This window comes from Actinomycetota bacterium (genome assembly GCA_035540895.1).
In the GTDB taxonomy this organism is placed as follows: Bacteria; Actinomycetota; JAICYB01; order JAICYB01; family JAICYB01; genus DATLFR01.
On the sequence record DATLFR010000026.1, the window covers coordinates 1 to 50,997 of the forward strand.

General features: G+C 70.3%; 47 protein-coding genes and 2 tRNA genes. 44 read left to right on the forward strand and 5 right to left on the reverse strand.

What is annotated here, in order from left to right; genetic code table 11:
• Nucleotides 1–91: 91 nt before the first annotated feature.
• A tRNA-Ala gene (locus VM840_01505) sits at nucleotides 92–164 on the reverse strand.
• A 203-nt stretch (nucleotides 165–367) separates the two neighbouring features.
• Here VM840_01505 and VM840_01510 point away from each other — a divergent pair.
• From VM840_01510 to VM840_01550, 9 genes are all read left to right on the forward strand, one after another.
• Nucleotides 368–2,284, forward strand: a complete 1,917-nt coding sequence (locus VM840_01510) for a hypothetical protein (GenBank protein ID HVL80252.1) — start codon at nucleotides 368–370, stop codon at nucleotides 2,282–2,284.
• 67 nt (nucleotides 2,285–2,351) lie between these two features.
• Nucleotides 2,352–3,866 carry a PQQ-binding-like beta-propeller repeat protein gene (locus VM840_01515; GenBank protein ID HVL80253.1) on the forward strand — a complete coding sequence of 505 codons (1,515 nt, stop codon included), beginning with the start codon at nucleotides 2,352–2,354 and terminating at the stop codon, nucleotides 3,864–3,866.
• 12 nt (nucleotides 3,867–3,878) lie between these two features.
• Nucleotides 3,879–4,268: a plastocyanin/azurin family copper-binding protein gene (locus tag VM840_01520; GenBank protein ID HVL80254.1), complete on the forward strand. Its 390-nt coding sequence runs from the start codon at nucleotides 3,879–3,881 to the stop codon at nucleotides 4,266–4,268.
• A 35-nt stretch (nucleotides 4,269–4,303) separates the two neighbouring features.
• On the forward strand, nucleotides 4,304–6,274 hold the full coding sequence (locus VM840_01525) for a hypothetical protein (protein ID HVL80255.1): 1,971 nt from the start codon (nucleotides 4,304–4,306) through the stop codon (nucleotides 6,272–6,274).
• A 65-nt stretch (nucleotides 6,275–6,339) separates the two neighbouring features.
• Nucleotides 6,340–8,208 carry a hypothetical protein gene (locus VM840_01530; GenBank protein ID HVL80256.1) on the forward strand — a complete coding sequence of 623 codons (1,869 nt, stop codon included), beginning with the start codon at nucleotides 6,340–6,342 and terminating at the stop codon, nucleotides 8,206–8,208.
• Between the two features lie 4 nt (nucleotides 8,209–8,212).
• Nucleotides 8,213–10,003 (forward strand): alpha/beta fold hydrolase, encoded by a 1,791-nt coding sequence (locus VM840_01535; protein HVL80257.1) that lies wholly within the window; start codon nucleotides 8,213–8,215, stop codon nucleotides 10,001–10,003.
• Entirely contained in the window at nucleotides 9,973–11,445 is a 1,473-nt protein-coding gene (locus VM840_01540; GenBank protein ID HVL80258.1) for a hypothetical protein, read from the forward strand. Before VM840_01535 ends, VM840_01540 begins: the two co-directional genes overlap by 31 nt.
• 41 nt (nucleotides 11,446–11,486) lie before the next feature.
• Complete coding sequence (locus tag VM840_01545) at nucleotides 11,487–12,539, forward strand: peptidoglycan DD-metalloendopeptidase family protein (GenBank protein HVL80259.1); 1,053 nt, start codon at nucleotides 11,487–11,489, stop codon at nucleotides 12,537–12,539.
• A complete protein-coding gene (locus VM840_01550; protein HVL80260.1) occupies nucleotides 12,536–13,249 on the forward strand; it encodes a PIG-L deacetylase family protein in 714 nt (237 codons plus the stop codon). Before VM840_01545 ends, VM840_01550 begins: the two co-directional genes overlap by 4 nt.
• Here the strand turns inward: VM840_01550 and panB are convergent.
• Nucleotides 13,240–14,031 (reverse strand): 3-methyl-2-oxobutanoate hydroxymethyltransferase, encoded by a 792-nt coding sequence (panB, locus tag VM840_01555; protein HVL80261.1) that lies wholly within the window; start codon nucleotides 14,029–14,031, stop codon nucleotides 13,240–13,242. The genes VM840_01550 and panB overlap by 10 nt on opposite strands.
• A 104-nt stretch (nucleotides 14,032–14,135) precedes the next feature.
• Between panB and VM840_01560 the strand changes: the two genes are divergently transcribed.
• The 5 genes from VM840_01560 to VM840_01580 are packed head-to-tail and all read left to right on the forward strand — an operon-like array spanning nucleotide 14,136 to nucleotide 17,625.
• Nucleotides 14,136–14,504, forward strand: coding sequence for a carboxymuconolactone decarboxylase family protein (locus tag VM840_01560; protein ID HVL80262.1), 369 nt, complete (start codon nucleotides 14,136–14,138; stop codon nucleotides 14,502–14,504).
• Nucleotides 14,501–15,037: an ATP-binding protein gene (locus VM840_01565; protein HVL80263.1), complete on the forward strand. Its 537-nt coding sequence runs from the start codon at nucleotides 14,501–14,503 to the stop codon at nucleotides 15,035–15,037. The genes VM840_01560 and VM840_01565 overlap by 4 nt, the downstream gene beginning before the upstream one ends.
• An 8-nt stretch (nucleotides 15,038–15,045) precedes the next feature.
• Entirely contained in the window at nucleotides 15,046–15,711 is a 666-nt protein-coding gene (locus VM840_01570) for a metal-dependent transcriptional regulator (GenBank protein HVL80264.1), read from the forward strand.
• A complete protein-coding gene (locus VM840_01575; GenBank protein ID HVL80265.1) occupies nucleotides 15,708–16,796 on the forward strand; it encodes an alanine--glyoxylate aminotransferase family protein in 1,089 nt (362 codons plus the stop codon). The genes VM840_01570 and VM840_01575 overlap by 4 nt, the downstream gene beginning before the upstream one ends.
• A 25-nt stretch (nucleotides 16,797–16,821) precedes the next feature.
• Complete coding sequence (locus VM840_01580) at nucleotides 16,822–17,625, forward strand: (Fe-S)-binding protein (GenBank protein ID HVL80266.1); 804 nt, start codon at nucleotides 16,822–16,824, stop codon at nucleotides 17,623–17,625.
• Nucleotide 17,626: 1 nt separating this feature from the next.
• Here the strand turns inward: VM840_01580 and VM840_01585 are convergent, their stop codons facing one another.
• The gene (locus tag VM840_01585) at nucleotides 17,627–18,100 is read right to left on the reverse strand and encodes a methylated-DNA--[protein]-cysteine S-methyltransferase (protein ID HVL80267.1); all 474 of its coding nucleotides are present in this window, start codon (nucleotides 18,098–18,100) and stop codon (nucleotides 17,627–17,629) included.
• Between the two features lie 245 nt (nucleotides 18,101–18,345).
• Between VM840_01585 and leuS the strand changes: the two genes are divergently transcribed.
• The 5 genes from leuS (at nucleotide 18,346) to holA (ending at nucleotide 24,943) form a co-directional block, all read left to right on the forward strand.
• Entirely contained in the window at nucleotides 18,346–20,802 is a 2,457-nt protein-coding gene (gene leuS, locus VM840_01590; protein HVL80268.1) for a leucine--tRNA ligase, read from the forward strand.
• Nucleotides 20,803–20,874: 72 nt separating this feature from the next.
• On the forward strand, nucleotides 20,875–20,997 hold the full coding sequence (locus VM840_01595; protein HVL80269.1) for a hypothetical protein: 123 nt from the start codon (nucleotides 20,875–20,877) through the stop codon (nucleotides 20,995–20,997).
• Between the two features lie 106 nt (nucleotides 20,998–21,103).
• Nucleotides 21,104–21,694, forward strand: coding sequence for a helix-hairpin-helix domain-containing protein (locus tag VM840_01600; GenBank protein HVL80270.1), 591 nt, complete (start codon nucleotides 21,104–21,106; stop codon nucleotides 21,692–21,694).
• 1 nt (nucleotide 21,695) lies between these two features.
• A complete protein-coding gene (locus tag VM840_01605) occupies nucleotides 21,696–23,957 on the forward strand; it encodes a ComEC/Rec2 family competence protein (GenBank protein HVL80271.1) in 2,262 nt (753 codons plus the stop codon).
• Nucleotides 23,954–24,943, forward strand: coding sequence for a DNA polymerase III subunit delta (gene holA, locus VM840_01610; GenBank protein HVL80272.1), 990 nt, complete (start codon nucleotides 23,954–23,956; stop codon nucleotides 24,941–24,943). The genes VM840_01605 and holA overlap by 4 nt, the downstream gene beginning before the upstream one ends.
• On the opposite strand, the gene VM840_01615 is transcribed toward holA, so the two are convergent.
• On the reverse strand, nucleotides 24,944–25,231 hold the full coding sequence (locus VM840_01615; protein ID HVL80273.1) for a GYD domain-containing protein: 288 nt from the start codon (nucleotides 25,229–25,231) through the stop codon (nucleotides 24,944–24,946).
• Nucleotides 25,232–25,313: 82 nt separating this feature from the next.
• Here VM840_01615 and VM840_01620 point away from each other — a divergent pair, with 82 nt between their 5' ends.
• Together VM840_01620 and VM840_01625 are read left to right on the forward strand one after the other, a co-directional pair.
• Nucleotides 25,314–26,438: an ATP-binding protein gene (locus VM840_01620; protein ID HVL80274.1), complete on the forward strand. Its 1,125-nt coding sequence runs from the start codon at nucleotides 25,314–25,316 to the stop codon at nucleotides 26,436–26,438.
• A complete protein-coding gene (locus tag VM840_01625) occupies nucleotides 26,435–26,824 on the forward strand; it encodes a response regulator (GenBank protein HVL80275.1) in 390 nt (129 codons plus the stop codon). The genes VM840_01620 and VM840_01625 overlap by 4 nt, the downstream gene beginning before the upstream one ends.
• Here the strand turns inward: VM840_01625 and rpsT are convergent.
• Nucleotides 26,821–27,075: a 30S ribosomal protein S20 gene (gene rpsT, locus VM840_01630; GenBank protein ID HVL80276.1), complete on the reverse strand. Its 255-nt coding sequence runs from the start codon at nucleotides 27,073–27,075 to the stop codon at nucleotides 26,821–26,823. The genes VM840_01625 and rpsT overlap by 4 nt on opposite strands.
• Nucleotides 27,076–27,152: 77 nt before the next feature.
• Between rpsT and lepA the strand changes: the two genes are divergently transcribed.
• The 23 genes from lepA (at nucleotide 27,153) to VM840_01745 (ending at nucleotide 50,862) form a co-directional block, all read left to right on the forward strand.
• Complete coding sequence (lepA, locus tag VM840_01635) at nucleotides 27,153–28,958, forward strand: translation elongation factor 4 (GenBank protein HVL80277.1); 1,806 nt, start codon at nucleotides 27,153–27,155, stop codon at nucleotides 28,956–28,958.
• A complete protein-coding gene (hemW, locus tag VM840_01640; protein HVL80278.1) occupies nucleotides 28,955–30,142 on the forward strand; it encodes a radical SAM family heme chaperone HemW in 1,188 nt (395 codons plus the stop codon). The genes lepA and hemW overlap by 4 nt, the downstream gene beginning before the upstream one ends.
• A 29-nt stretch (nucleotides 30,143–30,171) precedes the next feature.
• Nucleotides 30,172–31,191 carry a heat-inducible transcriptional repressor HrcA gene (gene hrcA, locus VM840_01645; GenBank protein HVL80279.1) on the forward strand — a complete coding sequence of 340 codons (1,020 nt, stop codon included), beginning with the start codon at nucleotides 30,172–30,174 and terminating at the stop codon, nucleotides 31,189–31,191.
• Between the two features lie 10 nt (nucleotides 31,192–31,201).
• Nucleotides 31,202–32,293, forward strand: a complete 1,092-nt coding sequence (locus tag VM840_01650; GenBank protein ID HVL80280.1) for a J domain-containing protein — start codon at nucleotides 31,202–31,204, stop codon at nucleotides 32,291–32,293.
• Nucleotides 32,290–33,024 carry an RsmE family RNA methyltransferase gene (locus VM840_01655; GenBank protein ID HVL80281.1) on the forward strand — a complete coding sequence of 245 codons (735 nt, stop codon included), beginning with the start codon at nucleotides 32,290–32,292 and terminating at the stop codon, nucleotides 33,022–33,024. Before VM840_01650 ends, VM840_01655 begins: the two co-directional genes overlap by 4 nt.
• Nucleotides 33,025–33,028: 4 nt before the next feature.
• Nucleotides 33,029–33,511, forward strand: a complete 483-nt coding sequence (locus VM840_01660; protein HVL80282.1) for a helix-turn-helix transcriptional regulator — start codon at nucleotides 33,029–33,031, stop codon at nucleotides 33,509–33,511.
• Entirely contained in the window at nucleotides 33,508–33,852 is a 345-nt protein-coding gene (locus VM840_01665; GenBank protein ID HVL80283.1) for a histidine triad nucleotide-binding protein, read from the forward strand. The genes VM840_01660 and VM840_01665 overlap by 4 nt, the downstream gene beginning before the upstream one ends.
• Before the next feature lie 48 nt (nucleotides 33,853–33,900).
• Entirely contained in the window at nucleotides 33,901–34,875 is a 975-nt protein-coding gene (locus tag VM840_01670; GenBank protein HVL80284.1) for a PhoH family protein, read from the forward strand.
• 37 nt (nucleotides 34,876–34,912) lie between these two features.
• Entirely contained in the window at nucleotides 34,913–35,368 is a 456-nt protein-coding gene (gene ybeY, locus VM840_01675; protein HVL80285.1) for an rRNA maturation RNase YbeY, read from the forward strand.
• Nucleotides 35,365–36,618: a hemolysin family protein gene (locus tag VM840_01680; GenBank protein ID HVL80286.1), complete on the forward strand. Its 1,254-nt coding sequence runs from the start codon at nucleotides 35,365–35,367 to the stop codon at nucleotides 36,616–36,618. Before ybeY ends, VM840_01680 begins: the two co-directional genes overlap by 4 nt.
• Nucleotides 36,605–37,537 carry a GTPase Era gene (era, locus tag VM840_01685; GenBank protein HVL80287.1) on the forward strand — a complete coding sequence of 311 codons (933 nt, stop codon included), beginning with the start codon at nucleotides 36,605–36,607 and terminating at the stop codon, nucleotides 37,535–37,537. The genes VM840_01680 and era overlap by 14 nt, the downstream gene beginning before the upstream one ends.
• Nucleotides 37,534–37,887, forward strand: coding sequence for a hypothetical protein (locus tag VM840_01690; GenBank protein ID HVL80288.1), 354 nt, complete (start codon nucleotides 37,534–37,536; stop codon nucleotides 37,885–37,887). The genes era and VM840_01690 overlap by 4 nt, the downstream gene beginning before the upstream one ends.
• On the forward strand, nucleotides 37,856–38,425 hold the full coding sequence (locus tag VM840_01695; GenBank protein ID HVL80289.1) for a cob(I)yrinic acid a,c-diamide adenosyltransferase: 570 nt from the start codon (nucleotides 37,856–37,858) through the stop codon (nucleotides 38,423–38,425). The genes VM840_01690 and VM840_01695 overlap by 32 nt, the downstream gene beginning before the upstream one ends.
• 47 nt (nucleotides 38,426–38,472) lie before the next feature.
• The gene (recO, locus tag VM840_01700) at nucleotides 38,473–39,213 is read left to right on the forward strand and encodes a DNA repair protein RecO (GenBank protein ID HVL80290.1); all 741 of its coding nucleotides are present in this window, start codon (nucleotides 38,473–38,475) and stop codon (nucleotides 39,211–39,213) included.
• A 16-nt stretch (nucleotides 39,214–39,229) separates the two neighbouring features.
• Entirely contained in the window at nucleotides 39,230–39,967 is a 738-nt protein-coding gene (uppS, locus tag VM840_01705) for a polyprenyl diphosphate synthase (GenBank protein HVL80291.1), read from the forward strand.
• Nucleotides 39,967–40,836 (forward strand): glycine--tRNA ligase subunit alpha, encoded by an 870-nt coding sequence (locus tag VM840_01710; protein ID HVL80292.1) that lies wholly within the window; start codon nucleotides 39,967–39,969, stop codon nucleotides 40,834–40,836. The genes uppS and VM840_01710 overlap by 1 nt, the downstream gene beginning before the upstream one ends.
• Before the next feature lie 34 nt (nucleotides 40,837–40,870).
• Complete coding sequence (glyS, locus tag VM840_01715; GenBank protein ID HVL80293.1) at nucleotides 40,871–43,018, forward strand: glycine--tRNA ligase subunit beta; 2,148 nt, start codon at nucleotides 40,871–40,873, stop codon at nucleotides 43,016–43,018.
• Nucleotides 43,011–45,812, forward strand: coding sequence for a pyruvate, phosphate dikinase (gene ppdK, locus VM840_01720; protein HVL80294.1), 2,802 nt, complete (start codon nucleotides 43,011–43,013; stop codon nucleotides 45,810–45,812). The genes glyS and ppdK overlap by 8 nt, the downstream gene beginning before the upstream one ends.
• Complete coding sequence (locus VM840_01725) at nucleotides 45,809–46,642, forward strand: alpha/beta fold hydrolase (protein HVL80295.1); 834 nt, start codon at nucleotides 45,809–45,811, stop codon at nucleotides 46,640–46,642. The genes ppdK and VM840_01725 overlap by 4 nt, the downstream gene beginning before the upstream one ends.
• A gap of 47 nt (nucleotides 46,643–46,689) precedes the next feature.
• Entirely contained in the window at nucleotides 46,690–47,682 is a 993-nt protein-coding gene (locus VM840_01730; GenBank protein ID HVL80296.1) for a deoxyguanosinetriphosphate triphosphohydrolase, read from the forward strand.
• Nucleotides 47,679–49,547, forward strand: a complete 1,869-nt coding sequence (dnaG, locus tag VM840_01735; protein ID HVL80297.1) for a DNA primase — start codon at nucleotides 47,679–47,681, stop codon at nucleotides 49,545–49,547. The genes VM840_01730 and dnaG overlap by 4 nt, the downstream gene beginning before the upstream one ends.
• Nucleotides 49,547–50,761 carry an RNA polymerase sigma factor gene (locus VM840_01740; GenBank protein HVL80298.1) on the forward strand — a complete coding sequence of 405 codons (1,215 nt, stop codon included), beginning with the start codon at nucleotides 49,547–49,549 and terminating at the stop codon, nucleotides 50,759–50,761. The genes dnaG and VM840_01740 overlap by 1 nt, the downstream gene beginning before the upstream one ends.
• A 28-nt stretch (nucleotides 50,762–50,789) precedes the next feature.
• Nucleotides 50,790–50,862 (forward strand) — tRNA-Asn (locus tag VM840_01745).
• Nucleotides 50,863–50,997: the final 135 nt, after the last annotated feature.

Consider the following 50,997-nt stretch of genomic DNA (forward strand, 5'->3'; position numbering starts at 1 on the left):
CCACTATCGCGGCCACTTCCGCGAGAGGCAACATGGCGGGCGGAGTCGACACCCCAAACAGAGAACCCGCTGTGACCAGCGGGCTTCTGGGTGGAGCCGAGGGGATTCGAACCCCTGGCCTCTTGGATGCCATCCAAGCGCTCTACCAACTGAGCTACGGCCCCTAGCTGAGCCGCGAGTATACCGGACGGCCCTCGCCAAGCCGGACGCCTCCGGCTCCCGAACGAACGTTTCAGAGATGGTGTCGTGAAACGGGCAGGGATCGGCCGCAGATGGGGCGAAAGACGCACCAGGGGAGGCAGGCGATCCAACGGGTCACGCGCTCCGTCGGGCTTGCGCGTGCCGGTGGGAGAGGGGAGTCGAGGGGATGCGGAGATGGCGTATCTGGCTCAGCGGCGCGGTCGTGATGCTGCTCGGGCTCAACACGGGAGCGTTCGCCCAGGTCGCGGGGGTAGAGCCCCCGGTCTACGAGCCGCGCTTCCTGGGGGTCGTGAACTACGGAGAGGGGACATGCACCGCTGAGAGCGAGTACGACATCGACAACACGGCGCGCTACGGCAACGACTGCACGCGCCTGAAGTTCGTGTTCGGACCGATCCTCGCGAAGCCGGGCCAGAACGACGTCCTGATCCAGCCGGTCACGTTCGAGAAGCCCTGGAACGACGGCTTCATGGTGCGCAACAAGCCGAACCTGGTCGACCAGCTCGGTCGCACGCCACCGGTGGAGGATCTCCACCTCCACCACGGGACCTGGCTCAACGCGAACCGCAACTACGGGAGCGGTCCGTTCTGGGCGTCCGGTGAGGAGAAGACGGTCCTGATCTTCCCGGAGAAGACCGGCATCCGCATCATGCCCTCGGACCAGTGGCTGCTGCTGCACATGGTGCACAACGCGAGCCCTCAGCCGATGCTCACCTACATCACCTACGAGATGGACTACGTCCCGCTCGCAGCTGCCGAGCGGATAGGGATAAAGAACCTGAGGCAGATCTGGCTGGACGTCGGCGGTGGGAGGTTCCACCCGCAGGCGGAGCCGTACCTGCTGAACCCGGTCTTCAACACCCAGCGTGGGTTCGGTCAGCCCGACCGCCTCGGCTACGAGTCGCAGGTGGGCTTCGACGGGACTACGGGCGACGCCTCGGCGGCCGGGTCGAAGGTCTGCTACTACCCGCGTGAGAACTGCGCGAGGTTCAACTCAGCCGGCCGAGTTTCCGCCCAGCAGGGTCTCGACGTCAGCGATGAGGTCGACGGCAAGGACCAGACCGTGGACGCCGGCCTGGGCGGAGCGGAGGAGGGAACCCTCGTCGTCATGGGCGGCCACCTCCATCCCGGCGGCGTCCGGACCGAGGTGGAGCTCGTCCGGAAGATCGACGGGGTGGAGCACAAGCGGCTGATCAACATCTCCGACGCCGTCTATTGGGACCACGCCGAGCGCGCGAACGCTGGTGGACCTCCCATCTCGTGGGACCTGTCCATGACCGGAACCATCCGAGACCTGGGGTGGAGCGTCCGGGTGAAGAAGGGCGACATACTGCGGCTCAACGGCGTGTACGAGACGGATATCGCCTCCTGGTACGAGCAGATGGGGATCGTGATGACGTGGGTGCTCCCCGGCGACACGTCCGGGATCGACGTCTTCGACCCGAACACGGTGCTCGACCACCGGTTCCCGGGCGGCAACGACGCCGGTGTGCTTCCCGCGCGCCTGCCACCCAACATGGCCGCCGCCGAGGCAGGGAACCTGTGCACACCTGGCTTCAACCCGGAGACGGGAAAGACGACGCTCTGCACTCGGGGCCAGGTGACGCGCCCTGCGGAGGACGCCCGCGGGAACCACAACCCCGGGAACGAGCCCGCGCTGCCGACCCGGAAGGGTCCCGTGCTCGACGAGATCACCGTGCAGGGGTTCTCGTACGGACCCGCGGACCTGGGGGTCATCGCGGCGGCCGGTGTCCCGCAGGTGAAGGCGGGCAAGCCGCTGCGCTTCACCAACGTCGACACGGCCGGCTACATCTGGCACACGATCACGCGCTGCAAGCAGCCGTGCACGGGGGCTACGACCGCCAGCTACCCGTTGGCGGACGGCGGGAAGCCCCGAGAGGCTTTCTCCAGCGACGCCGAGTTCCTGGCCGACCCGATGGACTTCGACTCCTCGGAGCTCGGGTTCGGCCTCGCACCGGCGCAGCGGGCCGAGTGGACATTCACTCCGACGGAGACCGGCGTCTACGCCTTCTGGTGCCGCATCCATCCCTGGATGAGGGGTGCTTTCGAGGTGGTCCCGTAGGACCTGGACGATCTGGCGGCGGGGGCCGGGCGCGCGCCCGGCCCCACGAGGAGGAGAGAGCATGGGGATGAGGGGGAGGGGGCGCATCGTTGCGCTCTGTGTCGCCGCGACGGTCGGGTCGGCCGCATCGGCGGTCCCGGCTCGGGCCGACGGGGTGTCCGTGCCCGGGTGCGCACCGTCGGCCCATCAGGGCGGCGAGTGGCGTGCGTACGGGAACGATCTCCTGAACACCCGCAGCCAGCCGGCTGAGAAGACGATCACGCCTCAGAACGTCGGATCCCTCGTCATGGGCCGGCGGTTCACGGCTCCCCAGGCGCAGCCGGGAGCGGGCGGGTTCCACAACACCCCGGTGATCGCCGACGGGTGCATGTACCTGGCGACGAACACCGGCTGGGTCTTCGCCCTCAACGCCGACACGGGAGACCTGCTCTGGCGCACGCACCTGGCCGGGAACGCGGCCAGCCTCATCGGCGGAGTCATCACCGGTTCCGTCTCGGTCGGCAACGGCCTCGTCTACGTGGGGGTCAGCAAGACGAACGAGCCCTACCTCGCCGCCCTGGACCAGCAGTCCGGACGGCTGCGATGGAAGGTGGTCGTCGACGAGACCCCGAACTCCCTACTGGTCTCGAGCCCGGTCCTCTACGACGACTCGGACGGCCCGCTCGTCTTCCAGGGCTTCATGGGCAGCGAGGGGACGGCGACCCCGCGCGGTGGTTACACGATCCACGACGCCGTGACCGGGGAGATCGTGGCGAAGGACTACACGATCGCGGACGAGGACTACGCGGCCGGTTACCGCGGCGCGTCCATCTGGTCGACGGCGGCCGTTGACCCGGACACGAACTACATCTACGTGGGGACGGGGAACCCGGCGAGCAAGAAGATCGAGCATCGACACGCGAACGCGCTGCTGATGATCGACGGGGACCGCGACCGCGGGACGTTCGGACGGATCGTCAACGCCTTCAAGGGCAACCCGGACCAGTACTTCCCGGGCCTCCACCGCCAGCCCGTCTGCGATGAGTTCGGTGACCGCATCGCGGTCGTCTGGAGCCAGGCGTGCCTGCAGCTCGACCTCGACTTCGGGGCCAGCCCGAACATCTTCACCGACCACCTCGGACGCAAGCTCGTCGGAGCGCTGCAGAAGTCTGGCGTGTACTACGCCCTCTTCGCGGACAACATGCAGCTCGCCTGGAGCACAGTGGTCGGGGGCCCCGGGGTGCCGCTCAACTCCTCTTCCACCGCGGTGGCGGGGGGCCGGGTCTTCGTCCCCGCTCAGCCGCCGAGCCAGCTCTGGGCTCTGCAGGTGGGAGACGGGCGCTACGACTGGGTGCAGCCCATAGCCGATGTCGTCCACTACCAGTCGGTCTCGGAGGCCAACGGGGTCGTGTACACGGTCGACCTCTTCGGCAACCTGCTCGGGTTCGACGCGGTGACCGGGCTCCCGGTGCTCCGCCGGCCCGTCTCGTTGGACGTCGGATCGTTCAAGACGGACGGCGGCAACAGCTCCGGCATCGCCATCGCGCGGAACGCGCTCTACGTCGTCGTCTCGGATTCGGTGCTCGTCTACAAGCTCCCTTAGGAGGAACCCGTGATGAGGTTGAAGGTCGCCCTGATCGCCGCGCTTGCCTCTATCCTCCTCGGTCCGTCACCGGTCCAGGCCGAGGACGTCTCTGTGATCTCTACGGTGCCCGGGGCGATCTTCCACGGATACGCCTCCCCTGTGACGGTCGTGACGCCGGGAGCCGCGTTCCATTACCTGAACTTCGACATCTTCCAGCATGACGTCGTATCGAGGGAGTCAGGTCCGGATACGCAGCCTTGGTGTAAGCCCCCAGCGCCGTGCCCTCTGCTGCACAGCGAGTTGATCGGGCCGGGGGAGCAGACGGAGGTTCAAGGCACCGAGAACCTCGAGCCTGGGAAACGGTATTCGATCTTCTGCACGCTCCACCCGTCCATGAAGGGGACGATCGTCGTCCCCTGACCGTCTAACGTCCGCCGCCGGGAGGAAGGGTCGTCATGAGGAAGGTGCTAGCTATCGCGTTCCTGTTCGGGCTGCTGGGGCTCCCGGCCGTCCGGGTCTCCGCGCAGGTTCCGCCCCTGCCCGAGAAGGCGTTCGCCGGGGTCGGTGGGGAGCGCGGCACCTGCGTGCGCAAGGACGCCCGGACGGGCGCCGTATCCAACCCCTATGGGGACCGGTGCGTCCGCCTGCGCTTCGCCCTCGGGCCCATAGAGGTCCAGCCGGGCGCCAACAGCACCTACCCGATGGTCAAGACCATCGAGAAGCCGCAGTACGACGGGTACATGGTGCGTATCGAGCCGAACATGGTCCTCGCGGACGGCACGGTCCCCAACGTGGAGGACATGCACCTGCACCACGCCACGTGGCTCTCCTACCCCGAGTACGGCAACGGTCCGTTCTTCGCGGCTGGCGAGGAGAAGACGATCGCCGAGTACCCGGTCCCCTACGGGATGCCCGTTCGGACGAGCGACGTCTGGTACATGGTGCACATGGTCCACAACGCGACCGCGCAGCGGCAGAACGTGTGGATCACCTACACGATCGACTACATCGCGAAGTCGGAGGCCGAGAACCCGGCCACGCCGGGCCAGCCCAAGATCGAGACGATCCGTCCGTTCTGGCTCGACGTCTGGAAGAACGGGAGCCGGGCCAGCTACCCCGTCTACAACACTCAGCGGGGGTACGGACAGGCGATCACCGACCCGGTGACCCTGAAGGAGGTCGGTACCGACCCGAGCTCGGGGGAGCCGTGGGCGCGCACGGAGTGCACGTGGCCGAAGCAGGAGTGCGCCGCGTTCGACTCCTGGGTGGAATCCGATGTCGGACAGGGTCAGCCCGGCAACGGGAAGGGGACGGACATCTACGTCCCGCAGCGCCTCGAAGGGAAGCTGATCGGCATCGGCGGACACCTGCACCCGGGTGGTCTGAGGGTCGAGGTGGACGCCGTGCGCTGCACGGAGGGGCTCCCGCTCCGTCCGGGGAACACGATCTCGACGTGGGGCGGCCTCGCCTGTCCGGACACGGACGGCGACGGTGTGCCGGCCGAGGAGGCCGTCAGGATCTTCACGTCCGACGCCAAGTACTGCGGCGCCAGCCCGACCTGTGAGGACAGGGCTCCCGAGCGCAAGCCCTTCTCCTGGAACTTCCGGATGACCGTCACCGGGGTCCCGCGCTGGGAGGTCAACATGTACCGCGACACCTTCCTGCGGATCAACTCCGTCTACGAGACCGAGAGGGGCTCGTGGTACGAGGGGATGGGCATCGCGGTCGCCTACGTCGTGCCCGGGAAGCTCGACGGGTTGGACCCGTTCACGGCCGAGATCGACAACTCCCACGCCGAGCCGATCAAGGACGCCGAGGGCGAGACGATCGAGCCCGGATGCTGGGACCGCCTCGACGCCGGCGAGCAGGTTCTCTGCACCCGCGGACGGATCAGCAAGCCCGCTCCGATCGAGTACGGACGTGTGGGGGGCGAGGGCGAGTCGTTCTGGGCTCAGACCGCTCCCAAGGGTCCGACCACCAACGACATCCTCGTGGCCGGGTTCGCCTACCTCCCGGGTGACATCTCGACCGTCGCCACGGCGGGGGTTCCGCAGGTGCGGAAGGACCAGCCCCTGACGTGGTGGAACGTGGACGCGGGGGCGAACGTGTACCACTCGATCACCGCCTGCGAGTACCCATGCAACGGGCAGTACGGGATCGAGTACCCGCTCGCGAACTTCGGGTTCGGCATGCCGGGGAGCGCCCCGCGTCAGTACGACTCGGGGGAGATCGGGTTCAGCCCGACCTTCGGACCCGCCACCGCGCAGATCCCACCGCCCGTCGGAGGGGGGACCGTCCCCTGGGCGCAGCGCGGCGTCGCCTACTCCATCGTGCCCGAGGAGTACGGCCTCGAGCCCGGAACCCCCTACACGTACTTCTGCCGGGTGCACCCGTTCATGCGGGGTTCGTTCGAGGTGGTCGATTAGGCAGGAGAGCGGTCGCGCCTCGCGAACAACCAACGAAACCACATCGGAACGGGGAGGAACTGGCCATGACCAGCTGGAGGAGACAGTTCGAGGAGGCGCTGCCCGATGCGCTCCCGATCAACGTGCTGCCGTACGCGAACGAGGAGTTCCTGCCCGCTCCGCCGACGAGGGCGCAGCTGGAGATCCAGCGGCTGGCGATGATCGAGTGCGACCAGGAGGCCAGGCGCCGCGGCATGTCCCGCCGTCGATTCCTCCAGTCGAGCGCTGCTGCGGCTATCACGCTCGGCGTGGTCAACAGGGTCTACGGTCGCGAGTACTACGCTTTCGGCCGGCACAACACGGCGAACCCGAAGGCATGCACCGACGACATGCTGCATTACCCCGAGGCCCAGCTGAACAACCTCGAGGGTGAGTTCATCATGGACGTGCAGACCCACCACGTCGACGTCGAGGACGACGAGTGGCGTTCCAAGAACCCCGGTCAGGCCGCTTTCTTCGCGGCCATCTGGCAGCAGTCTTCGTGCGGTGAGGAGGACAGGCTCGACTGCCTCGGCCGCTACCACTACGTCAAGCAGCTCTTCCTGGACTCGTCGACGAACGTCACGGCGCTTTCCGCCGTGCCGTACAAGCCGGATGGACAGCCCCTCCCGATAGACCGGGCGGCCGAGACATGCCAGTGGGTGAACGAGACCGCGAACAGCACCCGGAGCGTGATGCACCGCTTCGTCATGCCTAACCGAGGCTCGATGGGGACCAAGAGCGACCGCGTCCTCGGCGACTACAACGTCGACCCGCTGTACCTCCAGGAGGAGCTCTACCTCATGGAGGAGACGTGTCAGAGGTACCCGGAGCACATCCGGGCCTGGAAGGTGTACTGCCCGTGGGGGGACTACCCGAACACCTCGGGCTGGTGGCTGGATGACCCCGCTGGACGGAAGTTCATCGAGCACGCGTTGTACCTGTCGCGCAAGTACGGGATCCCCCCGCTGATCGCCGCTCACAAGGGGTTCGCTCTGCCTGCGTTCGACCAGGAGAAGGCGGCTACGCGCGATGTCGGCGTCGTCGCCCGGACGTACCCGGAGATGAACTTCATGATCTACCACTCGGGGTACGACGGGGACGGGATCGGGCTCGGCGGCCCGGTGAACCAGGGTACGAGCAGTCAGGGTCCCTACCCGTTGGACGTGGCTCCCGACGGCTCCTACCGGCTGGGCGCGGGGAGCGACGCCAACGTCCGCTCGATCGACCGGGGCGTGGACAACTTCATCAAGGCCCTGCGCGAGAACGGGTGGTCGGCTCGGCACTTCGCTCCCAACGGCATCCCCGGCGTCCGGGGCCAGGCGGGGGACGGCGCACCCGGTGTGCACGCCAACGTCCCCAACGTTTATGCGGAGCTGGGGTCGGTGTGGGGGAACGTCCAGAACGACCCGCGGCGGGCGTCGTTCCTGCTCGGCAAGCTGATCTACTACGTGGGTCCGCGTCGTGTCGTCTGGGGGACGGACAGCCTCTGGGGCGGCTCCCCGCAGAACCAGATCATCACGTTCCGCGCCTTCCAGATGGCCCGGGAGATCAGGGACCTGTACAACCTGCCCCACGGTCTCGACGGGGACATCGACGACCCCACGAAGGACACGAAGGACCCGTTCGCCTATCCCGACGCGAAGGCGCACCCCGAGCGGAGCATCAGGAATGGGATCCTCGGCCGCAACGCGGCCGCCGTGTACCGCGTCGACGCTGACGCGACGCTCGGCAGGATCGAGTGCGACGACCTCACGGCGCTGCGCGACAACTACCAGGCGGAGGCGGGGGCGAACTGGAACGAGGTCCACGGCCCGCGCACGTCGGCGGGTGTCTGGGAGGAGGTCCGGCGCGACCCGTGGGTCAACGGGGCGCGCGTGCGGCAGAACGAGTCCGGCTTCCTGAAGCGCTTCTGATGGGATGCCCGGCCCCCCTGCTGAGGACTTCCTGAGCGTCGCGTCCGCGGTCCCGTGCGCGATCTCCGCGGACGGGACCGCGGTGCTGGCGCTGGTCTCGGACGGCGAGGGAGGCCGGCTCGTCTGGATCAGCCGCGCTTCCGGCGTCTCGACCGACGGACCCCCGTTCGAGGATGTGGTTCGGGCGGTGCGGCTCGGGCCGAACGACGACCTGCTCGTCGAGCGCGCGACCGCAGACGGCCTCCAGCTAGTGCTCTGGCGTGATGGGTCGGGGGATACGGTCGTCGACGCCTCCGACCGCTACCACGGGGGCGCCGTTCCGGATCCTGATGGGACGGCAGTGGCGTACGCCCGGACCGGCTCCCGGCACAACCTCGAGGTGTGGGTCGTGGACCTGGCGACGCGCGACCGGCGTTGTCTCGTGTCGGCGGACGGGCGATGGGTGCCGCTTTCGTTCTCCCCGGATGGCGTCCTGCTCGCCGTTGGCCGCTTGACGGGCCGTGCCAGCGAGAACGAGCTCGCGCTCCTCGACCTGCGAACGGCTGGGTCGTGGGACGTCTCTCAGCCCGGGTCGCGGTCGTGGTGGGGGGCTCCGGAATGGCTCCCCGACTCCTCCGGGTTCTACGTCTCTACCGACCACGACGTGGAGTTCCGCGGGATCGCCCACTACGACATCACGACCAGGTCCTGGCGGTTCGAGTTGTCGGTCGACTGGGACCTCCGGTGCCACGCCTCCCCCGACGGGAGGATGTTGATCGTGTCCTCCAACCGGGAGGGCGAGACGCGGCTCGAGGCCTACCCGACGGCGACCATGCGCGCGGCCCGGACCCTCGACCTACCAGCTGGTTCGACGAGCCGCGCAGGATTGTTCACGCAGGACGCGACGGCGTACATCCACCCGGTGGCGTCGGACACCGATCCCGGTTCGATCTGGGAACACGACCTGGCGACGGGTGAGGGGCGGATCATCTTCTCGCCGCTGGCTGACCACCCGACGTGCTTGGGGGCCGAGACCCACAGGTTCCGCACGTTCGACGGGCTGTGGGTGCCGGTCGTCCTGTACCGACCTGAGGGCGGGACGGATCGATGTCCGGTCGTGGTCCTCCTGCATCAGGCACCCGAGGGCCAATGGTTGCGTACCTACAACCCGCTGGCCCAGTTCCTGGTGTCCCGCGGCTTCGCGGTCGCCGCACCCAACCTGCGTGGCTCGACCGGGTACGGAAAGAGGTATCACTCCCTGGATGACAACCGGAAGCGTCTGCAGCCGATCGGCGACCTCGCCCACCTGGTGGTGTGGCTGCGCGACCAGGATGGCGTCGACGCCTCCCGGGTCTCCCTCTTCGGAACCAGTTACGGCGGCCACCAAGCGCTGACGGCCCTCGCCAACTACCCCAAGCTCTTCTCCGCGGCGGTCGTGATCTCACCGATCCTGGACCTGTCGCGCTTCGTCGCCGCGGCGCCACCCGAGCGGCGCGGATGGCTCGAGCGCGAGTTCGGGCGGCTGGACATCTATGGGGAGGTTCTCGCTCGCCTCGCTCCCGCTGCCACGGCGGAGACGATCCTCGGACGGGTGCTCGTGGCCCACGCCGAGGACGACCCGGTGGTACCCATCGGCGAGATCGAGTCGTTCGTCGGACGGATGGACGGAGCCCGGCTCATGAGGTTCCAGGAGGGCGGGCACGGGCTAGGCGACGCAGTAGCCCGGGCAGCCGTGATGGAGTCGGCTGTCGAGGTCTTCGCCGGTGGCTCAGCAGAGGGGGCGAGATGGCCGGTCACCGCCGCCTCGTCTACCTGATCATCCTGCTCCTGCTCGCGGGGGTCCCCGCCCCCGCCACGGCCTCGGACGCGGCAGGTGCGCGTGTCTTCGTCATCCAGCACCGGACCCATCCCGACCTCGCGCAGTCCTACGACGCTCTGTACCGAGAGGTGCGCGCACTGGTGCAGGCGCAGAAGCCCGGGTTCTCCCGTACCCGACCGAACATCGTGGTCTTCCCCGCGTACACCGGTCTCATCTCGATGGCGACCGGCCCTAGGTTCGCGTCTGTCCGCGACCTCCTCAAGGGACAGGAGCCGTACGCGGCGACCGAGCCCGGGGAGCACCGACCGGGCTTCAAGGCAGCGGCCGCAGCGCTCGGGGCGGGGTACGGTTCGCAGGCGGCCTACTACGCAGCACGCTTCCCAGGGACCCCGCCCCAGCGGGCCGCCCTGCTTGCCAGCACGGACACCGTCGTCCGATCCTTCTACAACGCGTTCGAGCGCGTCGCACGGGAGCTCAACGGACCCGCTCCGCTCGGTTGCGGAGTCGGCCCACAGCGATGCGAGGTGTACATCGTCGCCGGCGCTATCCTCCCCGACTTCGAACGCGTCGACTTCGGGAACGACCCCTCCGCCCTGTTCCTCGTCGACCCCGAGATCCTCGTCAACGGTGACCCGGTGCTCGAGCACGGTCCGCTCACCTACGTGATCCAGCCCGTCGAGTGGGCATACCGCGCTCGCTCTGCCGACCCGCGCACGTCCGCCTTCATGTGGGGACCGGGTGGATCTCTCGTCGGTCGCTCCTCCAGGTCGAACCCGGGGGATCTCGAGACGCTGCTGGGAGTGGCGCCGGGGGGAGCCGACCTCGTTCAGCCCCTCGCCGTTCCCGGAACTCAACTGCGGCTCGGGGTCGCCATCGGGGGGGATGTCCGGGCACGGTCGGCCACCGCGTGTCGACCGAGCGTGGACGCGTTGGGCGGCTCGTCGATGCCCGGTCATGTGACCTGCCTCTCCGATCGGGGGGCGAACGTCCTCGTCCACCTCGGCGCGACCGGCTCCCGGTGGGCGGAGAACGGCTCCCGCGGGTGGCGGCCGACCGCGGCTACCACCGACGATTGGGGAGCGGTGACCGACCCGAGCCTCGGGTTCCGGTTCGGGATCACCAGCTACCTCGTAGGCAACCTGGCCGACCTGGTCTTCGACGGACAGAGCGCGGTCTGGGCCGACGGGTACGCCGGCGACGGACTCTCTCGGGTCGGCTCCCTCGAGGTGCACGAGGGCGACGAGAGCCACGCGGCCGGACCGAAGGCCGAAGCGGTCGCGATGGCTCCCTGGGTGGTCCCGGACGGCCCTCGCGACTCCCTGCGGGCGGTCTCGGCCCGACTCGCTCCCGGATCGGGAGACCCGATCGAGGGCCGTTACGTCCAGACGTCGCTGTGTGTCGATATCGATCTCAGCGCCGGCGCCACCCCCTGTCCGTAGCGTGCGTTGACGCCCCCGGGGGGCGCTCATACAGTGCGCACATGCACGCCACGCTGCCCGGGCCCCTGCGCGCCGCCCCCGCCGTCTGTGGGATCGTCCTGGCTGCGCTGCTCCCGCTTCCGGCGCAGGGCCAGCCGGTCCCACCCGGGCGGACGCGGGTCGGAGAGCTCCGCGAGGAGGCGAAGCGAACGGCTCAGCGGATCGACGCCGCCCGGGCCGAGCTCGACGCCGCCGTGACCGGGTACGAGCAGGCCCGCACACGCATGGCTGGGTCGGCGAAGCGGCTGCGTGAGGCCCGGGAGACCCTGCAGGTCGTCGCCGCGGCCCACGACGCGGGACAGGGTCGCATCCGACGCCGGGCGATCGCGCTGTACAAGGGAGAGCGGATGCAGATGCTGGACTCCCTGCTCGGCTCCGATTCGCTCGACGCGTTCATCCGACGGATGGCCTACCTCTCGAGCGTGACCGAGCGGGACCTCCGCCTGGTCGAGGGTCTGGGTGAGAAGCGCGAGGAGCTGTCGCGGGCGCGGGACGCGGTGCGGGCGGAGGCGGCGGCGGTCCACGCCGAGCTGAGGGTGATGTCCGGACGCTCGGGAGAGATCCTCGACCGGATGCGGGTGCTGCAGTCCTCGCTGGAGCGCGTGAAGCACGATCTGGAGGTGGAGCTCTCGAAGTGGCGGTTCCCCGTCCAGGCGCCCTACTCGTTCGTGGACTCGTGGGGGGCCCCGAGGATGGTGGGCACCCAGTACGAGCACGCCCATCAGGGTCAGGACATCTTCGCTCCCATGGGGACGCCGGTCGTCGCGGTGGTCTCGGGCACCGTCTTCAACGTGGGGACGGCCACGCTGGGCGGGAACAAGCTGTGGCTGCAGGGCGACGACGGACACCGCTACTACTACGCCCACCTGTCCGGGTACGCGCCGGACGGGGCGGAGGGCAGACGCGTGGACGCCGGCACCGTCCTCGGTTTCGTCGGCGACACCGGGAACGCGCGGGGGACGCCCCCGCACCTGCACTTCGAGATGCACACCGCGCAGGGACCGATCAACCCGTACCAGACCCTGCGCCAGGCGGAACGAGGCTGGGTGTCGTGACGAGGGTCCTGGTGGTGGCCGCCCACCCCGACGACATCGAGTTCACCGCAGCCGGGTCGGTGGCTCGGTGGGTGGCGGATGGAGCCAGCGTCACGTACGCGATCGTGACTGACGGTTCGACCGGCACGGAGGATCCGGACCTCGCCGGTGAGCGCCTGGCCGCCCTGAGGCGCGAGGAGGCCCTGGCGGCGGCGGAGTTGGTCGGGGTCAGCGACGTCGAGTTCCTGGGGTACCGGGACGGGTACGTCGAGCCGACGCTCGACCTGCGACGCGACATCGCCCGGGTCTTCCGCCGCGTCCGACCGCACCGGCTGCTCGCGATGGACCCCGTCCCGCTCCCAGGTGGGTGGTTCGTGAACCACCCGGACCACCGAGCCGTCGGTCAGGCCACGCTCGACATCACGGTGACGGCCGGGACCACGGTCGGGCACTTCCCGGAGATGGCGGCCCAGGGTCTGGCGCCGTGGCGCGGCCTGCAGGAGATCCTCGTGATGGGGCCGGGGGGCGGCGAGCACGCCGTCGACATCTCCTCGACCATCGAACTGAAGCTGAAGGCGCTCCTATGTCACAGGTCGCAGCTCGGCGAGGACGTGGCGGAGCGCATGCGGGCGGCGGCCGCCTTCAACGGGCGCACGCACGGGTTCGCCTACGCCGAGCTCTTCCACCGGATAGTCCCGCTAGGGGTGGAGCCCTCCGACGTTCAGGAGTAGGTGTGCTCGTCGGAGGGGTACGCGCCCTCCGACACCTCCTTCGCGAAACGCTGCAGGGCGGACGTCATGTCCGAGGCGAGATCGGCGTAGCGCTTCACGAAGCGGGGCGAGGGTCCGGGCGTAAGGCCCAGGAGGTCCTGGAGGACGAGGACCTGTCCGTCCGTCCCCGGACCGGCGCCGATCCCGATGGTGGGCACGTCCAGCTCGCTGGTCACTCGGGAGCCGAGCTCCGCCGGGACGCACTCCAGCACCAGGGCGAAGACTCCGGCTTCCTGGAGCGCGTGGGCGTCCCGCACGAGCGCGTCTCCCGCATCGCCCCGTCCCTGGACCCGGTACCCGCCGAACTGGTTGACGAACTGGGGGGTCAGACCGAGGTGTCCCATCACGGGGATCCCGCCCTGGACCAGCTCCCGGACCAGCTCCACCCGGTGTCCGGCTCCCTCCAGCTTCACCGAGTGCATCCCGACCTTCAGGAAAGCGCTGGCGTTCCGTACGGCTTCCTCGCGGGAGCCGTTGTAGCTACCGAACGGCATGTCGCCCACCAGCAGTGCGTTGCGCGCGCCGCGCGCGACCGCTCGCGCGTGGTGGAGCATCTCCTCCATGGTCACGGGCAGGGTCGTCTCGTACCCGAGCAGGACCTGCGCGAGCGAGTCGCCGACCAACAGCACCGGGATCTGCGCCTCGTCGCAGATGCGGGCGGACAGCGCATCGTACGCCGTCACCATCGAGAACCTCTCGCCGCGCGATCGCCATGCGCGGAGGTCGTGGATCGAAACAGTCATGCCGCCTCCCTTCCTCGAGGCCCCGCACGGGGTCCCCTGGACGCGGCCATAATCCCATGCCGCCGCACGCGGCGGTAGGGTATGGCGTCCGACCGTAGAAAGGGGTGGCGGTGCACGCCGAGGGGCAGGCGTTCCTGGAGGAGATGATCCGCAAGCGTGGCTACGTGCAGGACTTCCATCGGATCCTCGCCGAGCACGACCTTGAGTTCCTGAAGGCCTACGAGAGCCTCCTGGAGGCGTCCTACCTCAAGCCGCGGCGGCTCGCGCGCCTCACGAAGGAGTTCGTCTACGTCGGGGTCCTGGCGGCCATCGGCGCCAACCGGGACCACCTCCGCGCGCACATGCTCGCCGCGGCTCAGGAGGGAGCGACCTCCGGGGACATCCTCGAGGTCCTCGAGCTGACCCTGCCCACGGCCGGGGTCGCCCGTTTCGTCGACGCGGTCGGCGTCTGGCACGAGGCGTTCGAGGCATGAGACGCATCGCGATAGTCGGGTCGTTCTCTACCGGGAAGACGACGCTGGCCACCGAGGTGGCTCCCGCCCTCGACCTCCCCCTGCTTCCCGAGGTGGCCCGGGAGATCGCGGCGCTCGGGTTCAAGCTCGACAAGGACGCCACGGTCGAGACGGAGACGCTGATCTTCCTGCGCCAGTGGTACGCGGAGATGACGCACCCCGAGTTCGTCGCCGACCGCTCCATGCTGGACGCCCTCGCCTACGCGGGATGGGTCCTCGAGCACCAGGAGCGTCGCAAGGAGTTCGCCCTGTGGGATGCGTGCCTGGACATCGCCACCCACCACCTGCGCAGCAACTACAGCCACGTCTTCTACCTGCCGGTCGAGTTCCCCATCGTCGCGGACGGGCTGCGCCCGATGGACCCTGACTTCCAGACAGACATCGACAAGCGCATCGTCGGCCTCCTGGACAGTCACTCGATCCCTTACGAGACCCTCACCGGGACCGTGCAGCAGCGCATGGAGGCGCTGCTAGGATCGGTGACGAGGAGGTAGACGAGGGCATGTCCGACAGCATCACCAGCACGGTCGAGGCGTACCTGGAGGCCATCTTCGAGCTCGACGAGATCGGAGAGAGGGTCACGCAGGCGCGCCTGGCCCGTTGGTTCCAGGTGTCTCCCCCCGCTACCTCCGAGGTCGTCCACCGGATCCAGAAGCTCGAGCTCCTCGAGCTGACCGATGACCGGTCCATCGTCCTGACCGAGGAGGGTCGGAAGCTCGCCGAGACGATGGCCGGACGCCACCGGACCATCGAGCGGTACCTCGTCGACGTCATGGGGGTCCCCTGGTACCTGGCCGACGAGGAGACGCGGAAGATCGAGCCCGGGGTGTCCGAGCTCGTGTTCGAGCGGATGCGCGCGCAGCTCGGTGACGCGAACCGGTGTCCGCACGGCAACCCGATCCCGGGAGCCCCGGCCGTGGCCGCCGTGGAGCTCCTATCGATGGACGAGGTGGAGCCGGGCTCCACGATGCGGATCGACCGGATCCGGGAGGACCTCGAGCTCGACCTGGACATGTTGCGCTACCTGCAGGATCACGACCTGCTCCCGGGGCGGGAGATCACCGTGGCGGACCGCGACCCGGAGGGCGCGGTGACCGTCCGGCGCGAGGACCACGTCGTGGCCGTGGGTCCGTCGATCGCCTCTCACGTCCTCTGCGCGCCCGCGTGACGGAGCGCCTGCTCCTCGGCCCCGGACCGTCCAACGCCGCCCCCGAGGTGCTGGCGTCGCTCTCCGACCCGCTCGTCGGCCACATGGACCCGGCCTTCCTCGACACGCTCGACCGCGTCTCCTCGATGTTGCGGGAGGTGATGCGCACCAGCAACCGGCTGACCTTCGCCGTATCCGCCACCGGGAGCGGAGGGATGGAGGCGGCGATCGTGAACCTCGTGGAGCCGGGGGACACGGCGATCGTCTGCGTCAACGGGGTCTTCGGCTCCCGGATGACCGAGGTCGCGGCCAGGGCGGGCGCACGCGTCGTGACGGTGGAAGCGCCCTGGGGGTCCCCGGTCGACCCGCAGGCGGTGGCGTCCGCCCTCGACTCCCATCCGGACGCCCGCCTCGTCGGGATCGTCCATGCCGAGACCTCGACCGGGACCCGTTCCGATGTGCAGGCCGTCGCGGCCGCCGTGTCCGGGCGCGCCCTGCTCGTGGTGGACGCGGTCACATCGCTCGGGGGGATGCCGCTCGAGGTGGACGGTTGGGGGATCGACGTGTGCTACTCGGGCACCCAGAAGTGCCTATCGGTGCCCCCCGGGCTAGCGCCGATCACCTTCTCGGATCGGGCGATCGAGCGCGTGCGGTCCCGGACGAGCCCCGTGCGGTCCTGGTACCTCGACGTCACGATGCTCGAGCGCTACTGGGGGTCGGACCGTGTCTACCACCACACGGCCCCCATCTCGATGGTGAACGCGCTCGAGGCTGGGCTGCGTCTCGTGCTGGACGAGGGGCTCGAGGCGCGCTGGGACCGCCACCGCCGGGTCGCTTCGGAGCTGGGGGAGGCGCTCGAGGCGCGCGGTTTCACCTACGTGCCGCACCCGGACCACCGGCTCCCGATGCTGCATTGCGTCCGGGTTCCGGACGGGTTCGACGAAGCGGCCGAGCGCAAGAGGCTCCTCACCGAACACGGCATCGAGGTCGGCGGGGGGCTGGGCGCGTTCGCCGGCACGTGCTGGCGGATCGGCCTCATGGGACACAACGCGCGGACGGGGTCGGTCACCCGGCTGCTGGACGCGCTCGACCGCGCGCTCGTCTGATGCGCTGCCCGGACCGCCGCACGTGGTGACCCCCGGTCTCGGCCGGCGCCTGATGCTCTCGGCCGTGAAGCGCCGATGGCGCCTGACGGCCGTCTCCCTCCCCCTGTGGTTCGCGCAGAAGGTGAGGCTGACCGGGGTTCTCCCGCGGCGGGTACGGGCCATCCCGCGCCTGCGTCTGGCCCACCTGCTGAACCGGATGTCCACGAACTACGTACCGGCCGAGGGGGTGCCGGAGCGACAGGTGGTGCTCTTCACCGGCTGCGTGACGGACGCCTGGTGGCGCGATGTCCACTGGGCGACGATCGCCGTGCTCTCTCGTCTGGGGTGGCGGGTCCGCGTCCCCTACGGTCAGGTCTGCTGCGGCGCGATCCACTCCCGTGCCGGCCGGCGCGGACAGGCCCGGAAGCTGGCGGCGCGCAACATCCTGCCGCTGGAACAGTTCGAAGGAAGCATCGTCATCGACGCGTCCCGGTGCGCCCAGTGGGTGAAGGGCTACGGCCAGCTGCTGGACGACCGGGAGCGGCCCGTCGCGGTGGCCGGCCGCGCCGCGGACGTCGCGGAGCTGATCACGCCGGACGACGTCCGGGCGCTCGACCCTCGCCCGCCGGACGGCCTACGCCGTGTCGCGTTGCACGACCCCACCGGGGGGGCGGTCCGGGCGCGCTCGCTGTTGCAGGCGGCCGGGTACGAGCTGATCGAGGGGGGTCACGTGGGGGCCGACGCGGTCGCCGTCGACGATCCCGGGTTCGAGCTGGCGGTCTCGGTGGAGCCGGGCGTCCCGCCCGTGTACCACCTCATGCAGCTGCTCGCGCTGGCCGCGCGCCGGTAGGTCAGGCCGTCGCGAGCGCCCCCTCCAGCTCGAGCAGCCTCTCCTTGCGATGGAGCCCTCCCCCGAACCCCACGAGGGAGCCGGAGGAGCCCACCACCCGGTGGCAGGGGACGACGATCCCGACCGGGTTCCGGTTGAGCGCCCCGCCCACCGCCCGGGCCGCCCTGGGCGCCCCGATGGCCTCGGCCACCTGCCCGTACGTCCGGACCTCGCCGTACGGTATGCGCGCGGTCTCGGCGAGGACGCGGCGGGTGAACCCGGTCGCCAGGCTGAGATCGAGCGGCAGGTCGAAGCTGGTCCGCTCTCCGGCGAAGTACTCGCCGAGCTGCTCGCGGACGTCGGTCAGCGCGTCGGGGTCGTGCACCCCGTCGAACGGCTCCCAGCCGAAGCTGAGCAGGCACACCCCGGCGTCGGTCCGGCCTGCCAGCAGCCGGCCTATGGGGGAGTCGATCAGGTCCCAGAAGATCGTGTCCATGGCACCTCCCGTGTCCGAGGCATCTTGCCACCCGGTCCCGACATGGTTTGCCCCTCTCCGCCGTTCGGGTACAGTCGTGTCCATGCACGGGACGGACGTCACCACGGATCACCGCCCGGCGGCTCGCGCCGCCGGTCCCCGCACGTCCTGTTTCCTTCCGTAGGCCCGCGGCTGTCACGCCCGGGCCGTCCTCGCACAACGACCAGCCGGGCTCCTGCACGCCCGGGAGCCGAAAGGACGAGCCGATGACGCGCTACGACTTCGCTGCGATCCAGGAGAAGTGGAAGGCCCGGTGGGAGTCGGACCGGGCCTGGTCGGCGCCGCGCCTGCCCGCGGGGGAGAAGCGCTACGTCCTGGAGATGTTCCCTTACCCCTCCGGCGACATGCACATGGGGCACGTCGAGAACTTCACGATCGGGGACGTCATCGCCCGCTACTGGACGAAGCGCGGGTACGACGTCCTGCACCCGTTCGGTTTCGACGCGTTCGGCCTGCCGGCCGAGAACGCGGCCATCAAGCGCGGCACGCCTCCTCGGGAGTGGACGTACGCCAACATCGAGCGGTTCACCGCCTCCTGCAAGACGCTGGCCTTCGCCTACGACTGGGACCGCAGCTTCGCCACCTGCGACCCGTCCTACTACCGGTGGAACCAGTGGCTGTTCCTGAAGCTGTTCGAGCGCGGGCTGGCCTACCGGGCGGAGGCGAAGGTGAACTGGTGCCCGTCCTGCCGCACGGTGCTGGCCAACGAGCAGCTGTCGGAGGGCGTGTGCTGGCGGTGCGGGTCGACCCCGCAGGTGCGTGACCTGGAGCAGTGGTTCTTCCGCACGACCGCCTACGCCCAGCGACTGCTGGACGACATGGACCAGCTGAGCTGGACGGACGCCGTCCTGACCATGCAGAGGAACTGGATAGGCCGCTCGGACGGCGCCGTCGTGAACTTCACGATCGCGCAGACGGGTGACACCGTCCCGATCTTCACCACGCGTCCGGACACGCTGTACGGCGCGACCTTCTTCGTCTTCGCCCCCGAGCATCCGATCGCCCACACCCTGGCCATGCGCGCCGGCAAGATCGCCAACTACGAGGCGTTCGTCGAGGAGGTCCGTCGGCAGAGCGACATCGACCGGATGGCGATGACGTCGCAGCGCCGCGCGTTCGACTTGGAGGCGACGGCCGTCAATCCGCTGAACGGCGAGGAGATCCCCGTCTTCGCGTCGGACTACGTGCTGATGGGTTACGGGACCGGCGCGATCATGGCCGTCCCCGCGCATGACCAGCGCGACTTCGAGTTCGCCCGGCAGTACGGCATCCCGATCAGGGTGGTCGTGCAGCCCGAAGACGCGGAGGTGCTGGACCCGGACACGATGGAGGAGGCCTACGAGGGGCAGGGCCACCTGGTGAACTCGGGTCCGTTCGACGGCAACCCCTCCTACGAGGCGAAGCGGCTGATCGGACTGCATCTGAAGAACCACACGCTGGGCTACCCCGACACCCAGTACCGCCTGCGCGACTGGCTGGTCTCCCGCCAGCGTTACTGGGGCACCCCGTTCCCGATCGTGCACTGCCCGTCCTGCGGCGTGGTGCCTGTGCCCGAGGAGCAGCTGCCGGTCGAGCTGCCCGAGGTCGTCGACTACCAGCCCACGGGCGACGCGGTCTCGCCCTTGGCCACGGCGACGGACTGGGTGAAGGTCGACTGCCCGACCTGTGGGGGCGAGGCGCGGAGGGAGACCGACACGATGGACACGTTCGTCGACTCCTCCTGGTACTTCCTGCGGTTCTGCGACGCCCGCAACGACGCAGCGCCGTTCGACCCGGAGACGGTGAACGCCTGGATGCCGGTCGAGCAGTACACGGGCGGGACCGACCACGCCGTCATGCACCTGATCTACGCGAGGTTCATCACCAAGTTCCTGAACGACATCGGACTGGTGGACGCGACGGAGCCGTTCATGCGCCTGCTGAACCAGGGGTGGATCACGAAGGGGGGCAAGGCGATGTCCAAGTCGCTGGGCAACGTCGTGGAGCCCGCCGAGGTGATCGAGCCGTACGGGGCGGACACCCTGCGCCTGCACATGATGTTCATCGGTCCCCCCGAGGCTCCCTACGACTGGCCGGAGGAGGGAGCCCAGGCGTGCATCGGCTCGTTCCGGTTCCTGGAGCGCGTCTGGCGCCTGGTCGTCGAGAACGCGGCCGAGCTGTCCGGGGCCGGGGAACCCTCCGGCTCGAGCGAGCTGCGCAAGCTGATCCACCGCAAGCTGGCCGTGATCACCGACGACTACGACCGCTACTCGTTCAACACGGCCGTCGCCCGCCTGATGGAGCTGCAGGCGGCGCTGACGAAGGCGGTCGGGACGGCTCCCGCGGCGGAGGTGCGCGAGGGCGTGGACGTCCTGCTGCACGGCCTGGCTCCCTTCTGTCCCTACGTCACCGAGGAGCTGTGGGAGCGGCTGGGCGGCACGGGCTCCATACACAAGGCGGCCTGGCCCGAGGTGGACCGGGACCTGGCCCGCGTGGAGCGGGTGACGATGGTCGTCCAGGTCGACTCGAAGGTGCGGGACCGCATCGAGGTCGACGCCGGGATCGGTGAGCAGGACGCGGTCGCCCTGGCCCTGGCGTCGGAGAACGTGCGCCGCCACCTGCCGGGGGAGCCAGCGAAGGTGATCGCCCGCCCCCCGCGCCTGGTGAACCTGTTGACCGGCTAGCGGACCGGGGCGGCGGCGTCCAGGGCGGGAGCCATTGGACGTCGCTACCTCGTTCTAGGATGCTGTCAGCCTATGGGCAAGGGCGACAGAGCATGGAACCGCTGGCGGAAGGACCGTCAGCGAGACAAGAAGGAACGCGAGAAGCGGCAGGCGGCCGAGCGCGGCAAGGCGCGCAAGGCGGCCGGCAAGAAGTGACCCGGGGCGGGTAGACCGCTCCGTTCTTCCCCAGGTCCCGCTTCCCCCCGGCTCCCGCATGCGCGGGAACCGTGGTCCGCCTTCCCCCGAAAGGGAGGAGGCTCGCGTGGGAGACGATCTGGAGACGAAGGCCGGCCGCAAGGTCCTGGTGGGGGTCACGGTCCTGGCGCTGGTGGGTCTCGTCGGCGGCTGGGGGGTGGCGCAGCGCGGGCGTCCGGAGCCGGTGCGCGTGGCCGCCGAGGCCGCCCCGTCCGTCCCGGGAGGCACCCCCGGCGGTCTGTACGTCCACGTAGCGGGCGCGGTGGCCTCGCCCGGGCTCTACCGGCTGGAGAGGGACGCGCGGGTGCACGACGCGATCACCGCGGCCGGGGGTGCGCGGGAGGACGCCGATCTCGACGGCCTCAACCTGGCCTCGAAGGTGCGTGACGGCGACAAGGTCGTCGTCGCCGTGAAGGGTGCCGGCCCGGCCCCGGCGAACCCGAACCCGCCCGCCGGGGCAGCCGCCGGCAAGGTGAACCTGAACACGGCCTCCGCCGCCGAGCTCGAGACGCTGCCCGGCGTGGGACCGGCGACCGCCAAGAAGATCATCGACTACCGGACCGCCAACGGGGGCTTCCGGACGACGAAGGACCTGCAGAAGGTCTCCGGCATCGGGCCGAAGAGGTTCGAGGCGATCGCCGACCTCGTCACGGTGTGACGTGGACACGCGGCTGCTCGTCGCCGCGGCGATATCCGTCGCGGCCGGGGTCTCCGCCGGCGCGAACCGACCCACCTGGGCGGTGCCCCTCACGGCCGCCGCCCTGTGGACCCTGGGCGCCGCGTGTGTCGTGGGGTTGAGCCGCCGCCTCCCGTGGGCCGCGGTCGTCCTCGCGCTGGCCGGCGTCGCGCTGTGTGGCGCGGCGGACTCGGCGTGGCGGGCGGCCGCGGACCGCCAACGGGTCCTGCCTCGATCGGTCGGTGACGAGGTTGAGGTGTGCGGGACCGCCGCGTCGCGGAGGCCGCGGTCGGTGCAGGTGGAGGCGGAGGGGATCCGGACGCGGGGGGGCGCATGGACGGTGCGGGAGCCGGTCCGGATCACGGGTGGCGACGCGACATCGCTGCGTCCGGGCTCCCGCATCTGCGCCCGCGGCGTGGTGGTGCCGGCCCGTCCCGGCCGGGTCGAGCCGCCCCTGCTCGCCGCGGAGCGGGTGACGGTCGCCGGGGTCGGGAGCCCGGTGCGTCACGCCGCGGCGACCGTCCGGGACGCCTTCCGCCGTGCGGCGACCCGGGCCCTCCCGGATAGGCAGGCCGGTCTCCTGCTCGGCATGACGGACGGCGACGTCGAGCTCCTCGACGAGGCGACGGTGGAGGCGTTCCGGACCACCGGGCTGGCCCACCTCGTGGCCGTCTCGGGCTCCAACGTGGCCGTCGTCCTGGCGATCGTCCTCCTGGCCTGCAGATGGCTGGCCCCCCGGTCCCGGTGGCTGCGCGTGGCCATCGCCCTGCCGCCCCTCGTGTTCTTCGCCTTCCTCACCTCGCTCGAAGCGTCGGTCCTGCGGGCCACCGTCACGGCGGGGATCGTCCTGGCCGTGACCGCGGCCGGCCGGGCCGCGGACGCGTTGCGCGCGGCCTGCGTCGCGTTCTGTGTGCTCGTCCTGGCCGACCCCTCCCTGCTGTCGCACCCTGGGTTCCAGCTGTCGTTCGCGGCGACCCTGGGGCTGATCTCGTGGTCGGGGCCGCTGAGCGCGCGCCTGACCCGGCTGTGGCCCGGGCCCCCTCCCGCGGGCGTCAAGGCCGCAGCGGTCGCGGTTGCGACGACGGTCTCCGCCCAGGTCGCCGTCGCTCCGCTCCTGGCCCTGCACTTCGGTCGGCTCCCCGCGGCGGGCGGGTTGGCCAACCTCGTGGTCGCCCCGTTGGCCGGGGTCGTGATGGTCGGCGGCATGACCACGCTCGCCCTCGCCGCCACGTGGGGCGCGCTGGCCTGGGCACCGGCGACGCTGCGAGTCCTGCTCGACGCGATCCTGTGGGTCGCCCGGACCTTCGCCGCCCTCCCGGGCGCGAGCGTCCGCGCCGACGTGGTTGGAGCCCTCACCCTCGTCGGACTGCTCGTATGGCTGGTGGCCAAGCACCCCCGGATCAGGATCGGGGCCCTCGCGGTGGCGGTCGCGTGCGGTGGAGCGAGCATCGGGACGTCGGCAGCGAACCGGGCCATAGCCTGCGACGGTCCCCAGATCCTGGGACTGGACATCGGCGGGACCGCCGTCCTGCTGAAGGCGTCGGGACGGTCCGTGCTCTACGACGGGGGACCGTCCGGACGCGGGATCGTCGACCTCCTGCGCGATCACGGCGTGTCGCACCTGGACGTCGTCGTCTCGTCGCACCCGCACGCCGACCACACCCAGGGACTCGTCGAGGTGGTCCGCAGGATCGAGGTCGGCAAGGTGGTCGGACCGCCCAACATCGCGTGGGGACCGGGGGCCGAGCTCGTGTCGGCTGCGCGGGAGCGGGGTGTTGCGGTCGAGGTGGCCGGGGCGGGCGACGAGCTCGCCATCGCACCCGACCTGCGCCTGGTCGTGCTGGCTCCCGAGAGGGAGCCTCCTCCCGACGAACCCTCCGACCACGCGATAGGACTGCTCAACCTGGTGATCCGGGCCCAGGTCGGGTCGACCTCGATCGTCCTGCCGGGGGACGCCAACGGAGAGGCCCAGGCGGCGGTCGCATCCGCCGACCCCGACTCCCTGCGGTCTCCCGTCCTGCTCGCGGTCCACCACGGCTCGGCCGACCTCGAACCGACCTTCGTCGACGCCGTCGCGGCCGGGATCACCCTCGTCACGGTGGACCCGGACAACCGGTACGGGCACCCCCGGGAGGTCGCCCTGCGGATGTACTCTGCGCACGGCACGGTCCTTCGAACGGACACCCAGGGGACCCTCAGCGTCTGCGTGCGCCCGGGAGGGTTGGAGGTGACGACCACCAGGTGATCGAGTACGTGTGGGCTCAGGACCCCTGGCTCGCCGTCCAGCACGTCGAGCGCGCCACCACCGATCCTTCCGCCGAGGTGATCCACCTCCGGGCGGAGCCGTCCGAGGTGCCCGGGCTCGTCGAGGCCATGTCCGCCCCCTCGCTCTTCGCCCCGCAGCGCGTCGTGGTGGTCCGGGACGGGGAGCGGCTGAGCGCGAAGGGGGTCGCGTGGCTGGGGGAGACCCTCCGGGGGCCGAACGTGGCCGACCTGCTCGTCGTGATCGCCGTCGCCGACCGGATCCCGTCCGCCCTCACGAAGACGATGCAGGCCGTAGGGAAGGTCCACCGGCTCGAGCGTCCGAAGCGGGGCGAGCTCGTGGCGTGGGTCCAGCGGCGGTTGCAGTCCGCCGGGCTCAAGCCGGCCAAGGACGTGGCTCCCACCCTGATCGAGCTGGTGGGAGGGGCCTCCCTGGGAGACCTGGCCGGCGCGATCGACCAGCTCGCGCTGCGCAAGCCCGGCTCCCAGATCGCTCGCGACGACGTCCTCAAGCAGTTCGGTCGTACGGCGGAGCAGCCGGTCTGGGCGCTCTTCGACGCCCTCCTGGCACACGACCGTCCCCGCTCGTTCGGCGTCCTCGAGCAGCTCCTGGATCAGGGCGAGGACGCGATGGCCATCCTGTTCGCGCTCGTCTCCCAGGTCCGGTACCTGCTCAAGGCCAGGAGCGCCATCGAGCGGGGAGCGGCGGGGTCGGACTCCCAGCTGGCCTCGGCGCTCGGGGTGTCACCGGGCCGGGCCGGTGTCCTCCGCCGTCAGGCTTCGCGCGCCTCCTGGGAGTGGCTGCTGCACTGCCACTCGCTCTTCGCCCAGGCCGATGTCGACCTGAAGGGAGGGGAGACGTTCGGCCGGTACGAGGGAACGGCGCTCCCGCCGCGCATCGTCCTGGAGCGCGTCGTGGCGGCGGTGATCGAGGGAGCCGAGCGGACGCCGTCGCCCGCTCTGCGCTAGCTAGCCGCGGAGCCCCTCGATGAAGTCGTCGATCGGGATGGCGGAGAGGGTCTGGATCCGGACCGTGCCCCGCGCCCCGAGGTTCACCGAGAGCTTCGCCACCGTCTTGGAGTCCGGCGCCTCGATGATGGTCAGGAAGTCGAACGGGCCGAGGACCGCATACTGGGCCACCACGTGGCACCCCATCCGCTCGACCTCCTCGTTCACCTCGCGCAGGCGGTCGGGCCGCTCCTTCAACGTCTCCAGGCCGCCGGGGTTCAGGCTGGACAGAAGGACGTAGTTCGGCATCGGGTGGCTCCCTTGGCGTCGGATATCCTGCGCCGAGTCTGTCCGGATCCCCGGTCCGGCACAACCGCGGTACCGTACTGCCGTGCAACTCGTCACCCCGCGCGAGCGCGACCTGATCGCGCAGGCCGCCCCCGTGCTGCTCCCCCGCATGGACGCGCTGGCGGGGGAGTGGCGGGCGACGGTCGGGACGGGGTTCCCGGCCGATCTGGGAGACATCCTCCGCTCGGCCCTGACCGACGGCCTGGACGCCGGGCTCGACGGGCTGCGCGGAGCAGCCGCCGATCTGATCGCCCGCCGGGTCGGCCTCGAGGACGTGGTGGGTGCCGTCCTCACCCTCGAAGAGGGCGTGAACCGCTGCCTCGCCCGGCACGCGATCGAGGAGGTCTTCACGACCTCGGCGGCCTTCGCCCGCTTCCTCCACGAGCTGGTCCTGCTCGTGGCCGAGGGCTACTCGTCGGCCTACCGACGTGCGCTCGACGACGAGCGACGCGGCGCGGCCGAGGCCGACCGCCTCAAGACGGAGCTGATCTCGATGATCAGCCACGACCTCAAGACCCCGCTCACCACGATCGAGGCGTGCGCCGAGTCGATGCTGAAGGCCGACGACCTCCCCCCCGACCAGTCGAAGCGGTTCCTCGAGATGATCCTGCGCAACGCCGAACGCCTAACGAGGCTCATCACACGGATCGTCGACGTCTCGCGGATCGAGGCCCGGGCGGTAGAGCTCGTCCTCGTCCCGCTCGACCTGGTCCGGCTCGTCTCCCGGATCGCCGATTCCATCCTTCCGTCGGCCTCGCTACGCCTGGACCTGCCGGAGGACCTCCCCCTGGTCCTGGCCGACCGGGACGCCATGGAGCGCGTGGTGGTGAACCTGATCGACAACGCGGTCCGGTTCTCGCCGCCCGGGGAGCCCGTCGTCGTTCACGCGCACGCGGACGCGACCCACGTCGAGCTGCGGATAGTCGACCTCGGCCCGGGGATACCTCCGGACCGCCGGGCCGGCCTCTTCTCGAAGTTCTTCCAGGTCGACCCCTCGGACAGCGCCCGGCGCTCCGGATCGGGCCTGGGCCTCGCCATCGTCCGTGGCCTGGCCGAGGCGATGGGAGGCGACGCCGGCTACGTGCCGAACAAGCCGTCGGGGTCGATCTTCTGGGTGCGCATCCCGGCCGTCCGCCGGACGGCTCCCGCCCGAGGGGGGGTCGCGTGACGGAGCAGTCCACCGTGCTGATCGTCGACGACGAGGCGGACGTCCGGGAGGTGCTGGCCTTCTGGCTACGCCGGGAGGGGTTCCGCGTCCTGGTGGCCGAGGAGTCGGCCGAGGGGATCGCGGTGGCTCAGAGCGAGGGGCCGGACATCATCCTGCTCGACGTGATGATGCCGGGCATCAGCGGCTGGGAGGTGCTCGAGAGGCTGAAGGACGACGACCGGACACGCCGGATCCCGGTCGTGATGTGCACGATCCTGGTCGAGCCTCGCTTCCTGGCCCGGGCGACCGAGCTCGGCGCGGCGGGGTACATCGGGAAGCCCTTCAAGCCGGAGGCCGTGGTCAAGACGATCCGCGGCACGCTCGAGGCCGCGGGCGACCCAGGCTAGCTCGACGCCTTCTGGAGCGCCTTGGCGAGGCGGGACTTCTTGCGAGCGGCCTTGTTCGGGTGGATGACACCCTTCCCCGCCGCCTTGTCCAGCTCGCGCTGCATGAGCTTCAGCTGCTCGACTCCCTCGTCACCGGTCGTCGAGCGCGTGCGCTTCTCGAGAGTCTTCAGCGCGGAGCGGACCGACTTGTTACGCTGCCGGCGCCGCTCGGTCTGGCGCTGGCGCTTGAGGACCGTCCTGGACCTGGGCATCTGAGTACCTCGCTGATGTTTCCGGGATGTGGCTCTCGCGTGCGCACGAGCGCGGCAAGTCTACCATGGGAAGCCCGATGACCGATCCAGCACTCATCCGCAACATCTGCACGGTCGCCCACATCGACCACGGCAAATCGACCCTGGCCGACCGGATGATGGAGCGCACCGGGCTCATAAAGCCGGGCGCCCACGACTCCCAGTTCCTCGACCGCATGGACCTCGAGAAGGAACGCGGGATCACCATCAAGGCGGCGGCCGTCCGGATGACCTACGCCGCGCAGGACGGGAAGACCTACGTCTTCAACCTGATCGACACGCCCGGCCACGTCGACTTCTCCTACGAGGTGTCCCGGGCGCTCGAGGCCTGTGAGGGAGCGCTGCTGCTCGTGGACGCCACCCAGGGCGTGGAGGCGCAGACGATAGCCAACCTGTACCTGGCCATCGAGGCCGGACTCGACATCATCCCGGTCATCAACAAGTGCGACCTGGCGGGAGCCGACCCCGACCGCGTCGAGGAGGAGATCTACCACCTGCTCGGCGGTGTCGAGGAGGGCGTCCTGCGGATCTCGGCCAAGACCGGGCTCGGCGTCGACGAGGTCCTCGAGGCGGTCGTGCAGCGGGTCTCGCCACCGAAGGTCGACCCGTCCGACCACCACGTCCGCGGGCTGATCTTCGACTCGATGTACGACCCCTTCCGGGGCGTCATCACCTACGTGCGGATGATGTCCGGCACGCTGGCGGACCGGTCCGAGATCCGGATGATGGCCACGCGCTACGCCACCGACATCACCGAGCTCGGGGTGCTGGCGCCGGACCCGACTCCGACCGACGCGCTGGGGCCCGGCGAGTCCGGGTACGTCATCACGGGGATCAAGGACGTCCGCCAGGCCCGGGTGGGGGACACCATCACCCTGGCCGCCGACCCCGCCCCCGATGCGGTGCCCGGCTTCCGGGAGCCCAAGCCCATGGTGTGGACGGGTCTGTACCCCGAGGAGGGTGAGTACGAGGAGCTCCGCGACGCCCTCGAGAAGCTCACCCTCAACGACGCGGGCTTCGTCTTCGAGCCGGAGTCGAGCCACGCGCTCGGGTTCGGGTTCCGATGCGGGTTCCTCGGTCTGCTCCACATGGAGATCGCCACCGAGCGACTCTTCCGCGAGTTCGGGCTCGACCTGATCGTGACGGCCCCCACCGTGAGCTACCAGATCGAGCTGACCGACGGGTCCTCGCTGTCGATCCATTCGCCCGCCGACATGCCCGATCCCTCGCGCATCGAGAGGATCCTCGAGCCGTTCGTGCGCGCGATGATCATCGTCCCGTCCGAGTACGTGGGACAGGTCATGGAGGTCTGCCAGTCCAAGCGCGGACTGCAGAGCCGCATGGACTACATCTCGACCGACCGTGTCGAGCTGATCTACGAGATGCCGCTGTCCGAGATCATCTTCGACTTCTTCGACCAGCTGAAGTCGCGCACCCGCGGTTACGCGTCCCTCGACTACGAGCCGATCGAGTACCGGGAGTCGAAGATGGTGCGCGTGGACCTGCTCGTGCACGGCCAGCCGGTGGACGCCTTCAGCTCGATCGTCCACCACGAGCGCGCGTACTCGTGGGGTCGCGCGATGACGCACCGTCTCCAGGAGCTGATCCCCCGCCAGATGTTCGACATCGCCGTGCAGGCCGCCATCGGGTCGAAGATCATCGCGCGGGAGACGGTGAAGGCGAAGCGCAAGGACGTGCTCTCGAAATGCTACGGCGGCGACGTGACCCGCAAGCGCAAGCTGCTCGAGCAGCAGAAGAAGGGCAAGAAGAAGATGAAGATGCTCGGGCAGGTCGAGGTCCCCCAGGACGTCTTCATCAAGGCGCTGAGGGTGGAGGAGAAGTGAGCACGCTCGCGGCTCCCGCGCTCCCGCGGCCGCGCGAGGTGCTCGGCGAGTTCGGGATCTACGTCCACGTCCCTTTCTGCTCCCACCGGTGCGGCTACTGCGACTTCAATGCCTATGCCGGCCTGGACGAGGCGATCCCCTCATACATGGAGGCGCTCGCGCTCGACGCCCGGACGGCCGCGTCGTCTCCCGTGCCGATCGACGAGCGCCCGGTGGTGACCAGCATCTTCGTGGGAGGCGGCACCCCCTCGCTGGTCCCCGCCGCGTCGCTGGCCGCGGTCCTCCACGCTATCCGCGAGACCTGGCCGGTGGCGCCGGATTGCGAGATCACCTGCGAGGCGAACCCCGAGAGCGCGACCCCCGAGCTGCTGCGCGCGTGGCGGGAGGCCGGAGTGAACAGGGTGAGCTTCGGGGTCCAGTCGCTGGACGACCGGCTCCTGGGCGCGCTCGGCCGCGTCCACGACGCCGCGACCGCCGTCAGCGCGTTGCTGAGTGCGATGGAAGTCTTCGACCGCGTATCGGCCGACCTCATCCTCGGCATCCCCGGAGAGGACGACGAGACGTGGGAGGCGGGGGTCCGGGCGCTGGTCGGTCTCGGGCTGCGCCACCTGTCCTGCTACGGGCTCACGTACGAGGAGGGGACCCCGCTCCACTCCTGGAAGCGGCTGGGGAAGGTGGTGCCCGTACCCGATGACGACGTCGCCCGCCGCTGGGAGACCGCCGACGAGGTACTCAGCCGGGCCGGGTTGGGTCGTTACGAGATCTCGAACTGGGCGGTCCCCGGGGAGCACAGCCGGCACAACGACCTCTACTGGAGGTGCGGGGAGTACCTGGGCATCGGCGCCGGCGCCCACAGCCACCTGGACGGGGTCCGATCTTGGACGGTGAAGGGTCCGGACCGCTACGCCCGCGGCGTCCGGGAGGGGACGTCCGTAGCGGGATCCGAGACGATCGACGCCGCGGGACGCGCCACCGAGGTCATGTTCTGCGGCCTGCGCCGGAGCGACGGCGTCTCGGCGGACGCGTTCAGGTCGCTGACGGGGGTCGACCTCGAGGCCAGCTTCCGGCCCGAACTCGACCGGTGCGCAGCGGCGGGGCTGCTCGAGTGGGACGGGAGCCGCGCTCGACTCACGCGCCGGGGCACCCTCCTCGCGAACGAGGTGCTCACCGCGTTCCTGGGGTGATTGGCACTCTGCGTGCTAGAGTGCCAACCATGGAGCACGGCCCCCAGGACAGGCCCCTCGACGAGCGCAAGGAGCGCATCCTGCGCCAGATCGTCGAGTCGTACGTCGCCGACGGGGAGCCCGTCGGCTCGAAGGCGATCGCCGACTCCCGCGACCTCGGGGTCAGCTCGGCCACGGTCCGCAACGAGATGGGGATCCTCGAGCGCGAGGGCTACATATCGCAGCCCCACACGTCCGCCGGCCGGGTCCCGACCGACAAGGGGTACCGGTACTACGTGGACGCGCTGGCTCCCCACGCCGGGACCGACCCGGACCGGCGGCGCGAGATCGAGGGCCTGCTGGGCGGCGCCCTGTCCGCGCTCGATGAGCTCCTCATGAAGGCGTCGCAGCTGCTCTCCGACATGACGAACTACACGTCTCTCGCGTCCATGCCTCCGGTGGAGGAGGCCCGCCTGCGCCATGTCCAGCTCGTCCCGCTGGGCGGCGCCCGGGTCTTCTGCATCTTCGTGGGAGAGGCCGGGTGGCACGCCGAGAGGCTCCTGGAGCTGGCGACCGAGCCGTCGGAAGACGTGCTGCGCCGGTCGGGCGAGGCCGTCACGCGGACGGCCAGCGGCCACGCGCCTCTCGAGGCGGCTTCGCTGCTCGAGGCGATCTCGGGTGACGAGGAGATCGTCACGGTGGCCCGCGCGGTCGCGGTGGCGCTCCGCTCCATAGCCGCCTCGTCCGGGCGGGTCATCACCGGCGGGGCCTCCCGTCTCGTTATCTGGGAACCGGCTCCCGTCGCCCAGCGGGTCCTCGAGATGCTCGAGGAGGGGGAGCCGCTGCTCCCCGACCCGGCTCCCGAGGGCGTCGCCGTGCGGATCGGACGGGAGCTCGCGCTCGAGGACTACCACGACCTCAGCCTGATCGCGGCCGGGTACAGGTTCGGCCGCCAGGCGGGCGCGCTGGGTGTGCTGGGGCCGACCCGCATGCCGTACCCCTCGGTGATATCCGCGGTGGCAGACGTGGCGCAGTCGCTGTCGCAGGCCCTGCGCCGCCTCGAGGACTAGCCTGATGCCGATGGCGACCGACTTCTACGAGGTGCTGGGTGTCGCGCCGGACGCCGGCGAGGACGAGATCAAGCGGGCCTTCCGGTCGCTCGCGCGCCGCTACCACCCGGACGCGAACGGCGGGGATCCGGAGGCCGCCGAGCGCTACAAGCAGATCTCGGAGGCGTACTCGATCCTGTCCGACCCCCGCAAGCGACGCGAGTACGACGCGCAGCGCATGGGGGCCGGCATGTTCGGAACCACGATCGAGGATCTCTTCGACAGCTTCTTCGGGGGAGCCGGGGTCGGCCGGCGCGCGGGCCCTCAGTCGCGCGTCCAGGCCGGGGAGACGATCGGGATCACCCTCGAGATCGACTTCGCGGACGCCGTCTTCGGCGTGGAGAGGACCCTCACCCTGCGCCGGCACGAACCCTGCGAGCGGTGCTCGAACAGCGGGTGCGAACCCGGCACGCAGCCGGACCTCTGCCAGGCGTGCAACGGCACCGGACAGCTCCAGCAGGTCCGACAGTCGCTGCTCGGACAGATGGTCACCGCCTACCCGTGCGCCGCCTGCGGACAGACCGGCTGGACGATCCCGGACCCGTGCCGGGACTGCCGCGGAGCCGGACGCGTCCCGCGGGAGGTGGACGTCCCGCTGCGGATCCCGGCGGGGCTCGAGACGAACGACCAGCTGAGGGTGCGAGGCGAGGGACACTCCGGGTTCGCGGGCGGTCCTCGAGGCGACCTGATCGCGCGGGTGGCGGTCCGTCCCGACGAGCGGTTCGAGCGGTCCGGAGACGACATCGTGACGTGGGTCGAGGTGCCAATGACCACCGCGGCGCTCGGCGGGTCCGTACGGTTCGAGTCGTTGGACGGTCCGGAGGAGGTGGAGATCCCGAAGGGCACCCAGTCCGGCACCACCTTCCGCGTCCGCGGACGGGGGATGCCCCGGGGGCGGGGCCGCGGCGACCTGCTCGTGCGCGCGCACGTCGCGACCCCGACCGACCTGACCGGCGAGCAGGCCCGGCTGCTGGAGCAGCTGGCCGAGCTGAGAGGCGAGGCGGGACACGCTCCGAAGGGGATCCTGGCCTCCCTGCGCCGCGCCCTCGGCATGGAGGAATGACCGCCGGGCGGCATCACTTCTTCACGCAGCCGGACCTGATCGGCGAGCAGAGCCTCGTGCTGCGGGGTCCGGACGCGCACCACGCGAAGGTGCTGCGGCTGGGGGTCGGGGAGACCATCTCGGTGGCGGATGGCACCGGCCGCGTCGTCGACGCTGTCGTGACGCGCGCCGGGTCCGACGAGGTGGAGGCGCGGGTGGTGCTCGTCCACGAGCTGCGTCCCCACCGGCCCGTCCTGGTCCTGTGGCAGGCCCTCGTGAAGAGGGAGTCCATGGACGAGGTCGTCCAGAAGGCCGTCGAGGTAGGGGCGCGCCGGGTCGTGCCGTTCGCGGCCGAGCGCAGCATCGTCCGCTGGGACGCGGAGAAGCGGGAACGACTCCGGGACCGATGGGAGCAGGTCGCGCTCGCCGCCGCGAAGCAGTCGCGCTCCCCGTGGCTGACCGTGGTGGACCCGGTGGAGGACGGATTGTCCGCCGTCGAGGACGACGCCGGGCCCATCCTCGTCCTGCACGAGAGGGCCGAGACCCATTTCCGGGACGCGCTCCCGGCCGCTCTCCCTCACACGGTCACGATCGTGATCGGGCCGGAGGGAGGCCTGACCGACGACGAGGTGGATGCGGTCACCGGACGTGGCGGGACGGCGGTGACGCTGGGGGACCGGATACTGCGCACCGAGACCGCCGGGGCGATCGGGCTCGCGCTCGCCTCCTATGCGTACGGCGTCATGGGGTGACACGATGGAGCGCGTGTCCGAGAACGGGTTCAACGAGCGGCTGGGCGACCACCTTCGCCGGCTGCGCAGACAGAAGGGGTTGTCCCTGCTCGACGTGGAGGCCGCGTCGGCGAAGGAGTTCAAGTCGTCGGTGCTGGGAGCCTACGAGCGGGGCGAGCGAGCCATCTCGGCGGCCAGGCTGGCCAGGCTCGCCGAGCTGTACCGGCTCCCGCTGAAGGCGATGATCCCTTCGGACGGGGGCCCGGCTCCCGCCGCGGCGACCTCGGGCATCGCGCTCGACCCCGGACGGCTCGACGCGTCGGACGTCCCGGAGGCACGCGCGGTCGCCAGGTACGTGCGGCAGGTGCAGGCCATGCGACAGGAGTGGACCCAGGGACCGGTGATCGCGCTGCGGGCGACGGACGTCCGCGCCCTGGCCGCCGCGCTGGACCGCACCCCGGAGGAACTGGTGAGACGTCTGGACGAGCTGGGGGTGAGGGTCGGATGAGCGACTGCCTGTTCTGCCGGATCGTGGCGGGGGAGATACCCGCAGACGTGGTGTGGGAGTCGGAGCACGCGCTGGCCTTCCGAGACATCAACCCGCAGGCGCCGACGCACGTGCAGGTCATCCCGCGCAAGCACGTGCCGCGCATCGCCGACTTCGACGCGCAGGCCGACCGGGAGTGGCTGTCCGACCTGTTCGAGGGAGCCACCCAGGTCGCCCGCCAGGAGGGGCTCGGGGAGGGGTTCCGCCTCGTGATCAACAACGGGGCGATGGCCGGGCAGAGCGTCATGCACGTCCACCTGCACGTGCTGGGCGGCCGCCCGCTGGGGTGGCCCCCGGGTTAGGTCGTCCGTTCCCGTCGGTATGATGCGCCCAAGGAGAACGCCAACCAGGTGTCGAGCCAACTGAAGATCCTCGTCCCCGAGACGACCCACGTCGTCGAGCTGGTGGGGGAGCGCGACGAGCACCTCAAGCTGATCGAGGACGCGTTCGCCTCCGACATCCTCGTCCGCGGCAACGAGATCACCGTCACCGGGGACGACGAAGAGGCGCAGAAGGTCGTCTCGGTCTTCCAGGAGCTCATCACGCTCCTGGGCAAGGGGACCGTCCTCACCGCCGACTCGGTGGGCCGGGCGGTGGCCATGGTCAAGTCCGACAGCGACCAGAAGCCGTCGGACGTGCTCGGGGAGACCCTCCTCGTCACCCGCGGGCGGGCCATCCGGCCCAAGACCGCCGGCCAGAAGCGCTACCTCGACGCGATCCGCGACAACACGGTCGTCTTCGGGGTCGGTCCGGCCGGGACCGGGAAGACCTACCTGGCCGTCGCGGCCGCCGTCCGGGCGCTGCGCGACAAGGAGGTCACCCGCATCATCCTGACCCGTCCCGCCGTCGAGGCCGGGGAGCGGCTCGGGTTCCTGCCCGGCGACATCGCGCAGAAGGTCGACCCTTACCTCAAGCCCCTGTACGACGCGCTGTTCGAGATGCTCGAGGCCGAGCACTTCGCGCGGCTGATGGAGCGGGGGACGATCGAGGTGGCGCCGCTGGCCTTCATGCGAGGCCGGACCCTCAACTCCTCGTTCATCATCATGGACGAGGCCCAGAACACCACCCCCGAGCAGATGAAGATGCTGCTCACCCGCATCGGGCTCCAGTCCAAGGCCGTCGTCACCGGCGACATCACGCAGATCGACCTCCCGGAGGGACAGACCAGCGGCCTGGTCGTCGTCGAGAAGATCCTCTCGGGGATAAAGGGGGTCGAGTTCGTGCACCTCGACGCCTTCGACGTCGTGCGGCACCGCATCGTCCAGCAGATCGTCGAGGCGTACGGTCGCTACGACGAGTCGAAGAGGAACGCCTCCAACAGATGAGCGACGACCCGGCCGATCGAGACGTCGAGCGGACGCGATGACGGACATCGACGTCTTCGTCGCCAACGAGCAGGACGACGTCGCGTGCGACGAGCAGCGTCTCATCGCCCTGGCCCGGATCGCGGCGGCCGAGGAGGGCGTCGACCCGCGGGCGGAGCTGTCCATCCTCCTCGTGGACCGCACGGCGATGGCCAGCCTGAAGGAGAAGTACCTGGGGGAGCCCGGTCCCACCGATGTCCTGGCCTTCGCGATGGACGAGCAGCCGAACGACGAGGAGCCGTTCATGGTCGGGGACATCGTGGTCTGCCCCGACGTCGCCCGCGAGCAGGCCGAGAAGGCGGGCACCCCCTTGCGCGACGAGATCGACCTCCTGGTCGTGCACGGCTTCCTGCACCTGCTCGGCTACGACCACGTGAAGCCTCAGCAGGCCCGGTCCATGAAGCATCGCGAGCGACGGATCCTGCAGGAGTTCAGGAGGCTCAGGCCGGGATGACCGCCCTGCTGGGGAGCCTCCTCGTCGTCCTGCTGGCCGCGTCCTGCCTGTTGACGATGGCGGAGGCGGCGCTCGGGCGGGTGAGCCGACTGCGTGCGGCCGCGCTCCAGGACGAAGGGAGACGGAACGCGGCCGCCCTCGTGAGGATCGAGGAGGATCCGCCCCGATACCTCAACCCGATCTACTTCGCTCTCGTGCTGTCGCAGACGGGCTCGGCGATCCTGGTCGCTATCGCCGCGGACAGGCAGTTCGGCTCATGGGGGCTGACCGCCGCCGCCGTGCTCTTCACGGTCGGGTACTTCCTGCTCGTGGAGGCGATGTGCCGGACCCACGCCGTCCTGCACGCCGAGCCGGTGGCGTTGGCGCTGGCTCCCACGGTCCTGGCCGTGGCCCGGCTCCTCCGGCTCCCGACGCGCGGCCTCATCGGGATCGCGAACGTCGTCCTGCCCGGGAAGGGGTTGAAGGCGGGGCCGTTCGTCTCGGAGGAGGACATCCTCTCGATGGCGGAGGCAGGTTCGGAGGAAGGGGCGATCGAGGAGGAGGAGAAGGTCCTCATCGAGTCCATCTTCGAGTTCGGGGACACGCTCGTGAGGGAGATCATGGTGCCCCGTCCGGACATGGTCGTCGTCGAGGCCCACAAGCCGCTGCGCAAGGCGATGGACCTCTCGATCAAGCACGGTTTCTCGCGCATCCCCGTGTACGACAAGGAGCCCGACAACGTGGTCGGGATCGTCTACGCGAAGGACCTCTTCAAGGCCACGCGCCGCAACGGGGAGGACAAGACCGTCGAGCGCGTCATGCGCAAGCCCGTCTTCGTGCCCGAGACGAAGCCGGTCTCGGAGCTCCTGCGGGAGATGCAGGGCTCCCGCACGCATATGGCGATCGTGGTCGACGAGTACGGCGACGTGGCCGGACTCGTGACCCTCGAGGACGTTCTCGAGGAGATCGTCGGTGAGATCATCGACGAGTTCGACGTGGACGAACCGGCGCTGGTGCCGGTCCGGAACGGGACCTGGCGAGTGAAGGCGAAGATGGCCATCTGGGAGCTCAACGAGCTCCTCGACCTCGAGCTCTCCACCGAGGAGGAGTGGACCACGGTGGGGGGGCTCATGGCCGCGCAGCTGGGGAAGCTCCCCGAGGAGGGGAACAGCGTCACCTACGACGGGCTGCGGCTGAAGGCGGAGAAGGTCACCGGACGCCGGATCGGCACCGTGCTGGTGACGCGGGTGGAGCCCGATGGAGACGGTTGACGGGCTGTCCATCGGTCAGACCCCGGAGGGTTTCCGGTCCGGGTTCGTGTCGATCATCGGGCGCCCCAACGTCGGGAAGTCGACGCTCGTCAACCGCATACTGGGCACGAAGGTCGCGATCACCTCGAAGCGTCCCCAGACGACGCGGAACGCGATCAGGGGCGTCCTCACCACGCCCGAGGCCCAGGTGGTGTTCGTGGACACGCCCGGGTTCCACAAGCCGCGTACGGCACTGGGGACGAAGCTGAACTCGGTCGTCATGCAGACGATGCGCGAGGTGGACGCGATCCTGTTCGTCGTCGACGCGGCCGAGGGGGTCGGACGCGGGGACTCGTTCATCGCCTCCGAGCTCGCGAAGGTGAGCACACCCACCATCTGCGTCCTGAACAAGTGCGACCTGCTCGACATGCCGCGCCTGGCCGCCCAGGTCGAGCACGCCCGGGCTCTCGGTGAGTTCCACGACGTCTACGCGATATCGGCCCTGACGGGTTCGACCGTGCCCGACCTGGTGCGCACGGTGACCGAACTCCTGCCCACGGGGCCGCTGTGGTACCCGCCGGACGCGGTGACCGACCAGGCGGAGTCGGTCCTCGTGGCCGAGCTCGTCCGCGAGAAGGCTCTGCGGCTCACCCGCGAGGAGGTCCCGCACTCGATCGCGGTGGTGGTGGAGGAGATGCGCGAGGACCCCGACACCCCCGGACGGGTCGAGATCGACGTGATCGTCTACGTGGAGCGGGACAGCCAGAAGGGGATCGTGATCGGCAAGGGAGGGGAGATGCTCAAGCGGATCGGTGCCGAGGCCCGCCGGGAGATCGAGCCACTGATCGGCGCCCACGTCTACCTCGATCTCCGGGTGAAGGTGAAGCGGGACTGGCAGCGCCAGCCCGGACTTATCGACCGGTTCGGCTACGGCACGTGACGAACAGGTTCCCGGTCGCCTCGGGCGCGGTCTCCGTCCTGCTCGCCGTGGCCGTGGTCGCCGCGCTGAACAGAACCGCGGCGGGAGACGGGTACGTCCGGACGGCCGGGGCAGCCACCGCCGCGATGCTGGTCTGGTGCATCGCGGCGGTCATCCGCCGGCGTCAGTGGGCCATCGGCATCGCCTTCTTCCTGGGACTGCTCTGGCTGATCTCCGCCTCCGCCCTCGGTCTGCAGCGGCGACTCGACCCGGGGGCCACCACCGGGTGGGTAGCCTGGGCGGTGGCTCTGATGGCGGCGAGCTTGAAGGCGAGGGACGATGCCCGACCGGATCTACACCCGGCGGGGTGACGACGGCACCACCCAGCTCCTGTTCGGGGGGAAGGACCGGCTCCCGAAGAGCGACCCGCGCCCCTCCGCGTACGGCGAGGTGGACGAGTCGGTGGCCGCGCTCGGCGTGGCCCGGGCCGAGGCCCACGTCGCCGGTGAGGACGAGCTGGCCGAGCTGATCCTGCGGGTCCAGCGCGAGCTCTTCGTCGTGGGAGCCGAACTGGCCACCGCGCCCGACGACTGGGAGCGGCTCACCCCGGGGGTCTCCCAGGTGACCCAGGAGATGGTCGACCGGCTCGAGACCGACATCGACTCCCTTCGGTCCCGGTTCGAGATGCCGAAGGACTTCGTCGTGGCGGGGGAGACGCGGCTGGGAGCCGCGCTCGACCTAGCCCGGGCGGTCCTGAGGCGGGCCGAGCGGGCCGTGGTGCGGCTCTCGCTGGCCGAGCCGGTCCGGGGGGAGGTCCTCGCCTACGTGAACCGGCTGGCCGACCTGGCGTGGGCGATGGAGAGGTTCGCGGAGCGGTCCGAGCGCCAGCCGAGGCCGCGGGAGGGGTAGTCCCGGTTCGTGGTCACCGACACCGGCAGCCGGTACGGTGACGGCCCATGCGCGAACGTGGACACGCCCTCTACCGCGACCAGGGCATCGTCCTGCGCGGCATCAAGCTGGGCGAGGCCGATCGGATCCTCTCGGTCCTGACGCAGAACCACGGACGGATCCGCGTCGTCGCGAAGGGGGTGCGCAAATCGCGCTCCCGTTTCGGGGGCCGGATCGACACCTTCACCCACGTCGACCTGCAGCTGTACCCGGGCCGGGAGCTCGACGGGATCACCCAGGCCGAGATCATCAAGCGGTACCCGCGGCTGCGGAGCGATTACCGCGCCTTCACCGCTGCCTCGGCGATGGCGGATGCCGTCGAGCGGACGACCCCCGAGCGGGAGCGCAACGTTCGCCTGTTCGTGCTGCTGCGGTCGGGCCTGCAGGCGCTGGAGGACGGCGCGGCCGACCCGGCTCTCCTCGCCTACGCGTTCCTCGCCAAGGCGGCCTCGGTGGCGGGCGTGCACCCCATGCTGGACGCGTGCACGGGGTGCGGGGGGCCCGACACCGTCGCGCTCTCGTTCTCCGGGGGCGGCGTCGTGTGCGGGTCGTGCGCCCAGCGGTCCGACCCCCGGGTATCGACCCCGATAACGGACGCCTGGACCAGCCTGCTCACCGACGACTGGGACACCCTGCGCGCCGGGAGCCTGGAGGCTCCCGTCCAGCGGGAGCTGTCCGGACTGCTCCTGGCGTTCGTCCAGTGGCAGCTCGACAACCGGTTCCGGGCCTTCGGGCTCATCGGCACCTGACCCCTACACTGTCGCGATGAGCGACGTCCTCAGCAGCATCGACCGCGACCGTCTCCCGGCGCACGTCGCCGTGATCATGGACGGCAACGGGAGGTGGGCGAAGGCGCGCGGGCTCCCACGCACCGAGGGACACCGGGCCGGCGAGCAGGCCATGGTGGACGCCGTCGACGGAGCGCTCGAGGTCGGGCTGCGGTGGCTGACCGTCTACGCGTTCTCGACCGAGAACTGGAAGAGGCCCCCCGAAGAGGTCCGGTTCCTCATGGGCTACAACCGGGACCTGCTCCGCCGCCGACGCCAGGAGTTCCTGGACAAGGGGGTGCGTGTCCGGTTCATCGGACGTCGCAACGAGCGCCGGCTCCCGCGCAGCGTTGTCCGGATGGCCGAGGAGACCGAGGAGCTCACCGCCGGCTGCCGGGAGCTCAACCTGACCATCGCCCTCAACTACGGGGGCCGGGCCGAGATAGTGGACTCCGTCCGTCACCTGGCCGAGCTCGTGGCGAGGGGGGAGATCGAGCCGGACCGGATACGCGAGCGCGACATCGCCCGCCACATGTACGAACCGGACCTCCCCGACCCCGACGTGATCGTGCGCACCTCCGGAGAGTTCCGAACCTCCAACTACCTGCTCTGGCAGGGCGCGTACGCCGAGCTCGTCTTCACCCCCGTGCTGTGGCCGGACTTCACCCGCCGCGATCTGTGGGAGGCTATCGCCGAGTACCAGCGGCGCTCCCGGCGGTTCGGAGGCGTGGATTGATGCACTACCAGGAGCTCGTCCTGTCGCTCCTCGGATGGTGGTCCGAGCACGGATGCGTGGTCGGGCAGCCGTACGCGGGCGAGGTGGGAGCGGGCACGTTCAACCCGCTCACCTTCCTGCGGGCGCTCGGTCCGGAGCCCTGGCGGGCCGCGTACGTGGAGCCGTCCAAGCGGCCGGTCGACGCCCGCTACGGCGAGAACCCGAACCGCGTGTACTCGCACCACCAGGTGCAGGTCGTCCTGAAGCCCGCCCCGTCCGACATCCAGGAGCTCTACCTCGAGTCCCTCTCCGCGTTCGGGGTGAAGGCGTCCGAGCACGACATCAGGTTCGTCGAGGACGACTGGGAGTCCCCTTCGCTCGGCGCTTGGGGGCTCGGCTGGGAGGTCTGGCTGGACGGGATGGAGATCACCCAGTTCACCTACTTCCAGCAGGTCGGCTCCATCGACTGCGAGGTGGTGACCGGGGAGATCACGTACGGGACCGAGAGGATCGCGATGTACCTCCAGGACGTCGAGAACATCTTCGACCTGTCCTACGCCCCCGGCGTTACGTACGGCGAGGTATTCCAGGCCTCCGAGCAGCAGTGGTCCCGCTACGTCTTCGAGGCCTCGCACCCGGACACCCTCTTCGGGTGGTTCGACTCCTACGAGGCGGAGAGCAGGCGCCTGCTCGGCGAGGGACTCGTCCTGCCGGCCTACGACTTCGTGGTGAAGGCGTCGCACACGTTCAACGTCCTGGACGCGCGCGGGGTGATCTCGGTCGCCGAGAGAGCCCGCTACCTCGGCCGTGTGCGCGACCTCTCCCGCCGCTGCGCGGAGGCGTGGCTGGAGCGCCGCGCGGAGCTCGGCTTCCCGCTGCTCGGGGCCTGAGGGCCCGGATCGGGCGCCCGGTAGGATACGTCTCGTGCCCGACCTGCTGCTCGAGATCGGAACGGAGGAGCTCCCCCCGTCGGTGGTCGCCGCGGGCGAGGAGCAGCTCGCGGAGGCGGCGCCTCGCGCGCTGCGCGACCTCCGCCTGTCGCACGGCGCGGTCGAGGTGTTCGCCACCCCCCGGCGTCTGGCCTTCGTGGTGCGCGACGTGGCGGATGCTCAGGAACGCACGGTCACGGACCGCCGAGGCCCTCCAGCCGACCGGGCGTTCGACGACACCGGTGCGCCGACCCCGGCCGCCGTCGGCTTCGCCCGGTCCGCGGGCATCGACCCGTCCCAGCTCGAGCGGCGGGAGACCGACCAGGGGGCGTACGTGTATGCCAGGGTGGACGACCCCGGGCTCCCGGCGGCCGAGGTGCTTCCCGAGAAGCTGGCCGGGCTGATCGCCGGGCTCTCCTTCCCGAGGACGATGAAGTGGGACGCCTCGGAGGTGCGGTTCCCCCGCCCCATCAGGTGGCTGGTCGCCCTGCTCGGCGAGGACACGCTCCCGGTGCGACACGGCGACCTGGTCGCCGACAGGTTCTCGACCGGGCACCGCGTGTTCCACCCCGGTCCCGTCGAGATCGCCGAACCCGTGGCCTACGAGCGGGCGCTGTCCGCCGCCGGTGTCGTCGCCAGACGGGCGCGGCGTCGTGAGCTGGTGAGGGAGCAGGCCCTCGAGGCCGCCTCGAGCCGCGGCGGGTCACCCGTTCTGAGCGACGAGATCGTGGACGAGGTGACGGACATCGTCGAGCGTCCGGTCGCGATGGTCGGATCCTTCGACGCCGCCTACCTGGAGATCCCCCCGGACGTGCTCGTCACCGCGATGCAGGCCCACCAGCGCTACTTCGCCCTGCGCTCCGACGACGGCTCCCTCGCCCCGGGCTTCGTCGTCATCTCCAACGCCGATCCCTCGAACGGGTCGACCATCGTCGCCGGCAACGAGCGCGTCCTGAGGGCACGCCTGGAGGACGCCCGCTTCTTCTTCGAAGAGGACCGCAAGGTCGCGCTGTCCGACCGGGTGGACCGGCTCTCCGAGGTGGTCGTCCATCCGCGGTTGGGGACGCTGCGCGACAAGTCGGATCGGCTCCAAGCCCTCGCCTCGCGCGTAGCGACCTGGATGGGGCTCGACGCCCCCGAGCGGGAGGCGGCCGGTCTCGCCGGGCGCTTGGCCAAGGCGGACCTGCTCACGCACCTGGTCTACGAGTTCCCGGAGCTGCAGGGGACGCTCGGGGGCTATTACGCGAGGATAGACCCTCACCTCGATGGGGGCGCGGTCGAGACCGTGGCCGGCGCGATCGCCGAGCAGTACCTCCCCCGGGGGGCGGGGGACGCGCTCCCCACCACCCCCGCCGGACGCGCCCTGGCGATAGCGGACCGTCTGGACACCCTCGTCGGATACATCGGGATCGGTCTGGCCCCCACGGGGTCAGAGGACCCGTACGCCCTCCGCCGCGCGGCGAACGGCCTGGCGACCATCAGCCATGAGGCCGAGGTGGCCTTCCCCCTCGACGAGGCGGTCGCGGCTGCGTGGGAGGGGTACGCGGGGTCCGGACGGGAGCTGCGCCCGCTCGCCGAGGTCGAGGCGGACGTCCGGACGCTGATCGCGTCGCGGGCAGAGGCGCTGCTGCAGCGTGATGCCGCCCTGCCCCGCCCCGTGCTCGCCGCCGCGCTGTCCGGACCGTGGACCGACCTGCCCGACCTGAGGCGGAGGACGCAGGCCCTGGGCACCCTGCACGAGCGCGGCGCCCTGCACCAGCTCGCCGTCGTCCACGAGAGGTGCCACAACCTCACCCGCCAGGGTCCGTACGGGGAGGTCGACCCATCGCTACTCGAGCACCCGGCCGAGGGCGCCCTCTACGAGAAGATGGCCGAGGTCTCCTCCGGCCACGCGACCGCGCTCGGATCCGGGGACCACGTGGGGGCTCTCGAGGCGCTCCTCCCGCTCGTGGGCGTCGTCGAGACCTTCTTCGACCGCGAGCGCGGTGTGATGGTGATGGCGGAGGACGCGGCCGTCCGGTCGAACAGGCAGGCGCTGCTGGCCACGGTCGCCGCCATGTTCGCGGCCGTCGCCGACTTCTCGAGGATCAACCCGGCCGATCTCGTTGCACGTGGCAGCGCCCAGGAGGGTCCAGATGGCTAAGAAGAAGTCGAGCCGCACGCCGAAGAACAAGGTCGGATCGTCCCCCCCGCCGAAGCCCGAGAAGAAGGAGAAGGCCGGACGCAAGGCCCAGGCTCGGCGGCCGAGCGCGAAGCTCGTGCACGACTTCTCCGAGGGGGACAAGGACCAGAAGTTCCTGCTGGGCGGCAAGGGGGCCAACCTGGCCGAGATGACGAACCTCGGCCTCCCCGTGCCCCCGGGGTTCACGATCACCACCGATGCCTGCCGCGAGTACATGGCGAGCGGGAGGATCCCGTCCGGACTCGACGACCAGGTGGCCAAGGCCGTCCGGCGCCTCGAGAAGGCCATGGGCCGGTCGCTCGGCGACCCGAGCGACCCGCTGCTCGTATCGGTGCGGTCCGGGTCGATGTTCTCGATGCCCGGGATGATGGACACGGTCCTCAACCTCGGGATGAACGACGGGTCCGTGAAGGGGCTCGCCGACGTCACCGGAGACGATCGGTACGCCTGGGACTGCTACCGCCGCTTCATCCAGATGTTCGGCAAGACGGTCTCCGGGATCGACGCCGACCTGTTCGAACACGAACTCGAGCAGGCCCGTGCGCGGCGGGCCAAGGCGTCGAAGCGCAAGCCGGAAGAGGTGAAGGACCACCACCTGTCCGCGGACGACCTCCGCTCCCTCGTGGACAGCTACAAGCGGATCTACGAGGAACAGACCGGGAGCGGGTTCCCGCAGGACCCGCGCGAGCAGCTGCGGATGTCGATAAAGGCCGTCTTCGACTCGTGGGACAACAAGCGGGCCCGCGACTACCGGCGGCTCGAGCGCATCGACGACGCGCTGGGGACCGCGGTCAACGTGATGGCGATGGTCTTCGGGAACAAGGGCGACGATTCGGGGACCGGGGTCGCCTTCACGCGCGACCCGGCCACCGGGCGCAAGGGCGTCTACGGCGACTACCTCACCAACGCGCAGGGTGAGGACGTCGTCGCCGGTATCCGGACGCCCGAGCCCCTGCAGAGCCTGCGCAAGCAGAACAAGGCGGTGTACGAGGAGCTCCTCGCGATCATGGCCCGGCTCGAGAAGCACTACCGCGACATGTGCGACATCGAGTTCACCGTGGAGAACGGGAAGCTCTGGATGCTGCAGACCCGCATCGGCAAGCGCACGCCGACGGCGGCCGTCCGGGTGGCGGTGGAGATGGTCTCCGACCGGCTGATCAACCAGCGCGAGGCTATCCAGCGGGTGGCTCCCGAGCAGCTCGACCAGCTCCTGCACCCCCAGTTCGACCCGAAGGCGGAGACGGAGACGCTCACCTCGGGCATCAACGCCTCTCCGGGAGCGGCTGTCGGGAAGATCGTCCTCGACGCCGACAAGGCGGTCGAGTGGACGGAGGCGGGGGAGGACGTGATCCTCGTGCGCGAGGAGACCAACCCCGACGACGTGCATGGGATGTACGCGGCCCGGGGGATCCTCACGGCGCGGGGCGGCAAGACGTCGCACGCGGCCGTCGTCGCCCGCGGGGCGGGAAAGCCGTGCGTGGTGGGCGCGGACGATCTGCGGATCGATATCCGGGAGAGGACCGTCTCCGTGGAGGGCCGCAAGCTCAAGGAGGGAGACGTCATCTCGATCGACGGCACCACGGGCAAGGTGATCGCGGGTGAGGTCGAGCTCGTGACGCCGAAGGTATCCGGTGAGTTCGCGACGCTGCTCGAGTGGTGCGACCGGGTGAAGTCGCTGGGCGTCCGGGCGAACGCGGACACGCCCGAGGACGCCAAGCGGGCGCGCCAGTTCGGCGCCGAGGGGATCGGCCTCGCCCGGACGGAGCACATGTTCCTGGGAGACCGGCTCCCGATCGTCCGCCGGGCGATCCTCGCTCGCAGCGACGAGGACCGCGACGCCGCCCTCGAGGACCTCCTGTCCCTGCAGCGCCGCGACTTCGAGGGGATCTTCAAGGCGATGGACGGGCTCCCCGTCACCATCCGCCTCCTGGACCCGCCCCTGCACGAGTTCCTCCCCTCCTCCAAGGAGCTCGCGGTCGAGCTGGAACGGATCCGGATCGCCTCGCAGATCACCGACATCGCCGACGTTCGGGCCATCACCGAGGAGCGGGAGCAGCTCCTCCAGCAGATCGAATCGATGGAGGAGTCCAACCCCATGCTCGGGCTGCGCGGGTGCCGGCTCGGGCTCGTGATACCAGGCATCTACCGGATGCAGGTCAGGGCGATCATGGAGGCCGCCTGCAGGCTGGCCAAGCGGGGCGGGAAACCGGGCGTGGAGATCATGATCCCGCTCGTGGGGATCGCCGCAGAGCTGGAGATCCTCAGACGCGAGTGCGACGAGGTGGCCAAGGAGGTAATCCGCGAGACCGGACAGAGGGTGAGGTACCTGATCGGGACGATGATCGAGGTGCCCCGGTCCGCGCTGACCGCCGGCGAGGTCGCCGAGCACGCGGACTTCTTCTCGTTCGGCACGAACGACCTCACGCAGATGACGTACGCCTTCAGCCGCGACGACGCGGAGGGCAAGTTCCTCGCTCCCTACCTCGAGCGCCGCGTGCTGAGCGTGAACCCCTTCGAGACCATCGACCGCGAGGGCGTCGGGCGCCTGGTGAGGCTGGCCACCGATGAGGGTCGCGAGCTCAACCCGAGGCTGAAGGTCGGGGTCTGCGGCGAGCACGGGGGAGACCCCGAATCGGTCACCTTCTTCCACGAGGTGGGGCTCGATTACGTGTCCTGCTCACCCTTCCGGGTGCCCGTGGCCCGGCTCGCCGCCGCGCACGCGGCCATCGGGACGGCCGAGGCGGCGAGCAAGTGACCCGGGTCACCACGCCGGACGGGATCGGTCTCGAGGTCCACGCGTCCGGACGCGGCGACGGACGCGCGGCGCTGCTCCTTCACGGCCTCACCGGCAACTCGGGGGTATGGTCGGCGGCCGGTCCCGCCCTGGCTCCCAGGTTCCGCGTCCTCGCGCTAGATCAGCGCGGCCACGGCGCATCGGAGGCGTCCACCGACCCCGAGGACCACACGCTGGACGTCCTGGCCCGCGACGTCTTCACCGTCCTCGACCACTTCGACGCCGAGCAGGCCACGCTCGTCGGGCACGGCATGGGAGCGACCGTTGCGATGCTCGCCGCGCTGGACCGCCCCGATCGCGTCGAGGCGCTCGTGCTGGTCGGGGCGTCCGCCGAGCCCCTCGACCCGGCCTCGGGCTGGATGGTGACGAGGGACAGAGCCGTGGAGGCGGTGGAACGCGCCGGGATGGAGGCCGGATGGGACGCCTACCTCGAGAGCGGGATCTTCGGCTGGGACGTCGAGGAGATGCCGTCGGAGATCGTGGAGGACTGGCGAGCCCAGTTCGTCCGGACCGCCCCGGCGGCCTTCGTCGGGCTCGCGCGCCACCTGGCCTCGCTCCCGGACCTGACCCCTCGGCTGGCCGGCCTCCAGGTCCCCACCCTCGTCGTCTGCGGGGACGACGATCAGGCCTATGCGCCGTACCAGGAAGCGCTCGTAGCCGCGATCGCGGGAGCCGAGCTCGTCTGGATCGAGGGCGGTGGGCACACCCCGCAGCTCGCCCGCGGTGAGGAGTTCGGCGCCGAGGTGTTCGCGTTCCTGCGCCGGGCCCTTCCGACCGCGCCGAGCCGCTGAGGGTGTCCCCCGCCGGCGGTAGACTCCGGCCGCGGGAAGGGGACATCGTGACCGTTCGCAGCCGGACCGAATCGATCGAGGACGCCGTGCTCGCGCCGTGGGCGACGCGCTCGGCCGATACCCGCGGACGGAACCGTCCCCTGCCGCCGGACGACCTGCGCACCGAGTTCCAACGAGACCGCGACCGGGTCCTGCACACGAAATCCTTCCGGCGCCTGAAGCACAAGACGCAGGTCTTCCTGGCTCCCGAGGGCGACCACGTCCGGACCCGCCTCACCCACACGCTGGAGGTCGCGCAGGTCGCCCGGACCATCTGCCGGGCCCTGCGCCTCAACGAGGACCTGGTCGAGGCGATCGCGCTGGCCCACGACCTCGGACATACGCCGTTCGGGCATATCGGCGAGGAGATCCTCACCCGCTGCATGGGCCGTCGGTTCGAGCACAACCGCCAGTCACTGCGTGTGGTCGAGGTCCTCGAGCGGGACGGAGAGGGGCTCAACCTCACCTCGGAGGTGCGCGACGGCATCCTCAACCACACGTGGAGGATGCCCGAGCCCGCCACCGCGGAGGCGATGGTCGCGCGATGGGCCGACCGGATCGCCTACGTGAACCACGATGTGGACGACGCGATCCGGGCCGGCGTCCTCAAGCCGGACGACCTCCCGCCCGAGGTGGTCGACGTCCTGGGGCATACCCACGGGGAGCGCCTCGACCGCACGATCCGGGCGCTCGTGGCGTCCAGCTCCGAGGCCGGGGCGATCCGGATGCCCGCCGAGACGGCCGAGGCGATGTCCGCCCTGCGCGCGTTCCTCTTCGAGCGGGTGTACCTCGGTCCGGTCGCCCGGGGCGAGGAGGGGAAGGCGTCGGCCATCCTCGAGTCGCTCTTCGCTTGGTACACGGACCACCCCGACGAGCTCCCGGCCGCGCGCCGGCCGGGGGACGACCTCGTCCAGCGCGTGGCCGACCACGTGTCCGGCATGACCGACCGGTACGCGATCCGCACGTTCGAGCGTCTCTTCGTACCCTGGTCGCAGCTGTGAGCCCCCGCTTCGCCCGCGACGACATCGACGAGGTCCGCGAACGAGCGGACATACTCGAGGTGGTCGGGGACCACGTCCGGCTGAAGCGCCAGGGGAGCCAGTTCGTCGGGCTCTGCCCCTTCCACAACGAGAAGACGGGCTCGTTCTCGGTCAGCCCCGAGAAGGGCGTCTACCACTGCCACGGCTGCCACGCCGGGGGCAACGTCTTCAACTTCATCCAGGAGGTGGAGGGTCTCTCGTTCGCCGAGGCGGTCGAGCAGCTCGCCCAGCGGTACGGGGTGACCCTGCGCGAGGTGGCGGGGGAGCGCAAGACCGAGTCGCCGCGCACCCGCCTGCTCGCGCTGCACGAGGCGGCCGTCGAGCATTACCAGCGCCTGCTCGCCCACAAGGAGGGCGGGTCGGTGCGCACCTACCTCGACTCCCGGGGGATAGATGCCGCCCTCCGCGACCGCTACCGGGTCGGGTTCGGCGGCTGGACGCCCAACGGCCTCGTCAGCGCGTTGGTGCGGGCGGGGTACACGACCGACGAGCTCGTGGCGGCGGGCCTGGCCCGTCAGGACGGACGCGCCGTGCGCGACGTCTTCGCCGGACGGGTCCTGTTCCCGATCTTCGACCCTTCCGACCGCGCGATCGGTTTCGGCGGACGTGTCCTGCCCCCCGAGTTCCGCTCCCGGGTCGCTCCCGACCAGCCGAAGTACCTGAACACGCGGGAGACCTCGCTCTTCCGCAAGTCGAGGGTCCTGTACGGGACGAACTGGGCCCGCGGGGACATCGTCCGGACCCGCCGCCTCGTCCTCGTCGAGGGGTACACCGACGTGATCATGCTCCGCGAGCACGGCATCCCGGAGGCCGTGGCCACGTGCGGGACCGCGCTCACGGAACAGCACATGCAGGAGATCTCCCGCCGGTTCGGAGACGTCCGGGTCGTTCTCTGCCTCGACGGTGACGCGGCCGGACAGGCCGCCGCCTCCCGTGAGCGCACCGAGCAGCTGGCGTCCGCGTACTCACCCGGGGAGCGCGTGCGCGGCGGTGGCTGGCTCCCGGTCGGACGGGGCTGGCTCCCCGAGGTGTACGTGGCCGTCCTGCCGCCGGGTAGGGACCCGGCCGACTTCGCCGTCCAGGAGGGAGCCGAGGCGGTGTCCAAGATGCTCGACGCAGCCGTCCCCCTCGTCCGATTCCTGCTGGAGAGGGCGATAGACGGAGAGCGCTTCGACACCCCGGAGGGACGGATCAGGGCGGTCCGCAAGGGGGCGGCCGTGCTCTCCCAGGTCGGGGACACCCTGCTCCGGCACGAGTACGCCATCTGGCTCGCCGGTCGGTGCGGCGTCGAGGCGTACGAGGTCTCCAAGGCCGTGGAGGAGCGGGCGGGGAAGTCCGGGGACGAACGACGCCGTCAGCCCGATGCCGCGGCGACACCGGCCACCCTCACCGGCCATCAGCGCGTGGAGCGTGAAGCGCTCCGCGGTCTGTGCTCGGAGCCCGACCTGCTGGGCGACCCGACCTGCGCCCCTTCGGAGGACGACTTCACGCTCGCCGTCCACCGCTCGCTCTTCCGGCTCCTGTCGGCGGAACGCGCCGAACGCGGCACGATCGACCCTGGACGCATCGCCACCGGCCTCCAGGACGGCGACCTCCGCCGTGCGGTGAGCGAGCTGACGATGGGGACGCCCCCCGACCGCACGGCCGCACGCGAGACGTTGATAAGACTGAAGACGTTCGGACTCGGTCGTAGGATCGAGGAGAAGAAGACGAGGCTGCGCGCGCTCGATCCGGACCGCGAGGCACAGGCGTACGATGCATTGTTCGAGGAGCTGCTGCGCCTGGAGCGAGAGAAGCGATCGCTGGGGAGCGGGGGAGTGAGCTGATGGGTCCGAGGTCGAAGCGGGAGGTCGCGAAGCCGGCCGGACGCTCGCGCGACGGCAAGTCCGCGCGCTCCCGTCGGTCAGACGATCCACTCCTCCCGCCGGAGGGAGAGGCTCCCGCCGCCGCGCTGCTGATCGCCACCCCGGACCCCACCGACGAAGAGGCCGTCCGGCGCGCCGCCGAGCTGGAAGCCCTGGAGGGTCCGGACGAGGAGGAGCTCGAGCAGACCGAGGAGGACGCCCCGGCTCCCGAGGAACTGATGCAGGCCGAACGCGTCAAGCCGGCCCTGCTGAAGACCGAGGACGCGGAGACGGCAGACTCGATCCGCCTCTACCTGCGGGAGATCGGGAGGGTCGGCCTCCTCACGGCGGACGACGAGAAGGAGCTGGCCCAGGCGTACGAGGCGGGGCTCGCGGCCGAGGAGAAGCTCGCCGCCGGGACGGAGCTGTCCGAGACGGCCCGCGGCAAGCTCGAGGACGACGTCCGGCGCGGGAAGGCAGCCAAGGACCGTCTGATCAGCGCCAACCTCAGGCTCGTGGTCTCGATCGGGAAGAGGTACGCGGGCCGGGGGGAGATGAGCCTCCTCGACCTGATCCAGGAGGGGAACCTCGGGCTGATCCGCGCCGTGGAGAAGTTCGACTGGCGGCGCGGTTTCAAGTTCTCCACCTACGCCACCTGGTGGATCCGCCAGGCGATAACGCGGGCCCTCGCCGACCAGTCACGGACCATCCGGATCCCCGTGCACATGGTCGAGACGATGCAGCGCGTGGCGAAGACCCAGCGGGAGCTGGCCCAGCGCATGGGGCGGGAGCCCAAGCTCGAGGAGCTCGCGTCGGAGCTGAAGGAGACGCCCATGCGGGTCTCGGAGATCCTGCGTATGGGTCTCGATCCCGTCTCCCTCGAGACGCCCATAGGCGAGGAGGACGACTCGCGCCTCGGCGACTTCATCGAGGACGAGGGAGCCGACCAGCCGATGCAGGCCGCCGTCCGGACCCTCGTCTCCGACTACCTGTACAGCGTCCTCGACGAGCTCCAGCCCCGGGAGCGCGACGTGATCGAGATGCGGTACGGACTCCGCGACGGCCAGCCCAAGACGCTCGAGGAGGTCGGGAAGCTCTTCGGTGTCACGCGGGAGCGGATCCGCCAGATCGAGACGAAGACGCTCGCGAAGCTCCGCCACCCGAACAACCAGAAGCTGCGGGACCTCATCGACTGAGGACAGTTGGTACCATCGCGTCACCCGTTCCGGGGTGGCGCAATCGGTAGCGCGGCGGACTGTTAATCCGTAGGTTGCGGGTTCGAGTCCCGCCCCCGGAGCCCCCGAAGGGACCCCACGTGGGTCCCTTCGCCCATCTCACCCCCCGGTACGATGAGCCATGCGGACCGAGCCGAGCGCCCCTGACACGGCCGCGCCGGCCACCCCCGTGTCCCCGCGGCCCGGCCGCGCAGGGC

Bases quoted from the DNA above. Each gene is read 5' to 3' on its own strand.
- era (HVL80287.1), top strand. From the start codon at position 36,605: ATGGAGACGGTTGACGGGCTGTCCATCGGTCAGACCCCGGAGGGTTTC.
- VM840_01510 (HVL80252.1), top strand. From the start codon at position 368: ATGCGGAGATGGCGTATCTGGCTCAGCGGCGCGGTCGTGATGCTGCTC.
- rpsT (HVL80276.1), bottom strand. From the start codon at position 27,075: ATGCCCAGGTCCAGGACGGTCCTCAAGCGCCAGCGCCAGACCGAGCGG.
- ppdK (HVL80294.1), top strand. From the start codon at position 43,011: ATGGCTAAGAAGAAGTCGAGCCGCACGCCGAAGAACAAGGTCGGATCG.
- VM840_01660 (HVL80282.1), top strand. From the start codon at position 33,029: ATGGAGCGCGTGTCCGAGAACGGGTTCAACGAGCGGCTGGGCGACCAC.
- VM840_01665 (HVL80283.1), top strand. From the start codon at position 33,508: ATGAGCGACTGCCTGTTCTGCCGGATCGTGGCGGGGGAGATACCCGCA.
- uppS (HVL80291.1), top strand. From the start codon at position 39,230: ATGAGCGACGTCCTCAGCAGCATCGACCGCGACCGTCTCCCGGCGCAC.
- VM840_01535 (HVL80257.1), top strand. From the start codon at position 8,213: ATGCCCGGCCCCCCTGCTGAGGACTTCCTGAGCGTCGCGTCCGCGGTC.
- VM840_01545 (HVL80259.1), top strand. From the start codon at position 11,487: ATGCACGCCACGCTGCCCGGGCCCCTGCGCGCCGCCCCCGCCGTCTGT.
- VM840_01525 (HVL80255.1), top strand. From the start codon at position 4,304: ATGAGGAAGGTGCTAGCTATCGCGTTCCTGTTCGGGCTGCTGGGGCTC.
- VM840_01595 (HVL80269.1), top strand. From the start codon at position 20,875: ATGGGCAAGGGCGACAGAGCATGGAACCGCTGGCGGAAGGACCGTCAG.
- VM840_01570 (HVL80264.1), top strand. From the start codon at position 15,046: ATGTCCGACAGCATCACCAGCACGGTCGAGGCGTACCTGGAGGCCATC.
- VM840_01540 (HVL80258.1), top strand. From the start codon at position 9,973: ATGGCCGGTCACCGCCGCCTCGTCTACCTGATCATCCTGCTCCTGCTC.
- VM840_01695 (HVL80289.1), top strand. From the start codon at position 37,856: ATGCCCGACCGGATCTACACCCGGCGGGGTGACGACGGCACCACCCAG.
- lepA (HVL80277.1), top strand. From the start codon at position 27,153: ATGACCGATCCAGCACTCATCCGCAACATCTGCACGGTCGCCCACATC.
- VM840_01650 (HVL80280.1), top strand. From the start codon at position 31,202: ATGGCGACCGACTTCTACGAGGTGCTGGGTGTCGCGCCGGACGCCGGC.
- VM840_01710 (HVL80292.1), top strand. From the start codon at position 39,967: ATGCACTACCAGGAGCTCGTCCTGTCGCTCCTCGGATGGTGGTCCGAG.
- VM840_01515 (HVL80253.1), top strand. From the start codon at position 2,352: ATGAGGGGGAGGGGGCGCATCGTTGCGCTCTGTGTCGCCGCGACGGTC.
- VM840_01615 (HVL80273.1), bottom strand. From the start codon at position 25,231: ATGCCGAACTACGTCCTTCTGTCCAGCCTGAACCCCGGCGGCCTGGAG.
- recO (HVL80290.1), top strand. From the start codon at position 38,473: ATGCGCGAACGTGGACACGCCCTCTACCGCGACCAGGGCATCGTCCTG.
- VM840_01680 (HVL80286.1), top strand. From the start codon at position 35,365: ATGACCGCCCTGCTGGGGAGCCTCCTCGTCGTCCTGCTGGCCGCGTCC.
- VM840_01530 (HVL80256.1), top strand. From the start codon at position 6,340: ATGACCAGCTGGAGGAGACAGTTCGAGGAGGCGCTGCCCGATGCGCTC.
- panB (HVL80261.1), bottom strand. From the start codon at position 14,031: ATGACTGTTTCGATCCACGACCTCCGCGCATGGCGATCGCGCGGCGAG.
- leuS (HVL80268.1), top strand. From the start codon at position 18,346: ATGACGCGCTACGACTTCGCTGCGATCCAGGAGAAGTGGAAGGCCCGG.
- VM840_01740 (HVL80298.1), top strand. From the start codon at position 49,547: ATGGGTCCGAGGTCGAAGCGGGAGGTCGCGAAGCCGGCCGGACGCTCG.
- VM840_01565 (HVL80263.1), top strand. From the start codon at position 14,501: ATGAGACGCATCGCGATAGTCGGGTCGTTCTCTACCGGGAAGACGACG.
- VM840_01585 (HVL80267.1), bottom strand. From the start codon at position 18,100: ATGGACACGATCTTCTGGGACCTGATCGACTCCCCCATAGGCCGGCTG.
- VM840_01655 (HVL80281.1), top strand. From the start codon at position 32,290: ATGACCGCCGGGCGGCATCACTTCTTCACGCAGCCGGACCTGATCGGC.
- VM840_01520 (HVL80254.1), top strand. From the start codon at position 3,879: ATGAGGTTGAAGGTCGCCCTGATCGCCGCGCTTGCCTCTATCCTCCTC.
- ybeY (HVL80285.1), top strand. From the start codon at position 34,913: ATGACGGACATCGACGTCTTCGTCGCCAACGAGCAGGACGACGTCGCG.
- hrcA (HVL80279.1), top strand. From the start codon at position 30,172: ATGGAGCACGGCCCCCAGGACAGGCCCCTCGACGAGCGCAAGGAGCGC.